Source organism: Paenibacillus sp. Soil766, from assembly GCF_001428105.1.
In the GTDB taxonomy this organism is placed as follows: domain Bacteria; phylum Bacillota; class Bacilli; order Paenibacillales; family NBRC-103111; genus Paenibacillus_E.
This window is the reverse complement of record NZ_LMSJ01000058.1, coordinates 179575-237245: the sequence shown is the minus strand read 5'-3', so window position 1 is coordinate 237245 and position 57671 is coordinate 179575. Positions and strand designations below refer to the sequence as shown.

The 57671-nt window shown below is 46.2% G+C and carries 46 protein-coding genes (2 of these 46 only partly in view); 40 read left to right on the top strand and 6 right to left on the bottom strand.

Annotation, left to right across the window (positions count from 1 at the left end):
- From ASG89_RS32075 to ASG89_RS32000, 16 genes are all read left to right on the top strand, one after another.
- A protein-coding gene (locus ASG89_RS32075) for a DUF2062 domain-containing protein (RefSeq protein ID WP_057315403.1) crosses the window boundary here: on the top strand, positions 1 to 5 show its final stretch. The gene continues 535 nt to the left of window position 1, outside the view; the window shows 5 of its 540 coding nt (coding positions 536–540); the start codon falls outside the window, past its left edge; its stop codon occupies positions 3 to 5.
- A gap of 154 nt (positions 6 to 159) precedes the next feature.
- On the top strand, positions 160 to 1203 hold the full coding sequence (gene aroF, locus ASG89_RS32070; protein WP_057315402.1) for a 3-deoxy-7-phosphoheptulonate synthase: 1044 nt from the start codon (positions 160 to 162) through the stop codon (positions 1201 to 1203).
- 238 nt (positions 1204 to 1441) lie between these two features.
- A complete protein-coding gene (gene glnA, locus ASG89_RS32065; protein ID WP_057315401.1) occupies positions 1442 to 2866 on the top strand; it encodes a type I glutamate--ammonia ligase in 1425 nt (474 codons plus the stop codon).
- Between the two features lie 178 nt (positions 2867 to 3044).
- On the top strand, positions 3045 to 3599 hold the full coding sequence (locus ASG89_RS32060; RefSeq protein ID WP_057315400.1) for an NADPH-dependent FMN reductase: 555 nt from the start codon (positions 3045 to 3047) through the stop codon (positions 3597 to 3599).
- A gap of 128 nt (positions 3600 to 3727) precedes the next feature.
- Positions 3728 to 5056: a DUF1800 domain-containing protein gene (locus ASG89_RS32055; RefSeq protein ID WP_057315399.1), complete on the top strand. Its 1329-nt coding sequence runs from the start codon at positions 3728 to 3730 to the stop codon at positions 5054 to 5056.
- Positions 5057 to 5067: 11 nt separating this feature from the next.
- Positions 5068 to 6300: a DUF1501 domain-containing protein gene (locus ASG89_RS32050; RefSeq protein WP_057315398.1), complete on the top strand. Its 1233-nt coding sequence runs from the start codon at positions 5068 to 5070 to the stop codon at positions 6298 to 6300.
- A 17-nt stretch (positions 6301 to 6317) separates the two neighbouring features.
- Entirely contained in the window at positions 6318 to 6836 is a 519-nt protein-coding gene (gene mug, locus ASG89_RS32045) for a G/U mismatch-specific DNA glycosylase (protein WP_057315397.1), read from the top strand.
- A gap of 70 nt (positions 6837 to 6906) precedes the next feature.
- Positions 6907 to 7995 (top strand): 3-phosphoserine/phosphohydroxythreonine transaminase, encoded by a 1089-nt coding sequence (gene serC / locus ASG89_RS32040; RefSeq protein ID WP_057315396.1) that lies wholly within the window; start codon positions 6907 to 6909, stop codon positions 7993 to 7995.
- Between the two features lie 591 nt (positions 7996 to 8586).
- On the top strand, positions 8587 to 8946 hold the full coding sequence (nrdI, locus tag ASG89_RS32035) for a class Ib ribonucleoside-diphosphate reductase assembly flavoprotein NrdI (RefSeq protein WP_057315395.1): 360 nt from the start codon (positions 8587 to 8589) through the stop codon (positions 8944 to 8946).
- Positions 8933 to 11017 carry a class 1b ribonucleoside-diphosphate reductase subunit alpha gene (gene nrdE / locus ASG89_RS32030; RefSeq protein ID WP_057315394.1) on the top strand — a complete coding sequence of 695 codons (2085 nt, stop codon included), beginning with the start codon at positions 8933 to 8935 and terminating at the stop codon, positions 11015 to 11017. The genes nrdI and nrdE overlap by 14 nt, the downstream gene beginning before the upstream one ends.
- A 21-nt stretch (positions 11018 to 11038) precedes the next feature.
- Positions 11039 to 12025: a class 1b ribonucleoside-diphosphate reductase subunit beta gene (gene nrdF, locus ASG89_RS32025; RefSeq protein WP_057315393.1), complete on the top strand. Its 987-nt coding sequence runs from the start codon at positions 11039 to 11041 to the stop codon at positions 12023 to 12025.
- A gap of 179 nt (positions 12026 to 12204) precedes the next feature.
- A complete protein-coding gene (locus ASG89_RS32020; RefSeq protein WP_057315392.1) occupies positions 12205 to 12834 on the top strand; it encodes a YhbD family protein in 630 nt (209 codons plus the stop codon).
- Between the two features lie 13 nt (positions 12835 to 12847).
- The gene (locus ASG89_RS32015; RefSeq protein ID WP_057315391.1) at positions 12848 to 13528 is read left to right on the top strand and encodes a polymer-forming cytoskeletal protein; all 681 of its coding nucleotides are present in this window, start codon (positions 12848 to 12850) and stop codon (positions 13526 to 13528) included.
- A 24-nt stretch (positions 13529 to 13552) separates the two neighbouring features.
- Positions 13553 to 14293, top strand: coding sequence for a hypothetical protein (locus tag ASG89_RS32010; protein WP_057315390.1), 741 nt, complete (start codon positions 13553 to 13555; stop codon positions 14291 to 14293).
- A gap of 57 nt (positions 14294 to 14350) precedes the next feature.
- The gene (locus ASG89_RS32005; protein ID WP_057315389.1) at positions 14351 to 15901 is read left to right on the top strand and encodes an MDR family MFS transporter; all 1551 of its coding nucleotides are present in this window, start codon (positions 14351 to 14353) and stop codon (positions 15899 to 15901) included.
- A gap of 403 nt (positions 15902 to 16304) precedes the next feature.
- A complete protein-coding gene (locus ASG89_RS32000) occupies positions 16305 to 17585 on the top strand; it encodes an MFS transporter (protein WP_082593740.1) in 1281 nt (426 codons plus the stop codon).
- A 117-nt stretch (positions 17586 to 17702) separates the two neighbouring features.
- Here ASG89_RS32000 and ASG89_RS31995 read toward each other — a convergent pair whose 3' ends face one another.
- Positions 17703 to 18416, bottom strand: coding sequence for a response regulator transcription factor (locus tag ASG89_RS31995; protein WP_057315388.1), 714 nt, complete (start codon positions 18414 to 18416; stop codon positions 17703 to 17705).
- Positions 18417 to 18559: 143 nt separating this feature from the next.
- Here ASG89_RS31995 and trmL point away from each other — a divergent pair, with 143 nt between their 5' ends.
- Together trmL and ASG89_RS31985 are read left to right on the top strand one after the other, a co-directional pair.
- Entirely contained in the window at positions 18560 to 19024 is a 465-nt protein-coding gene (gene trmL, locus ASG89_RS31990; protein ID WP_057315387.1) for a tRNA (uridine(34)/cytosine(34)/5-carboxymethylaminomethyluridine(34)-2'-O)-methyltransferase TrmL, read from the top strand.
- Positions 19025 to 19218: 194 nt separating this feature from the next.
- Positions 19219 to 19473, top strand: coding sequence for an AbrB/MazE/SpoVT family DNA-binding domain-containing protein (locus ASG89_RS31985; RefSeq protein WP_056624765.1), 255 nt, complete (start codon positions 19219 to 19221; stop codon positions 19471 to 19473).
- Between the two features lie 305 nt (positions 19474 to 19778).
- Here the strand turns inward: ASG89_RS31985 and ASG89_RS31980 are convergent, their stop codons facing one another.
- Genes ASG89_RS31980 through ASG89_RS31965 form a run of 4 tightly spaced genes read right to left on the bottom strand, consistent with a single transcriptional unit; the run spans position 19779 to position 24765 of the window.
- Positions 19779 to 20852: a phosphodiester glycosidase family protein gene (locus tag ASG89_RS31980; RefSeq protein WP_057315386.1), complete on the bottom strand. Its 1074-nt coding sequence runs from the start codon at positions 20850 to 20852 to the stop codon at positions 19779 to 19781.
- Positions 20852 to 21283, bottom strand: coding sequence for a hypothetical protein (locus ASG89_RS31975; RefSeq protein WP_057315385.1), 432 nt, complete (start codon positions 21281 to 21283; stop codon positions 20852 to 20854). Before ASG89_RS31975 ends, ASG89_RS31980 begins: the two co-directional genes overlap by 1 nt.
- A 52-nt stretch (positions 21284 to 21335) precedes the next feature.
- Positions 21336 to 22964 (bottom strand): response regulator, encoded by a 1629-nt coding sequence (locus ASG89_RS31970; RefSeq protein WP_057315384.1) that lies wholly within the window; start codon positions 22962 to 22964, stop codon positions 21336 to 21338.
- Positions 22942 to 24765 (bottom strand): sensor histidine kinase, encoded by a 1824-nt coding sequence (locus tag ASG89_RS31965; RefSeq protein ID WP_057315383.1) that lies wholly within the window; start codon positions 24763 to 24765, stop codon positions 22942 to 22944. Before ASG89_RS31965 ends, ASG89_RS31970 begins: the two co-directional genes overlap by 23 nt.
- Positions 24766 to 24964: 199 nt before the next feature.
- Between ASG89_RS31965 and ASG89_RS31960 the strand changes: the two genes are divergently transcribed.
- From ASG89_RS31960 to ASG89_RS31940, 5 genes are all read left to right on the top strand, one after another.
- Entirely contained in the window at positions 24965 to 25834 is an 870-nt protein-coding gene (locus ASG89_RS31960; RefSeq protein WP_057315516.1) for a carbohydrate ABC transporter permease, read from the top strand.
- On the top strand, positions 25834 to 26670 hold the full coding sequence (locus ASG89_RS31955; protein ID WP_057315382.1) for a carbohydrate ABC transporter permease: 837 nt from the start codon (positions 25834 to 25836) through the stop codon (positions 26668 to 26670). Before ASG89_RS31960 ends, ASG89_RS31955 begins: the two co-directional genes overlap by 1 nt.
- Positions 26671 to 26837: 167 nt before the next feature.
- A complete protein-coding gene (locus ASG89_RS31950; RefSeq protein ID WP_057315381.1) occupies positions 26838 to 28160 on the top strand; it encodes an ABC transporter substrate-binding protein in 1323 nt (440 codons plus the stop codon).
- Positions 28161 to 28264: 104 nt separating this feature from the next.
- Positions 28265 to 29497: an MFS transporter gene (locus tag ASG89_RS31945; protein ID WP_057315380.1), complete on the top strand. Its 1233-nt coding sequence runs from the start codon at positions 28265 to 28267 to the stop codon at positions 29495 to 29497.
- Positions 29498 to 29734: 237 nt separating this feature from the next.
- The gene (locus tag ASG89_RS31940; protein ID WP_057315515.1) at positions 29735 to 30685 is read left to right on the top strand and encodes an NAD(P)/FAD-dependent oxidoreductase; all 951 of its coding nucleotides are present in this window, start codon (positions 29735 to 29737) and stop codon (positions 30683 to 30685) included.
- 350 nt (positions 30686 to 31035) lie between these two features.
- On the opposite strand, the gene ASG89_RS31935 is transcribed toward ASG89_RS31940, so the two are convergent.
- Entirely contained in the window at positions 31036 to 31743 is a 708-nt protein-coding gene (locus ASG89_RS31935; protein WP_057315379.1) for a DUF2161 domain-containing phosphodiesterase, read from the bottom strand.
- Positions 31744 to 31863: 120 nt separating this feature from the next.
- Here ASG89_RS31935 and ASG89_RS38050 point away from each other — a divergent pair, with 120 nt between their 5' ends.
- The 17 genes from ASG89_RS38050 to ASG89_RS31850 form a co-directional block, all read left to right on the top strand.
- Entirely contained in the window at positions 31864 to 32082 is a 219-nt protein-coding gene (locus ASG89_RS38050) for a hypothetical protein (RefSeq protein ID WP_057315378.1), read from the top strand.
- 48 nt (positions 32083 to 32130) lie between these two features.
- A complete protein-coding gene (locus ASG89_RS38340) occupies positions 32131 to 32478 on the top strand; it encodes an iron-containing alcohol dehydrogenase (RefSeq protein WP_057315377.1) in 348 nt (115 codons plus the stop codon).
- Positions 32466 to 32954, top strand: coding sequence for an iron-containing alcohol dehydrogenase (locus tag ASG89_RS38335; RefSeq protein WP_268795689.1), 489 nt, complete (start codon positions 32466 to 32468; stop codon positions 32952 to 32954). The genes ASG89_RS38340 and ASG89_RS38335 overlap by 13 nt, the downstream gene beginning before the upstream one ends.
- Positions 32955 to 33203: 249 nt before the next feature.
- Positions 33204 to 34589, top strand: a complete 1386-nt coding sequence (locus ASG89_RS31915; protein WP_057315375.1) for an alpha-glucosidase/alpha-galactosidase — start codon at positions 33204 to 33206, stop codon at positions 34587 to 34589.
- 13 nt (positions 34590 to 34602) lie between these two features.
- Positions 34603 to 35985: an MATE family efflux transporter gene (locus tag ASG89_RS31910; RefSeq protein ID WP_057315374.1), complete on the top strand. Its 1383-nt coding sequence runs from the start codon at positions 34603 to 34605 to the stop codon at positions 35983 to 35985.
- A gap of 23 nt (positions 35986 to 36008) precedes the next feature.
- Positions 36009 to 38219, top strand: a complete 2211-nt coding sequence (locus ASG89_RS31905; protein WP_057315373.1) for an alpha-galactosidase — start codon at positions 36009 to 36011, stop codon at positions 38217 to 38219.
- Positions 38220 to 38223: 4 nt separating this feature from the next.
- Complete coding sequence (locus ASG89_RS31900) at positions 38224 to 38598, top strand: cupin domain-containing protein (RefSeq protein ID WP_057315372.1); 375 nt, start codon at positions 38224 to 38226, stop codon at positions 38596 to 38598.
- Positions 38595 to 40373, top strand: coding sequence for a glycoside hydrolase family 36 protein (locus tag ASG89_RS31895; protein WP_057315371.1), 1779 nt, complete (start codon positions 38595 to 38597; stop codon positions 40371 to 40373). The genes ASG89_RS31900 and ASG89_RS31895 overlap by 4 nt, the downstream gene beginning before the upstream one ends.
- A gap of 38 nt (positions 40374 to 40411) precedes the next feature.
- Entirely contained in the window at positions 40412 to 41404 is a 993-nt protein-coding gene (locus ASG89_RS31890) for an aldo/keto reductase (protein WP_057315370.1), read from the top strand.
- Between the two features lie 230 nt (positions 41405 to 41634).
- Positions 41635 to 42834 carry a hypothetical protein gene (locus ASG89_RS31885; RefSeq protein ID WP_057315369.1) on the top strand — a complete coding sequence of 400 codons (1200 nt, stop codon included), beginning with the start codon at positions 41635 to 41637 and terminating at the stop codon, positions 42832 to 42834.
- A 163-nt stretch (positions 42835 to 42997) separates the two neighbouring features.
- Positions 42998 to 43921 (top strand): ABC transporter permease, encoded by a 924-nt coding sequence (locus ASG89_RS31880; protein WP_414813317.1) that lies wholly within the window; start codon positions 42998 to 43000, stop codon positions 43919 to 43921.
- A 28-nt stretch (positions 43922 to 43949) separates the two neighbouring features.
- The gene (locus ASG89_RS31875; protein ID WP_057315367.1) at positions 43950 to 44819 is read left to right on the top strand and encodes a carbohydrate ABC transporter permease; all 870 of its coding nucleotides are present in this window, start codon (positions 43950 to 43952) and stop codon (positions 44817 to 44819) included.
- 284 nt (positions 44820 to 45103) lie between these two features.
- Positions 45104 to 51955 (top strand): S-layer homology domain-containing protein, encoded by a 6852-nt coding sequence (locus ASG89_RS31870; RefSeq protein WP_057315366.1) that lies wholly within the window; start codon positions 45104 to 45106, stop codon positions 51953 to 51955.
- Between the two features lie 618 nt (positions 51956 to 52573).
- Positions 52574 to 54151, top strand: a complete 1578-nt coding sequence (locus ASG89_RS31865) for an extracellular solute-binding protein (protein WP_057315365.1) — start codon at positions 52574 to 52576, stop codon at positions 54149 to 54151.
- Between the two features lie 172 nt (positions 54152 to 54323).
- On the top strand, positions 54324 to 55286 hold the full coding sequence (locus ASG89_RS31860; protein ID WP_057315364.1) for a Gfo/Idh/MocA family protein: 963 nt from the start codon (positions 54324 to 54326) through the stop codon (positions 55284 to 55286).
- A gap of 17 nt (positions 55287 to 55303) precedes the next feature.
- On the top strand, positions 55304 to 57424 hold the full coding sequence (locus ASG89_RS31855; RefSeq protein ID WP_057315363.1) for a TIM-barrel domain-containing protein: 2121 nt from the start codon (positions 55304 to 55306) through the stop codon (positions 57422 to 57424).
- A gap of 78 nt (positions 57425 to 57502) precedes the next feature.
- Positions 57503 to 57671: the 5' end (the start) of a response regulator gene (locus tag ASG89_RS31850; RefSeq protein ID WP_057315362.1), read on the top strand. 851 nt of this gene lie beyond the right edge of the window; only the first 169 of its 1020 coding nucleotides appear in the window; it begins with the start codon at positions 57503 to 57505; its stop codon lies beyond the right edge, outside the window.

The window sequence follows — 57671 nt, the reverse complement described above, 5'->3', positions numbered from 1 at the left end:
AATAGGTAATAAATTAGCGCTTGACGAATTATCGTCAAGCGTTGTATATTTACTTTAGCGGTTAAAAGCATAAAAGCGTAGAAGCGAACAAGCGTTGAAGCGTGTTAGTGAAATGATAATAAATTATCCCATAATAAATCAATTAGGAGCGTGGATCACATGATCGCAATTACATCTAACAAAACTTCGGATGAGCGTATTCAGGAAATCGTGCAATTTATCGAAAAGCAAGGGGTTCAAGCACATGTTTCCAAGGGCGAGGATCGTACAGTAATTGGCATCATCGGTCAAGCGGATCCGAAATTAGCTGAACAGCTTCGTCAAATGTCAGGTGTCGAGCAAGTTGTAAAGATCTCCAAGTCTTACAAGCTAGCTAGCCGTGATTTCCATCCGGCAGATACCGTTATTAATATCAAAGGTGTTGAAATCGGTGGGGAGCAGCTCGTTGTGATGGGTGGCCCTTGCGCGGTTGAAACGCCAGAGCAAATCGATGAGATTGCTCGGTTGGTGAAAGCAGCTGGCGGACAGGTGCTCCGCGGTGGTGCATTTAAACCAAGAACAGGTCCTTACAGCTTCCAAGGTGTTGGCGTGGAAGGTCTGATTATGATGGCAGAAGCAGGTAAGAAACATGGCCTTCTTACGATTACAGAAGTCATGACACCGGAGTACGTTGATGTGTGTGCGGAATACGCGGACATTCTACAAGTAGGTACGCGTAATATGCAAAACTTTGATCTCCTTCGTAAATTAGGAACGATTCAAACGCCGGTCTTGCTCAAGCGTGGTTTTAGCTCTACGTATGATGAATTCTTGAATGCAGCGGAATACATTCTCGCTGGCGGTAATCCGAACGTTATGCTTTGTGAACGCGGAATCCGAACATTCGAAACTTACACACGAAATACGTTAGATTTATCAGCGATTCCAGTGCTTAAACAGTTGAGTCACTTGCCGGTTATCTCAGATCCAAGTCATGGTACAGGACGCAGAGAACTTGTAGTGCCAATGACGAAGGCATCCGTAGCAGCAGGAGCGGATGGATTAATCATTGAAATGCATACAGATCCGGACAATTCAATGACAGGTGATGGCGTGCAATCGTTGTTCCCAGATCAATTTGCCCATTTGTTATCAGATCTGGAGAAGCTTGCTCCATTACTTGGTAAAAAGTTCGATACGAAGAAAGAAGCCATTTTGGCCTAATATACGGTTTTCATAGGAAGGGGTCTCTTCAGAAATGGAGAAACCCCTTCCTGTTTTTGGATACATGTGAAAATTGTGTGTAAGTGTAAGAATAGCTTACACCTCTTTAAAAAATACCTGACATAAGTATTGACTGTGTTAGAGGAATCGCTATATAATATGTGAAAGAAAACAAGCAAAAGTTGAACATTAATCATGCAAAGTACGTTGAATGTACGGAAATGGGAGGGTTTTTTAAATGTCAGTTCAAAACGTGTTGAACCTTATTAAGGAAAAAAATATTGAGTGGGTAGATTTTCGTTTCGTTGGTCTCTCCGGTAAAGCACAGCATATTTCTTTACCATCAACAGAAGTAGATGAAGAAACATTCGTAAATGGCGTTGCTTTTGACGGTTCATCCATCCCAGGATTCCGTGGTATTGAACAATCTGACATGGTAATGATGCCAGATACGGAAACTGCTTATGTAGATCCTTTCACAGCACACCCAACACTAGTAATTATGAGCAACATCCATACACCTGAAGGCGACCGTTATGACCGTGATCCACGTAGCATCGCTCAAAAGGCTGAAGAGTATTTGCAAACAACTGGCGTAGGTACAACTGCATACTTCGCTCCTGAATCCGAATTCTTCATCTTTGATGATGTTCGTTTCGAGAACGGTATGAACAAATCCTACTTCGAAGTTGATTCCGAAGAAGCTGGTTGGAACACGGGTCGTAAAGAAGAAGGCGGCAACCTTGCTTATAAAGTACCAGTTAAAGGCGGTTACGTTCCAGTAGCTCCAATCGATTCCCAACAAGATATCCGTTCAGAAATGTGTAATAAGCTTGCTGACGCAGGTCTTCGCATTGAGCGTCATCACCATGAAGTGGCAACAGCTGGTCAAGCTGAAATCAACTTCCGTTTTGACACATTGACTAAAACAGCAGACAACCTGCTTAAATACAAGTATATCGTTGCTAACACAGCGAGAGAATATGGTAAAGTTGCAACTTTCATGCCAAAACCACTATTTGGTGACAATGGTAGCGGAATGCACGTTCATATGTCCATTTTCAACGAAGGTAACCCTTTGTTCTACGAAAAAGGTTCATATGCTAACTTGTCCGAAATGGCAATTAACTACATCGGTGGTATCCTGTATCACGCTCCAGCGTTGATCGCGATCACGAACCCAAGTACAAACTCCTTCAAACGTCTAGTTCCTGGTTACGAAGCTCCGGTAAACCTTGTATTCTCCAAAGGTAACCGTTCCGCAGCAGTTCGTATTCCAATCGCGGCTGTGACACCTAAGGGTTGTCGTATTGAGTTCCGTACACCAGACAGCACAGCTAACCCATACCTTGCTTTCGCAGCAATGTTGATGGCTGGTCTTGACGGTATCAAAAAGAAAATCGATCCGCGTGCACTTGGATACGGTCCTTTCGATACTAACATTTATGAAATGTCTGATAGCGAGAAAGCTGAAATCCGCAGCGTTCCTGGTACATTAGACGAAGCTTTGGATGCACTTGCAGCAGATTCCGACTTCTTGCTTGAAGGCGGCGTGTTCACACAAGATTTCATCGATAACTACATCGACTTGAAACGTGGCGAAGCGAAACAAGTTGCAATCCGTATTCACCCACACGAGTACAACCTTTACTTCGATTGCTAATCTTTAGCACTCATATGATATGATCATAGGAACTGCCCCTTCATAGGACGCTATGGAGGGAGCAGTTTCTATTTATTTAATACTAATTATTTTTTTATAACAATTATAAATAAGTGTGTTAAAAATGGATTATCAGGTATAATTATCGTGAAATAATCAATTAGGAAGGATGAAAATAATGAAAATCACGATTGTAGCAGGTAGCAATCATGGAGCTGCCACAAGTACTCGACTTGCTTCATATATTCAGCATTTGGCAATGCAGGAACAACACAGCGTAACGCTGTTCGATCTGTATAAGACGCCGCTGTCATTCTATACGCCTGAAGATGAAGGGGACAATAACGAAACGCTAGTGGCATTTAAACAAGCGATGTTGTCCGCAGATGCAATTGTCTTGGCAACACCTGAGTACCATAGTGGCATGTCCGGTGTGTTGAAAAATGCGCTTGATCATGTTGGACAGGATCATTTCCATAACAAAGCTGTATTATCCGTCAGCTCCTCAGGGGGAGCGGTTGCTGTCAGCTCGCTGACACAGATGCAGACGACAGTTCGTAACCTACATGGAATCAACAGTCCAGAATGGATTTCGATCGGTGGCGATCAACGCAAGAGCTTCCGTGGAGACGTCATCTTCGAAGACATTCATCCGGATGTCGATAAGCGAGTTCGACGTGTTGTTGGATCTTTTCTACAACTTGCTGAGCAGCTCGTGGGATCAGCGAAATAGTAACGATTGAGATCCACATGAATATGGATTCAGGCAACCAAGTCACTAGACTTGGTTTTTTGTATTTGTACATACTTTTGACACAATTATATGGTACAGTATGGTAAAAAATGAACGGTGGGGAGATCATGGGAGTCCAGTGGACCAACAAGGAAGTTGTTCATCTTTTACTGCGTGCGGGATTTGGTGTGGCGAAGGAAGAAGTTTCAGCTTGCTTGGCGTTAGGACGGGAAGAAACGGTTCGGCGTTTAGTGTCGGGTGAATCATTGATCAACAATGCACCGAAGCTAGCCTCCTTTGAGGAGTTTCATACGGACGGGAAGAAAGCTCTAGATCCACTTTTACTAGTAGATCAACAGATCTACTGGCTTTATCGGATGGTGAACTCACCTTCGCCGCTGATTGAGAAGATGACCTTATTTTGGCATGGACATTTCGCAACGGCCAATTATAAGGTGAAAGATGCGTCGCTCATGGTGAAGCAGAATGAACTGTTCCGCCAATATGCCTTGGGCAATTTCAAAGAGCTGCTCACCGAAATCGGCAAAGACCCTGCCATGATGATTTGGCTGGATGTGAATCAGAATAAGAAGGGCAAGCCGAATGAGAATTATGCCCGTGAGGTGATGGAGCTATTCACACTTGGCATAGGTCATTACACAGAAATGGATGTGAAGGAGTCTGCGCGCGCTTTTACAGGCTGGACGTATAATAAAAATGACCATAAGGTCAACTACAATGCGAAACAGCACGATAACGACGCCAAAACATTACTAGGTGAAAGCGGCAAGCTAGATGCAGACGATGTGATAGATATTATATTTCATCAAAAAGCATTACCTACGTTTCTAGCGACGAAGTTGTTGACCTACTTTGCAACCGACACACCATCGGATCGTTGGATTCAAACGTTGTCAGAATTAATTACACAGAAGAATACCGTGGGGGAAGTGCTTCAGGCACTATTCCTTTCCGATGAATTCTATGCAGATACCAATTGGATGGCACTTATCAAAACACCAGCAGATTATGTAGCAGGTATCCTGAAATGCTGCAAGATCTCTGTCGCTAAGGGGCATGCACAAGCGATGCGGAAGATGGGGCAGGAACTATTCGTCCCACCTGATGTTGCGGGCTGGAGAGGGGGCACCTCTTGGCTCACAACGAATTGTTTGTTAGCGAGATATCAGTTCGCTGAGGGAATCGCCAAGCAAATGAATGGACATCAGCTGAACTCGTCAGCGTTCCTACCGAATCAAGTGGAGTCACCTATAGAATGGATGAAACTTTATGCAGAGCTTATGGGCATCTCGAACTTATCCGAGCAAACGCAAGCGAGTTTGCGTGCCTACGCCGATGACACCATTGTACATACAACTCAAACCAAGCAGAAAATATCAGGCCTACGCGGTCTCTTGCAGCTCGTTCTGATCAGTCCTGAAGCTCAAATGAAATAGGGGGGAACCATGTGAAATTAACGAGAAGAGATTTTCTGATCAAAGGTACGGCGTTATTCGCAACCCTTGGGCTTGGCGGAGCACTTTTCACAGAAACGGGTAAATCCCTATGGGCAGGAAGTGCCGAAACTAGCGTGGATGACCCCGTGCTAGTTGTTGTACAGTTAAGCGGCGGCAATGACGGGATCAATACGTTGATTCCATATGGACAAGGCCTGTACTATGATTCAAGACCGACGCTCGCGTATGAGCAGAAGGAAGTGCTGGAGCTAAATAACCAAGTGGGTCTGCATCCTAGTCTCACAGGATTGGCGGCATTGTACAAGTTAGGCACAATGGCTATTATACAAGGTGTTGGATATCCGGAGCCTAATCATTCTCACTTTCGCTCTATGGAAATTTGGCAAACCGCAGAACCGGCCAAAATGAGTCGCAGCGGCTGGTTGGCACGGTATGCGGAAGCTTCCTTACAAAAGAATCTGAATCCGCTTAAAGTGATTCAAATTGGCGGTTCAGGGAGCAAAGCCTTCGCCTCTGATCAATCCAGCTTTCCAGTGATTCAATCCATAGAGTCCTATCATCTAATTGATCCCAAGACAGCGTTGATGGACAAGAATAGAATAACCAAAGCGTTCTTGGATATGTATGGGGCATCGAATTCGACCAACCAACTGCGGGTCATTGCTGCGCGAGGTTTGGAAGCCTATAAGAGCGTTGAGGCGATCCAATCGCTTGCTGCTACTTATACGAAGAAAATTGAGTATCCTACTACGAATTTTGCGAGGGACCTACAGCTTGTAACGAAGCTTCTGGCTGGAAAGTCAGGGACACGGCTCTTTAATGTAGAAGTAGGTGGATTCGATGATCATGCGGATGAGAAGCTGCAGCATGCTCAAATGCTGACTCAAGTCGATGAAGGGCTAACTGCCTTCTATCAGGATTTGCAGGCACAGGGGCTGCAGGATCGCGTCGCAATCATGGTGTTCTCCGAGTTCGGACGTCGTGTGAAAGAGAACGGCAGCGGCGGAACAGACCACGGAACAGCGGCACCGATGTTCGTCATTGGAGGCAAGGTGAAGGGCGGTTTATATGGCGCCTATCCGAGCTTGAGTAACTTAGATAATGGGGATTTGAAATATGAGGTTGATTTCCGTACTGTATATAGTACATTAATTGACTCGTGGTTACATGGGGATACGGCAACAGTGCTAGGTAAAACGTACGAGAATTTGAAGTTTATTTAATAGTAGGAGGTGCGCGGTTGGAACTAGCGGCAATTTCTGATCATATTGCGGAGGGTTTGCAAATTCTCTTCGTTGGTTATAATCCGAGTATTCGATCAGGGGAAACCGGGCATCATTATGCGAATCCGAGTAATCGATTCTATCGCATCTTATTGCAGGCGGGAATAACTCCAAGGCTCTACAAGCCGCAAGAGGATGGGGATCTGCTTGAAATCGGTTATGGCTTCACGAACATCGTGGCTCGTCCTTCATTGACAGCAGCGGAAATAACAGCAGACGAGTATCGTGAGGGCAGGCGTATTCTGAAAGCGAAAATTGAGACCTACCGGCCCAAGGTTGTTTGCTTCGTGGGGAAGGGTGTCTATGAGCAGTATAGCGGTAGGCGGGGCATCTCCTGGGGAAGTCAACCGCAGCCCATGGTAGAAGGTGTTGTTGATTATGTGTGCCCATCATCTAGCGGACTTGTGCGTATGAAGCTGGAAGATATGGTAGCGATTTATCGAGGAATTCTGACAAGTCTCGTAGAGCCTGTTTGAGGTTTTACTTGATGCTTGCACAGAATATTGCTATCATAGCCATAATACAAAAGCAAAGGTGTGGTCACTCATGGGAAACAGGGCCTATAACTTTAACGCAGGGCCTGCGGCTTTACCTCTCGAAGTACTTCAGAGAGCACAAGAAGAGTTTGTTGATTTTAAAGGCATTGGCATGTCCATTATGGAAATTTCTCACCGTAGTTCGGAATATGAGCAAGTGCACAATGAAACACAAGCGTTATTGAAGCGTATTTTTGGTATTCCGGATGGGTACCAAATTCTCTTCTTGACAGGTGGAGCGAGCTCTCAGTTCTCCATGATCCCTATGAATTTCTTGAAGCCGGGCAAGGTTGGCAGCTACGTGCTGACAGGCGCTTGGGCTGAGAAGGCTGTGCAAGAAGCAGCACTATTCGGAGAGGTTTCTCTTGCGGCTAGTTCGAAAGAACAGAAATTTATGAAAATTCCTGCCTTGAGTGATATTAACTTAGATCCAAACTCAGCTTACCTGCATATCACGTCCAATGAGACGATCGAAGGTGCACAATTCCAAAGCTTCCCGGAAACAGGCAACATCCCTCTGATCGGTGATATGTCCAGTGATATCCTAAGCCGTCCAGTCGACGTTTCGAAATTCAGCATGATCTACGCGGGAGCACAGAAGAACCTTGGACCATCTGGTGTGACAGTTGCGATTATTAAAGACGATTTACTTGTTGATCTGCCAAAAACAATCCCAACCATGATGCGTTATGAAACGCATAGCAAAAACAATTCCTTGTACAATACGCCTCCAGCTTATTCCATTTATATGGTGAATCTCGTATTGAAATGGATTGAAGAGCAAGGCGGATTGACGGTTATTCAGAAGAATAATGTAGAAAAAGCAGGTCTTATTTATAGCGCAATTGATAGCAGCAACGGCTTCTATCGTGGCCCCGTAGATCTAGGAAGCCGTTCTGCGATGAATATTACGTTCCGCTTGCAAGATGAAGAGTTGGAGAAGAAGTTCATTAAAGAAACCGAGCAACAAGGGTTCGTTGGATTGAAAGGTCATCGCAGTGTTGGCGGTCTACGTGCATCTACGTATAACGCAGTACCTTATGCATCATGCAAAGCACTCGCTGATTTCATGACGGATTTCCAACAACGCAACAGCTAGTAATTTGAATGAAGCTATTCATGGCACCCTTGTGTGCGCGTGAATAGCTTTTTTTTGTTCAGAGGCATGTAGTTCCGATTGAAAGGTTTGAAGCCTCTAGAGGGTCTCTCAGCAGGTTTAAAAGCGGTAATTGGAAGGTGTGATTGAACTAGATATAGTAGGGGATTAATGTCCTAGTCATTTCGACATATCCGAAAAAATCAAGTAAAAATTGAAAATATTTTTTCTAAACCTATCGAGCCACGCCCCGTCTAGGATTTGGTGTTTTGGAAATGTAAATAGGCCGTTTTGCTCGTTGACAAACACAATATATTGATATAAATTTGAATCTATCAACTAGATGTCGTGATAAAAAGCGCATTGCGAGATTGCTAGCGGAAAGCTCAAATCGGGCTGGAAATCAAGTGAAACCGCAGGTTTCAAGCTTTTTTGACCGTTTACGGAGTCGTAAAGCAATGCAGATTCTGTCGATTAATGGGTTGTGTAACTCGCGAATGACAGACGATAGAATTGGAATCTTCACTACATATAGGTTACTTGCAAGTGATGGCACAAGATAGAGAGAATTGAGAATGATAGGAGACGGAAGCTATGTTGATTGCTTACGATTCGAAGACTGGAAATGTTCGCCGATTTATTGCGAAGCTCCAGATGCCCGCGGTTCAAATAGAGGAAGCGATGACAATGGACGAGCCATTCGTAGTCGTGACGTATACAACTGGCTTTGGACAAATTCCTCCCAAGGTAGCTTCTTTCCTAGAAAGTAATTCCTCTCGTCTTCAAGGCGTTGCAGCAAGCGGTAATCGCAACTGGGGAGACGGCTTCGCCAAAAGCGCAGATACGATCTCAGCACTTTACGATGTTCCCGTATTAACCAAATTCGAATTATCTGGCACCAAAAATGATGTAGAACGATTTGTTCAGGGGGTACAAGCAATTGCGGCACATTGAACTTAATAATGAATTAATGCAACGCGGTACGGATGGTTTTTTTCAATTAGAGAAGGATAAAGAAGCTGTTAAGGTATTCATACAGGAAGTCCACAGCCGTAGCCTCACATTCCCCGATACCTCATCGAAGGTTCGTTATATGATCGATAACAACTTCTACGAGAATGTTTATGACAACTACACCGAAGATGAAGTGAACAGCGTGTATCAAGTGGCGCACGACAATCAATTCGAGTTCGCATCGTACATGGCAGCTTCGAAATTTTATACAGATTACGCTTTGCGCAGTGATGATAAGACGCTGTATCTCGAGCATTTCCCTGATCGCGTAGCGATCGTAGCCCTATACTTGGGTCGTGGAAACGCAGAGACAGCACGCGTACTCGCCTTATCCATGATGGAGCAGCGCTTGCAGCCAGCGACACCTACGTTCTTGAACGCAGGCAAGAGTCGTCGCGGTGAATTAGTATCGTGTTTCTTGTTAGAAATGGATGATTCCTTGAATTCCATCAACTATGTGTTAGCAACGTGCATGCAGCTGTCCAAAATTGGCGGCGGTGTAGCCGTGAACCTATCGAAGCTTCGCGGGCGCGGTGAAACGATTAAAGGCGTTGAAGGCGCGGCGAAAGGTATTATTCCTGTTCTTAAGCTAATGGAAGATGCGTTCTCTTATGCGGACCAAATGGGTCAACGCAAAGGCTCAGGCGCGGCGTATTATAACATTTTTGGCTGGGACGTCATGGAGTTCCTAGATAGTAAGAAAATTAATGCGGATGAGAAATCCCGTTTGAAAACACTCTCAATCGGACTTATTGTACCGAATAAATTTTATAAGTTGGCGGAGGAGAACAAGCCTCTACACATTTTCGCTCCTTACACCGTCCTGCAAGCCTATGGCAAGCATATGGATGATCTAGATATGGATGAAATGTATGATGAACTCTTAGCGAACCCGAAGGTAAAGAAGAAAGCAATCATGAATGCACGTGATATGCTGACCAAAATTGCGACAACTCAACTGGAATCCGGTTATCCATATATGATGAATCGTACGAATGCGAATAAAGATCATGCTTTGAAAGGGATTGGGACGATCAAGATGTCCAATCTTTGTACAGAGATTTTCCAACTGCAGGAAACATCCGAAATCAATGATTACGGTCAAGAAGACACCATTCTTCGCGATATCAGTTGTAATCTAGCTTCCATGAATATTGCCAATGTGATGGATCGTAAAAAGCTGCGCGAAACCGTACACGAGGGCATGATCGCCCTTACTTCTGTGAGTGATATGACGACGATCCACAATGCGCCAGGTGTTGCCAAAGCGAACCGTGAGCTGCATTCTGTCGGTCTTGGCGTGATGAACTTGCACGGCTATTTGTCCAAGAACAAAATTGCTTATGAGAGTGCTGAAGCGAAGGATTTCGTTCGCACCTTCTTTGCAGCGATGAATTTCTATTCCATCGAAAAAAGTATGGAGATTGCCAAAGAATCCGGGCAAACGTTCGAAGGCTTCGAGCTATCGGAGTATGCGAATGGGAACTATTTTACCCGTTACACAGAAATCGATTACCGTCCGCTCTCAGATAAAGTGAAAGCATTATTTGAAGGCATGCCGATCCCGTCGCCTAGTGATTGGAAAGCTTTGCAGGCTGACGTTCAGAAGCACGGTCTGTACCATGCTTACCGTTTGGCTGTAGCGCCGACGCAAAGCATCTCGTATATCCAAAATTCAACATCCAGCGTTATGCCAATTGTTGAACCGATTGAGACACGTACGTACGCGAACTCGACAACGTATTATCCGATGCCATTCATGGCTCGTGACAATTTCTTCTATTATAAATCCGCTTATCAAATGGATCAGTTCAAAATTCTTGATCTTATTTCGGAGATTCAGACGCATGTGGATCAAGGGATCTCGACCATTTTACACGTAAACAGTGATGTTTCCACAAGACAACTTGCTAGATTATACCTGTATGCGGCACATAAAGGACTTAAATCGCTCTACTACACACGAACCAATCAGCTGTCCGTTGAGGAATGTGTAAGCTGCTCGGTATAATTCGGAAGGGGATACCCATTCATGACAAGTGCACCAACTATCAATAAGCCGATCGTCAAAAAAGCGGTGAACTGGAACCGGCCGGATGATGATTTTACAATAACGTTCTGGAATCAAAATATTATGCAATTTTGGACAGATGAAGAGATTCCGCTGTCTGATGATAAAATGTCCTGGATTACCCTGAGTAACGTGGAACGTGATCTCTATATGAAGGTGCTTGGCGGCTTGACTTTGCTAGATACGATGCAAGGCGGCGTTGGAATGCCTAAGATCCTTGAGCATGTTGATGGGTTGCAGCGTAAGGCTGTACTTAGCTTCATGGGGATGATGGAGCAGATCCATGCAAAGTCTTACAGTTCGATTTTCACTACCCTGTCTACGACAGAAGAGATTAACGAGCTGTTCCAATGGGTGGAGCGCAATCCACACTTGCAGTTTAAGGCGAACAAGATTTCACATTACTATGAAAATATTAATACGACCAAAGAGCTGTATTTAGCAATGGCTTCTTCTGTTTTGCTGGAAAGCTATTTGTTCTATAGCGGATTCTATTATCCTTTGTACTTGGCTGGCCAAGGTAAAATGACGAGCAGTGGCGAAATCATTGACTTGATCTTACGCGATGAGAGCATCCACGGGTTGTACATAGGCGTGTTGGCACAAGAGGTTTACGCGGAGCTAAGCCCTGCCGAGCAAGATGAGGCATACGCGACATTGTGTGCGCTGTTGAAAGAGCTTCACGCGAATGAAGAAGGCTACACGGATAGTCTGTACGGACCGCTGGGTCTCGCTGACGAAGTGAAAGCATTCCTTCGCTACAACGCGAATAAGGCGTTTATGAACTTAGGCGTTGAACCGATGTTCCCGGAAGAGGAAATCAACCCGATTGTATTGAACGGACTGAGCACGAAGACGAAGCAGCATGACTTTTTCTCCAAAAAAGGCAACGGTTATGTGCGCACGATTCACGTTGAGGCTCTGATGGACGATGATTTTGTATTTTAGGTAGTACGTATATAGAGGAAGAATGAACCACTCAGCGATTGCTGGGTGGTTTTTTTTGAGTAGAAGAGAGGTAGAAGTGTGTGGTCAGTGGAGAAAGGTTGGTGTCTAGTTCAGTCTCAAGGCTGATATACTGCGTAACAATGTTATGTTAGACTGAAATGGCAAAGGAGGGATGTACGTTGGATGCAGAATTGATATCGAAGAAAGAGCTTCTCGAGCTAACGGGCATATCTTATGGGCAATTATACCGTTGGAAACGCAAAAATTTAGTACCCGAGGAATGGTTTATACGTAAATCTGCGTTTACGGGGCAGGAAACATTCTTTCCAAAAGGGCAGATGCTGGCGCGTATAGATAAAATTATAAATATGAAGGATGATTTATCACTGGATGAATTAGCGGATGTGTTCTCTATCGTGCCAAGTGATATGAAAATAGATAAATTAGAGCTAATTAAACGAAACATTGTTTCTCAGCAAACAATAGACTACGCATCTCCATTTTTGGGAGGGACCGCGGTATACAGCTTTGAAGAAACGTTGTTTCTGTTCCTACTAGAGGATTGCTTGCGATCCGGTGAAATGAGCATCGATGAAGGGAAATACTTGCTTTTGACGATGAAAGAGCAATATGCCAAGTTCGAAGGCAAGCCTTGTGATCTGATTTTTATACGTAAGATGGGCTTGACGTTATTTCTACTCGTTACGACAGGCAGTGAATTGTTTTTCGAGCAAGGTGTGAAGGTCGTACTCCGCGTGCAGGTGGCGAAGAAGATTGAAGAACTGAAGCTGAAAATAACGACAACGTGAGGAGGCGGCAACGATGCAAATAGCAGAATCGAAGCGTAATCTGATAATTTCGGGCATAGGTTCTTCGAATGGAGGGGGCTTTCGTACGGTTAAAATCGACGGCATTGGTCGTCTGGAAGGGGACGTAATATGCTCCGTTTTTACGCTAAATGGGCGAGCAGAAGTGAATGGCAATATTACATCTGAAACGGCTGAAATGAATGGTACATTAACGATTCAGGGGGATCTTAAAGCCAATCGAACCCGAATTCATGGCAAAGTCAAGATTGAGGGCAATTACGCGGGCGAGAGCCTTGAAATACATGGTGCTTCAACGATAGTCGGCAACTGTGAAGTGGAGAAGTTTAACGCCAATGGGAATCTGCAAGTTGGTACGCTGAATGCAGATACGATCCTTGTTACTCTGCATGGCTATTGCAAAATCGCAGAGATCGGCGGAGAGCGGATCCAAATACGTAAGCAACGGGGTATTAGTTTGGCACGTTGGTTGAAGATCCTGCCTCTGGCCATCGGTAATCATTTGACGGTTCAAACAATCGAAGGCGACCATATTTACTTGGAGCATACAACTGCAGATGTAGTCAGAGGAGCAGATATTACAATCGGACCTGGCTGTGAGATTGGACTCATCGAATATACGGCAAAGCTTGAGCAAGATAAGCGATCCAAGGTGAAACGCAGTGAAAAAGTGTAGCGAAGAGAGGAGGTTTAAGGTACAATGGAAATATATGCAAACAAACGTTCGCAATTCGGCAATTTGAAGATTACGGGTAGCTCCACCGCGGTAGGAGGTCTCTACGATCGAGTGAAAATTGTTGGAGAAGGCATCATTGAAGGCGATACGAAATGCCAGCTACTGAAATGTGTCGGAACATTAGAGATGGAAGGTGATTTGCAGGCAAGCGAAGCGGGCGTTGTAGGCACTTTTGCATTGACGGGAAATATTCGAAGCGATACAATGAAAAATTCGGGGACGGTGAGTATCAGTGGTGATGCAGAAATCGGCTCACTTACTGGATCAGGGACGATTGAAGTGAAAGGCCACATGCAAGGTACCAAGATCGCGCTTAAAGGCCATATAGCTGCAGGAGGGGACTGCGAAGTCGATGTGTTTAATCTGAAGGGGATGTTTGATGTTGGCGGACTGCTCAATGCAGGAGAAATGGACATCAGGCTTTTCCAAGATTCAACGGCGAAGGAGATTGGCGGAGAGAAAATTAGAATTCGCAAAGCGAGTTTGCTTCATCCTTTTAGCTTGTTCTTCAGACCCTCGCCGCATGCCAAGGTAACGGTATCGGTTATTGAAGGGGATGATATCTATGTGGAGCACACGAGAGCGAAGGTTGTTCGCGGCAACGAAGTTGTCATCGGTCCTGGTTGTGAAGTTGATCTGGTAGAATACAAGGTACACCTAGAGAAGAAGAAGGGTGCCATTGTGAAACAATCACGCAAGTTGTAATAAGCCAGTAAGTTTAAAGTGTAAAGGCGAAATCAAATCGTAAAGGAATGTGTAAGAATGACGAGTTCAAATAATAAAGTAGGCTTCGTCTTAGCAGGTCTACTCTTAGCCATGTTAATGGCGTCCATGGATAATACAATTGTTGCGACAGCGATGGGAACCATTGTTGGAGATCTTGGCGGGCTGGATAAGTTTGTATGGGTTACATCCGCCTATATGGTTGCTGAAATGGCAGGTATGCCGATTTTTGGAAAGTTGTCCGATATGTTCGGGCGTAAACGATTTTTCATTTTTGGATTAATTGTATTCTTAATTGCCTCCATCTTGTGTGGTACGGCAGAAAGCATTGTACAGCTTAGTATCTACCGCGCGCTACAAGGAATCGGTGGCGGTGCGTTGATTCCAATTGCGTTCACGATCATGTTTGATACGGTACCAGTTGAACAACGCGGGAAGTTAGGCGGTTTATTCGGTGCGGTATTCGGTTTGTCCAGTATTTTCGGACCGTTGCTTGGCGCATATATTACGGATTACATTAACTGGCATTGGGTCTTCTATGTCAATATTCCTCTTGGTATTTTGGCCTTGATTTTTATTGCGATCTACTACAAAGAATCACCGATTCATACGAAGCAGAAGATCGACTGGTGGGGTGCCGTTACGCTTGTTGGTGCCGTTGTCAGCATGATGTTTGCCCTCGAGCTTGGTGGAAATAAATATGCATGGGATTCCAGCTTAATTATTGGACTATTTGCAGCTTTCACCGTGCTAACGATTTGCTTTATCATTATTGAAAGAAAAGTAATCGAACCGATTATTTCGTTCCCGATGTTTAAGAATCGTTTGTTTACAACGAGTAATGCCCTTGGTTTATTAAGCGGAATGGGCTTTATCACGGCATCTGTGTATATCCCGATTTATATTCAAGGGGTACTTGGCGGAACAGCAACGAACTCTGGACTCGTCTTATTGCCGATGATGGTAGGTTCTGTATTCTCAGCGGTAGGCGGCGGTTTCTTAATGAATAAGATGCCATACCGTAACATTATGATGATCTTTGTTGTGATTCTAGCCGCAGGTATGTTCATGCTGACACAGCTTGACCCCGATACAAGCCGCTTGTATGTGACAATGTGCATGATCGTCGTTGGTGTTGGGATCGGTGCGAGTTTCTCCGTTCTTTCCAATGCGGCGATCCATCACTTCGATCCGTCCCAGCGTGGTTCGGTGAATGCAACCGTGTCCTTCATACGTTCCTTAGGTATGACTTTAGGGATTACGTTATTCGGAATCATTCAACGGAATGATTTCACGGCGAAGCTCGAGGAGGTTTTCGCTGGAAGCGGGCAAGGGAACATGGCTGACAATCCAGCGTTTAGTGACCCTAGGGTGCTCTTGGCACCAGAAATGCGTGCCCAAATCCCTACACCTATCCTAGATAAAATTACAGCTGGTTTATCATCCTCGATTGCCTATACATTCATGTGGGCGCTGATTCCTACGGCTTTGGCTGTCGTAGCAGCGGTCCTCATGAGTAAAGAGCGTTTGACCGAATCACTGGAACACAAGCAAGCTGAGCAAGCCGCAGCAGACTTGAAAGGTCAATAGTAAGAAGCCTCATCCAAATAGGCTGAAGTACACCCCTTATCATCGTCATTGGAAAACCCCTTTTGGGTAAACTGATGACATTAAGGGGTGTATTTTTTTACCACATAAGAATTTATAAGTTTCCTATTCACGGAAGAACAAATTCTTATTGGCGATAAAAACTACATGTAAAACGCGGTCGCGCATCCTCGAAGGACATCGATAGAAGTTTTTCTCACTTAAAGAGAGGTTGTAGGCGGAATTCTGTATGGTAATATGGAGAAAGAAGAATTATTCCTACAAAGGAGTGGATGATATGCCACACACAAGACCTCCCTGTTAAGCCTTAGTAATTAGCCGTTCACGAGCACCTCCTTTCTTAGGTTGATACACGTCAATCTACGAAAAGAAAGGGGTTCTGAACATGGGTTTGATGTTAAATATACGGAAGTTATATGTGATACAATTTGTTTCCCATCTCATTCCTGCTTATGTCATTGAGAGGCTGTATTGGGAAGAACGGGGCATGACCATTCAGATGGTTGTGTACACAGAGATTATTTTCGCGATTACGATTGTTATTTTAGAAGTACCCACAGGCATTATCGCTGACAAATGGGGCAGAAAGCACATGCTCATAGTTGCGGCGCTCATGGGGTGCTGCGAGTTTCTAATATTAGTGTTTGCGACGGAATTCTGGCATTTTGCACTTGTAGTATTTCTAGCAGCAGTGGGACACTCAGCGAGTAGTGGGGCGGAGCAAGCCCTGCTGTATGACTCTCTCTTATCAGAGGGGAAAGAGGAATCTTTTGAGAAGATTCTGGGACGGCTCAATGCGCTAGACATTGTCTCTATCATGATTGCTGCGCTATGTGGAAGTGTTCTGGGAAGCCGCTTTGACTTTGAACTGAATTACTGGATTTCGCTTGGGAGCGCGGTGATTGCCCTGTGTCTGACGCTCACATTAGTTGAACCTCGTGTGGCAAAAGGAAACGAAGATGATGAGCAGCCGATTCCTATTCGTACCTTTGTGACGGCTTCGCTGCGCTTTTTTCGCGATCATCCAAGTGTGAGACTTGTGTTATTATCTGGCATGGTGACGGGTGCTGCGATTAGCTTTATTGACGAGTTCTGGCAGACCTACTTGGACAGGTTAGGCATTCCGGTCTTCTATTTCGGGATGTTCTCTGCAGCAATTTTCTTGCTCCGTCTGCCTGGTAATCTTCTGGCTTACTGGGTCAAAAGGTGGTTTAGCTACAGGTGCTTGCTTACCAGTGCAATTCTAGTGTTAGCGGTTAGTTTTCTGTATATTGCTCTAGTCAGAGACTATAGTGGATTGGCCGTGATAGGTTTTATATGCTTGTTCGCAGGGGTAATGGAACCGCTGACCGCTGGGTATTTGCATCATGGGATTGACTCGTCCATGCGAGCGACGCTGGGTTCTTTTCAGTCGCTGGGGGAGAATGCCGCGCTTAGTATGATCGGGATGGGATTCGGTTATTTTTCTGCAAAAATGGACATTTTTCGGTGGGTTTGGGTTTATTGCTGTGGTGATCTTTGTGTTCTTGATCTATTTCTCATTGGCAGCAAAAGGGAGACTCAAGCAATGAAACCGATGTTCATCTATGCCTACCCAAGCATGTGGCCTCGTCTGAGTTGGTTGCATGTGTGTGGTACGCAGAGAGTGGAGTCGACCGCCTTGTAACGATAAGGGTTGACGCAGAAGTTTGCTATTGTTGACAATAAAAACACCTTTCTTTGTTTGGCATCATGGAAGTATCCAACAACCATGCAAACAAAGAAAGGTGTGAAACCCTGATACTTAAGCGTATGACTCCTTACTAACAGGCTCAGTCAATTTATATCCGACGTTGCGGATAGTCATGATGTATTCCGGGTGACGTGCATTCTGCTCGATCTTATCACGGAGATGAGAGATATGGACATCAACGATGCGTGTATCCCCAAGAAAGTGATAGTCCCACACGCCGTGCAGCAGTTGTTGGCGACTAAGCACTTTCCCTCGATGCTTGCAGAGGAAAAGCAGCAGTTCGAATTCTTTCGGAGTTAGCTCGATAGGTGCGCCATTCATCGTCACTTCGCGTTGTTCTGCTTTGACAGAGATTTGGCCGATCGCAATCGGCGCTTCTTCCGTCGTAGAAGGCAGGGTCTGGATGCGGCGATGAATTGCTTGAATGCGAGAGACCAGCTCGAGCGGTGAGAAGGGCTTTGTCATGTAATCATCTGCACCATTGTCCAGACCGGCTATTTTATCAGTAAGATCTTGCATGGCTGTCAACATAATAATGGGAACGAGGTTATTCTGGCTTCTCAGCTTGCGGCATACCTGTAAGCCGTCCATCTTGGGCAGCATGAGATCAAGGACAATGAGGTCGGGGCGGAACGATTGAATCGCACCGAATACTGCTTCTCCGTCGAATACACAATGTACTTCGAAGCCGGCAAGCTTCAGGTTGAATTCAATAAGCATGGAGATGGAAGGTTCGTCATCAACAATTAATATTTTCTTTTTCATTGTTAGCAAGGCTCCTTTTAATGAAGGATAACTCTAGTATGACGTACCACTATCATCGCGATATTAAGATAAAGTTAACCCAGTGTTAAATTGCAATCGGGCACAGGTTATAATAGGATAGATAATGAGGTGAATGTATAAAGATGGCTTTTCATATTGTATTAGTAGAACCCGAAATTCCTGCAAACACAGGCAATATTTCACGCACATGTGCTGCAACAGGTGCTCATCTTCATCTAGTAAGACCCCTTGGCTTTGACACCGATGATAAGACGCTGAAGCGCGCTGGCTTAGATTATTGGCACTCAGTGAAGATTCACTATTACGATTCTTTCGATGAAGTGATGACGGCGTACGAAGGCCATAGATTCTTCTTTGCATCGACGAAAGCTAGCAAACGTTATTCGGATTTTGCTTTCCAAGATGGTGATTTCTTCGTGTTTGGTAAAGAGACCAAAGGCCTGCCAGAGGAGCTGCTGCGTCAGCATCCGGACACCTTAATCCGGTTGCCAATGTCAGATAACGTAAGATCATTAAATCTTTCTAACTCTGCAGCTATTATTTTATATGAAGGATTACGCCAAACGGGGTTTGTAGGTCTCGAGTAGGAAGACCGGCGTCCTATGTTTTTTGGTGCTCAGCCGACATTTTTGACAAGAAAAGAAAGTTTTTGGGGCTTTCGCAGAAGGAATTTTATAATTCACGGCGAATAGTATCGGTAAGCTCGATATGGAAAAGTTGGTCGATGTGAAATTGCCGGGAGTGTAGAAAACGTCTGGGAAAAGAGAGGTGAAGTCCTATGATGAAGCCAGCTGGAGTCGTACGTAAAGTCGATCAATTGGGACGAATCGTATTACCTAAATCGTTGAGAAAGCGATATCAAATGAACGAGGGAGATCCTGTAGAAATTCTAGTACAGGGTGACCATATCATTCTTGAGAGATATCGTCCGAAATGTGTGTTCTGCGGTAGCATGGAAAGTGTCAGTGAATTCAAAGAACGTTATATTTGCGGCGTTTGTGTAACTGAAATGAACCTGCTTAAGGCGAGAGCCTAGTAGTTAAAAAAAAGAAAAAGCATCGCTTCCTCCAATGGAGAAGGCGATGCTTTTTTTCTTGGCTTACAGGCCTTTTGTTTTGTCTTCGTTATAGGAAGCCGTCAACATAGCGACGATGAATAATAGGAAAACGGAATTAACGAGCCAAAATGTTGTGGATAAACCGAACATTGCTGCACCTCCTAAAAGTTTTCGCCAGAAAACTGACTTCGTAAGCATCCCCTATAGGGTTAAAGAACATAGTTAAGGCTTATTATACCCAACCATCTCCAAAAAAGAAACGAATATTGTGTGAATAATTTGGGTCATTTGAAAAACAAAAAGTTCGTAGCAAGCGGGCGGAGTCTACCATCCGATGGACGATTGATCACGCTTCCTCCCCAGACAAGCGTAGTCGAGCCGCCGCCATCCAAGTTATAAGCATCCACAACACCTAATTGCTGCATCTTATCCTGCAACTCAGCAAGCGTAGCGCCCGAATTGCCGCTCTCATCGTAGCCATCTGTAACAAGGAATAAGAGTTGGTCATGCTTATAGTTTGCCATCACGGTTCGTGCTGCTCTTGCTGGTGAGCTCTGCCATTGGTACGGAATGGACGTTTTGCTGCCATTCTTCATCAGTACAGGGACGAAGGTCGAACCCATCAACGGGTTCAGCTTATCGAGCTCTGACTGGGAGCTGAACTTGCCGCCGATCAGTTTACGTTCTTTGTTCAAGCCGATGAAGGCCGTGTCATTGTTGGTGGGGAAGAAGCCGTTGACATACTTCCCGTTCATCATGGTTGTGTCGAGCGGATAGCGTTTACCACGGTTATCGTCTGCGAAGCCGCCGGCATTAATGCCAACAACGGCGCCATAGCGCGAAGCTGCAGCCAACGTCGTTTCACTGGAGCCGAGCTTATCATTCCCCAATACGAGCTTGATCGCTTTATCGCTTTTGAGGTTCACTTTAAGAGCATAACCTGAATAATGTTTTTCATTCAAAGCGAACAGCTGAATGTCGATATTGCCAGATGTGGCCTGGCGGATTGGACTGCCAAGCTTGGCTGTAATCCGTGCATCATAGATAAGTCCGGGTTTGGCGATTTGGGAAGTCGCGCTTTGGAGCATGGCTGTTACTTCTGCCGTGCTTTTCTCGTACAGCTGGAAGTACTGCTGAATAATGGTTTTTGTTTGGACCGCATCATTATTCGCTTGCGTCAACAAGCCGTTTAGCATAGTTGTCTCTTGCGCAAGATTGATCGGTGTCGAAGCAACTGGAGACTTCACTGGAATGGAAATATGCAGGGAGACGAAGAGCAGCCAAATCAGCATCCCTAGGAAAGGGGCGCAGGCCAGCAACATAAGACGATTGATTTGCTGTATCGAATTCGCTGTCATTATTTCAACACATCCAGATTTTTGGTCAGCTCATCCAATTTCTTCTTCACGTCAGCGAGCTGGGTATAAAGTTGATTACTATTATCGGTCTTGCTGTTAGCGCTATCCTTGGTGAATGCCAGTAATTCATTCAATGAATCTACCTTGGCCTGCAAAGTCTTCATATCGGAAGATACACTATCTTTCAATTGAGAGACTTGATTCTGATAATCTTGTTGAATGACTTGTAATTGCTGCTGGGTTTGCTGTGCGATATCGGTTGATATTTGTTGCCTCAGATGCTCAGTGTACATCATCGTAGCTGTTACTCCGACTGCGATCAGCATGACCCAACCCACGAATAGGAAGACATACGTTTTCTTCTTGACCCTGGTTGCTTTCGACGTGCGGGGAAAAGAATTCGCCGTTGCGCTCTCAATGGGCATACTCATGAAAATCACCTCTTGCTACTAGTATAGCATATTCCATTATTTTCTCGGAACTTTAGATAGAATTCGCTGTTTTTCGATATTCACCGGGGGTCATGCCCGACATTTTTTTGAAAACCTTGCTGAAATACTTCTCATCTTGGTAACCAACCATCTCAGCAACTTGAGAAATGCGAAGATTCGGATTGCAGAGCAGCACTTTGGCCTTGCTCATCCGGATTTGACCTAAGTAATCAGAGAGATTGACGGTAAACTCCTGTTTGAACTTACGGGAGATGTACTCGCGGCTGAGATAGAAACGGCTGGCAATATCCGCAAGCGAAATATCTTCATGATAATGCTTTTCTAGAAAGCTGGCGATTTCAAAAATCACATTGTTATCTTTATGTTGGCTCTCCAGATGGAGCTTGGATACTTGTATAAGGCTGCGAGTCAGCTCTTGCTGCCAGAGTGAGAGGGACAATAGGCCTTTCTCGTCCAGCGTAATAATTGCGGCTGCGCTATCCTCAAGAAGCAACGGTTGGATGTCTTCCTCACGGCTATCTGGAACCAATTGCTGGATCCAGCGTCGCATCATAACCCGATATTCTCCCCACCAATGCTCAAGCTGCGCAGGGGTAATGACCTCACAACTCTTAATGGCATCCATCCAGATCTGAACGATATCCTGAATCTGCTCGACATTCCCGCTGCGAAGAGCTAGAAGAATTTGTTCTTCAAATTGGTAAAAAGTCAGCGTTTGCTGGGATCCCTTGCTCGGGATCCAATTCGTATGAATCCACGTTTCTTTGGTTGTCAGATTACGCTGCCGCAGTGCGTCTCGCGCCTCTTGATAGGATAGCTTCAATTGACTAGGGAAGTTGTGGCTGCTTCCTATCCCGAAATCTACGCGGGCATGCAAGGCGGTGCGAATACCATCATTAATCGTCACTAACAGTTCTTCTGCGCTGGATGGAGAAGACCATAAGAGAAGGATAATTTCATTCGAATTATGCAAATGCCGGAAGGCGTAGCCGCGCTTATGCGAAACAAGAAATTCGTTGCAAATATTAATCAGCGAGAATAGAAGAAGATCGATATTTTGACTGAATTTATTTTTAATGCTAGCTTCCATCGTATCTAGTGAAAGAATAGCAACACGGCAGGCAGTAACGGTTCTGGGTAAATGAAGTTCGCGCTCCAACTGGTCAGCCACGGGCTCATAGGTGCCAGGCTCAGCAATTAATGTTGAGAGCAGCTTGTCCCAGTAAATAGGTTTGAATTGATTTACCTCGATATTCAGCTCGCGATTCGCATGCCTCTGCTCTTCATCCTTGAGCCAGGTTTGAATGGCTTTGTCCAACGCTTCGTTCAACTGATCCGGATCAATCGGTTTCAAAATATAATCCGTTCCGCCATACTTCACCGTGTGCCGGAGTAAAGAGAAGTCGTCATGGCCGCTTATGACGATGGTCTTGGCATCAGGTGCATGGCGATGCAGCCACTCTAACAGCTTGACGCCATTCATGATGGGCATCATCATATCGGTCATAATAATCTCGGGATGTTCACTGCTCACCAGTGCAATCGCGGCTTCCCCGTCAGACGCTTCTAGTATGGTATCGATCCCGTATTGTTTCCAATTCACAAGTAATCGGATGGCATCGCGTACGTGCTTCTCATCATCTACGAGTAGTACTTTCATATGGGGTAACTCCCTTCTTCATCGGTATATGGATAACAATTCGCACACCTTGGGGATGGACATGGTCAATTTCCAAGGTTGCATCATCACTGAAATAAAGCTGGATACGCGTCAGGACGTTACGTAAGCCAATATAGGAATCATCTGCAACAGAGGGTGCTTTCAGTCGACTACGGACTTCAAGGATGCGTTGTTCCGTCATTCCAATCCCATTATCCGCTACGGTGAGCTTCAAGTAGTCTCCCTCAGGAGTTGTCAACTTCTCAGATTCGATGTGCAACAGACCAACGTCTTGCGAATGGCTAGGTTTGAAACCATGCTTGAAATAATTTTCGACAAGCGGTTGAAGAATCATTTTAGGAATAGAAAAGGCCCCAGTTCCTTCTTCAATCGCATAGACAATATCAAATTGGTGTTCGAAACGCTGCTTCTGAAGCTCCAAATAAGCTTTAATATGATCGATTTCTTTGCGAAGAGGAACGACAGATTCGTTCGTGTTCATGCTGTAATGCATCATTTTCGCTAACGAATTAATGAGGGTGTAGATCTTAGGTGCTTCATGCTGCAGGGCTAATGTTCCGATCGATTGCAAGGCATTATTCAGGAAATGCGGATTAATTTGCGCTTGAAGTGCCATCAGTTGATTCGATTTATTGGCTAGCTCTAACCGATATTCGCGCATAACCATTTGATTCAAATCTTGCATAAGCCCATGGAAGCGGTTCGCGAGTATCCCCATTTCGTCAACCCGTGCCAACTCAATATCGCTCTGATGATCACCTAGACCAGCTTGTCCCGTTTGAATGCGTGTAATGTAACGAATTAATTGCTTAATAGGAGCCGTGAAACGAATACTAATATATACCGTTCCTGCCATGACGATTAGCATAGAGAACGAAAGAATAAGGGCATTAATGAAAGTCAATTGACGAGCATTCTTGGTGAGCTGTTCATACGGAAGACGTTTCACAATCGTCCAGTTCAGATAGTCTGTACGCATTTTCTCATACATATTAATTCCTGCAAAAGCACCTTTCGACCATTCATAGCTGCCTTTGTCAAGTGTACTGTGAACGGCTTCATCACCCCAATTACCGTCTAATGGAAGTCCCCATTTGCTTGGATCTGGACCGAACACGATACGTCCCGTTTCGTCTAATATGTAGAGTTCCTCTTGATCATGGGTGAATAAACCCTGAGAAATATCGGAAACGAGGTCCAAATTTAAATCAATAATAAGTTCACCAATAGATTGATTACTAGGCGAGTACATGATATTACGGTGCATAGAAATAACTGGCGTTGGGTTAGAATATGCAGAGAGTGACATGCCGTACAAATTGTTCACATGCTTTATTTCGAAATACACAAGCTTGCCCGCAGGGAACGGCTGCAATCCCTCATATTTACCAGCCATGCTCACTTGAATGTCATTGTGGGTAAGAAAAGAACTGTTGCTAACGGAGGCATACAGGTAAATTTGTTTGATTTCTTTAACCGAATGGGACATGACCTGCAGACCGCTTTTGATCACTTTATCGCTCTGATAGTTAATCTCGGGCTGCGTTTGAATGATCTCATAAAATTGGCCTAGCTCAGCAATATTCCTGCCTGTGTAAATGGTAGAGGAGGCTTGAACCACCCCATCCAAATAGTTCACGAGATTCGTTTTACCTTGTGAAAGTAGGGCGGAATTGTTGGTCAGCGTATCTTCTGTTACCTTCTGTTTGGTGAAGTAATAGGAGACGACAAGGGAGGTTAAGAAAGGTACAAGTGTGGCAATCAGCAAAAATAAGATCAATTTATTGCGAATACTGTGTCGTATCAGACTTCATCAGCTCGGTTTCTATAATGGGATTTTCCCCTACATTGTAGCAGGAGAGGTCAACAAATTCCACCTAATGCGTCACCATCGTCTGTGTTTTGGGGTACTGCGGCACTCTATACTTGGGGTATAGTAGCAGAATGGTAAGGGGGACTTCCCAGTGAAAACAAAAAGAATGCTTTCCGGATGGCTTCAGCAATGGGTATTTATCGGACCTGCGTTAGTCTTTTTTGGCATCGTGGTCTTGATTCCATTTCTGATGAGCATCTATTACTCGTTTACCGAATGGAACGGCGTAACAACCAAAGTAACCTTCAATGGACTTGAGAATTTCAAACAAATCTTATTCCATGATAAGGATTATCGCAATGCCTTTAACTTTACATCACGCTTGACCGTGACGAACGTGATTCTGACGAACCTCGTTGGCTTCCTACTCGCTTTACTGCTCACGCAAGCACTGAAAACAAGAAATGTATTGCGCACGATCTTTTTTATGCCAAACGTAATTGGGGGGTTATTGCTCGGTTTTATCTGGCAGTTTATCTTTGTCAAAGGGTTTGCAACTCTTGGAAATCTCACAGGTATCGGTTTCTTCGAACTGCCTTGGTTAGGTGATTCACCGACAGCTTTCTGGGCAATCGTGATCGTTAGTGTGTGGCAGGGCGCTGGATATCTCATGATTATTTACATAGCCGCCTTGTCGAATGTTCCGAAGGATATGCTAGAAGCAGCTTATATAGATGGCGCATCCCGCTTGCAAGTGCTGCGAAGCATCATCGTGCCACTTATTATGCCTGCCGTCACTGTGTGCTTGTTCTTGACGATCTCGTGGTCATTCAAAATCTTCGACTTGAACTTCTCTTTAACCAAAGGCGGACCGTTCAATTCCACAGAGTCGGTTTCCATCAATATCTACCAAGAAGCTTTCCGTAACAATCGGTATGGGTTAGGAACGGCCAAGGCTCTCGTATTCTTCATCGTGGTTGCCATCATTTCAACCATCCAAGTGATGTACACCAAGCGCAAGGAGGTTGAGGTCTAATGGCTACTGTGAAAAAGTATACAGGACGATTATTCGCCCTTGAAGTTCTGGGCATTCTAGTTGCGTTACTGTTCTTGATTCCGTTCTACTTTGTCATTGCGAATTCATTAAAGACATTTCCTGAATTAGCAGCGAATACGGCGAAACTGCCAAGCTCACTCTATCTAGATAATTACACCAAAGTGTGGAGCATTATGAAGTTCCCGAAGGCGTTCTTCAACTCCTTATTCATTACCGTTTTGGCTAATGTAGGGCTTGTGGTCATTTCCTCAATGGCGGCATATCGCATGGTGAGAAAAGCAAGTAAATTCAATAATCTTGTTTTCTTAGCATTCGTGGCTGCCATGGTTATTCCATTCCAGTCGATCATGATTCCGCTTGTTCGTGTAGCAAGCCAAGTGGGCTTTATGGATAGTAAGCTAGGATTGGTTGCCTGTTATTATGGATTTGGCGTTTCCTTAAATGTGTTCTTGTATCATGGCTTCATCAAATCGATTCCACTGGAAATTGAGGAGTCAGCCAAAGTAGATGGCAGCTCAGCATACGGCGTGTTTTGGAAAATTGTATTTCCACTGCTCAAGCCAATGTCGATTACCATCATCATTTTGAACAGCTTATGGATTTGGAATGATTATCTACTTCCATCTCTTGTCCTAGGCAATCCAGAGCTGCGGACCATTCCGCTAGCCACCTTCTCGTTCTTTGGACAATATACGAAGCAGTGGGATTTAGCTCTTGCAGGGTTAACACTCAGCGTATTGCCGATCGTCATTTTCTTCTTATTCTTGCAGAAGCACATTGTAGAAGGGATTACGGCGGGTTCAGTAAAAGGGTGACATAATTGCAAATATGTGCAAGATATTCCACCTTTATGTTCAATATACTCGGTGTTAAGCCAGGATGTAAGTGTTTACAATAAGTCATGTAAGGAAGTAAGCAAGCAAGGCAAGATCAAGTAAGCGAGTTCAAATGAGGATACAAGATAAAGGGAGGCATTACCTACATGAAAAAATTAACAATGGTTTCAGTGGCAGCAGTATTATCCTTATCCGTACTAGCAGCTGGTTGCGGGAAAAAAGAAGAGACAGCAAGTCCTGCTCCAACTACAGGTGCATCAACAGCGACAACAACGCCTGCTGCTAGCGGCAAGCCAGTTACCATTAAAATCTTCCAATTCAAAGTTGAGATCGCAGATCAGCTTGGTAAAATGGTGCAAGAATATCAGAAGCTGAATCCGAATGTCAAAATTCAAGTCGACACTGTCGGCGGTGGAGCTGACTACGGTGCAGCGCTACTTGCGAAGTTTAACGCAGGTGACAAACCGGATATCTTCAACAACGGTGGTTTCACAGACCTAGATAAATGGATCGATAACTTGGAAGATCTATCCGATCAACCATGGGTAAAAGATCTTGTTGATGTTGCGAAAGAGCCAATGACGAAGGGTGGAAAGCTATACGGTCAACCACTTAATCTTGAAGGATATGGCTTCCAATACAATAAAGATCTGTTTGCCAAAGCGGGCATCACAGAGCTTCCAAAAACGTTCTCTCAATTAGAAGCAGCGGCTAAAAAATTGAAAGATGCGGGAATCACTCCTTTTGAAACAGGATATGCCGAGTGGTGGGTACTTGGAAACCATTTCGTGAACCTTCCATTTGCTTATCAGAAGGATCCGAATGCTTTCATCGATGGCTTGAACAAAGGTACAGCGAAGATTACAGGTAACGAAGTGTTCAACCAATGGGCGAAATTGTTCGACCTGCAATTGCAATATGGCAACAAAAACCCTCTGCAAACCGACTACAATACTCAAGTAACGGATTTCGCAACGGGTAAAGCAGCTATGACGCAACAAGGTAACTGGACACAAGTTCAAATTACAAAAACAAACCCTGATATCAAAATTGGCTTCTTGCCAATGCCGATCAGTGATGATGCTACAGCGAACGATAAATTGTTCGTAGGCGTACCGAATAACTGGGTTATCAACAAAAACTCGGCAGTTAAAGACGAAGCTAAGAAATTCTTGAACTGGATGGTTAGCTCCGATATCGGTAAGAAATATATCACAGACGAATTCAAGTTTATCCCTGCTTTCAAATCCATTCCTGCTGACGAGAAAGTACTTGGACCATTAGCAGCAGACATTATCGCTTACAGCAAAGCTGGCAAAACATTGAGCTGGAACTGGTTCAAATTCCCAGGTGGAGAAGCATCCAGTAAGAAATTCGGCGATATCATGCAAGGTTATGTTGCTAAGAAGTATACAAAGGATCAAATGTTGGAAGAATTCCAGAAAACATGGGATAGCCTTAAGAAGTAACCCGAATCTAGACGTACATCAAGCCTCAGCGCCAATGCTGAGGCTTTTTGCTGTTTAACAGATGTGGCAATGGCTGTTACAATGAAGAGGACTGGGGGTTTACCATGAATTTTACTATTAGAGCTTGGCTGCGGGGTACAGGGAATATCACCATGCCACGTGAGAAAAGATTGTCACGCGAAGCTGTCATTTCTTTACTTATTCATTCCATTTTTCAATTTGGTGCTTCCATGTCAGGGGTGTTTCTCAATTTATATTTGTGGCGGTTAACGCATAGTGTTGTCGTGAATGGAACCTACAGCATGATCGTGTACATCCTAACACCAATAGGGTTCGCCATTGGCGGGTATATGATTAAGAAGAAGGATCGTATGGTAGCGTACCGTCTAGGTATCGTACTGATTGGTCTCTTCTATTTAAGTGTGAGCATTGCTGGGGAGCGGTTGGTCGATTATTATGTGCTTTTTGCCATATTTAATGGATTAGCTGGCGCTTTCTACTGGGTGGGCTATTTAACACTGATGTATGATGTGTCGACGGAGCAGAATCGGATTCGGTATCTCGCTTTCAATATGATGTTCTTCACGGCGGCTACGCTTGCAGGACCAGCACTTGCTGGTTTCATCATTCGGTTGAAAGAAGGCTTAAGCGGATATACCATCGTCTTCTCCATTGCTTTCTTCATGTTCCTGTTGGCCGCGATCATTTCTATGAAAATTAAGGCGTCAGGCGGGCATCATCGTGTGTATTATTTGAAATACACAGGACTTATTATGAAGAAAAAGCAAGAGTGGTCGAAAGCGCTGCTTGGCTTCTTTGGTATGGGCTTGCTCCAAGGTACGATGTTGTTTCTACCAAACATTCTCTTATTCAAAGTACTGCCGCGGGAAGATTTGGTCGGCTATCTTGGTGTCCTTTATTCGAGTTTAAGTATCGTCATGGGGATCTTTATTTCAAAGTACGCGAACGCGGGCAGGGCAAGGATGTATTTGACCATTTCGACAGCGGGTTACCTCGTTGGGGTCACTTGTATTATAGGAAGTTTAAATGTGTGGTCTGTGGTCGGCTTTATGATTCTGTACTCCATCTTTGCTCCGCTGCAAGGGAATACCATGACGGGTTACTATTATAGCCTCATTGCGAGACTTCCTCTTAAGGGGGAATTAAAGGTCGAAAGCGTAGTCGTTCGGGAATTTTTCTTAAATGTGGGGCGGGTTATTTCCATTCTTGCGCTCATTACCTTTGGCAGCGATTTGGATAGCGGACTTATTCCATGGATCCTGCTGTTTGCCGCTTTGACGCAATTTGGCTTGATCTGGTCGATCAAGAATCGATAGGCATGCTCGTTCAGCACACGCCAGTCTAGTCTGGGAATTCAAAAACACCCAGTGTAGGCAGTTGCTATTGTCCTTTTCCCATTCGAATAGCCGGTACAAGGTTATATTTCTTGTGAAACGCTACCGTATAAGAAGGACGGCGTAGACGTTTTTCTTTAACAACCTCTAAAAGGATGATTGTGCCAGAATTCGGTTATCCTAGAAGGTAGTGAATTGGAGAAGAGGGGCATTGTGCAAATGGAGAAAGTAGATATTCTGATCGTCGGAGGAGGCATTGCAGGGCTTCAAGCGGCGATACAATTAGGTAGATATGAACATAAGGTACTTGTGGTTGACGCAGGTTACGGCCGTTCTACCCTATGCAAGAGCTATCATAATATTCTAGGTTGGCCAGATGGAATATCGGGGGAAGAGCTGCGACGATTAGGCAGGCTGCAAGCTGAGCGATTAGGGGTTGCTTTTGTTCAAGATGAAATTGTGCAGGCTGTCGCCAAAGAAAGAATCGGTGATGGCTTCGAGCTATGGGGCAAAAGTGGCCGAGGCTATGAAGCGAGGACGCTTCTGCTGGCAACAGGTTTAATGGATCGGATGCCTGAACTCCCGAACCTCAAAGAATGTTTGGGCTTAACCGTATACGTGTGTCCCGATTGCGACGGCTATGAGATCAAGGATCGACATACGCTAGTGATGGGCTCAGGTGATGCAGGGGCAGCTATGGCTATTAAGCTTCGTCATCGAACCGAACACATGACGTATGTGAATCACCAACATCGAGCTGTGAAGAGTGAGCTTCTTATGGAAATGAAGAACAAAGGCATTACCTATATAACAGAAGATCTTGCAGAAATTGTAGTCGATTCACCGGGTCAATTCAAGGGAGTGGTGCTTCGAGATGGCAGTCGCCTAGAAGCGGAACGAGGCTTTATTGCTTTCGGGGGGAATGAAGTGAAATCGGATCTGGCTCGTCAGTTGGGTGCAGAACGCATGGAGAATCGGCATGTGATGACCGATCCTCGCAGTAAAATGACGAGTGTTCCGTTCGTCTGGGCGGCTGGTGATGTTGGCGTTCATGCGGAGCAAGTGACGATCGCGATGGGCGAAGGTTCACAGGCGGCCATTTGGATCAACAAGGCGCTGCTAAGAATGAATGAAGAGGCGAATGTGCATCTGGTTGTGATAAGGTCTTAGGAAGGCATCCCGCTGAAAAAGTAAGTGCTTCGCTTGAATTGAGGTCCATTGCAGGAGATAGTGGAAAATATCGACTATCACGCGTGGAAACGGGGTCTAAAGCAAGGTCTAAAGCAAGGAGATAGTCGAGAAAATCGACTATCACGCGTGGAAACGAGGCCCAAAGCAAGGAGATAGTCGAAAAAATCGACTATCACGCATGGAATCGGGGTCTAAAGCAAGGAGATAGTCGAAAAAATCGACTATCACACGTGGAAACGAGTTCTATAGCAAGGAGATAGTCGGGAAAATCGACTATCACGCGTGGAATCGGGGTCTAAAACAAGAGATAGTCGAAAAAATCGACTATCTCAGGTTAACCCCTTTAAAGTTGTCACTACGTGTGCATACTCGACTAAGGCTTTCTCGCCGCCGGGTGTAAGATGATAGATGCCTCGGCTTTGTCGGACGAACCAACGGTAGTAGTTTTGCTGCAGAAGTGAGCTCACGTTCATATTGCTGGTCATCTCGCGCAGTTTGCGTGGACTTAGTGGACCGTGCTGCTGCATCAAATAGGCGCAGTGCAACGATTTCTCACGGTAGGCGGTCATTAACTTCTGCTGAGAACTGCCGCCGACATTATAATCGCCGCTGCGCTCATGGAACTCGGTCATTAGCTTTCCGGAAGCCCTTTTATTGGGGCGTAATGTATAAGGAGTAGGCTCACAGACGAGATCAACTGTGGGCTGTTTGCGTTTGTAGAATTGGACTGTCAAAACGCCAAGCCCCAGCATGCGACAAAGTCGACGAATATCCTCCCATTGTAAACGGTGGGGGGCTTTTCCTTTGTTAGGCAGCTCGAAGGCTACATAGACGTCTTGCGTTAGCCGCAGCCGTTCAATGCCTTGTACAAGGAGCGGGATATTAAGGCTCTTTTTTAATTCAACGATAACCGGAGGCTCATCGCCTCGAATTGCTACTAAATCACAGTGCTTAACTTCTCCACGAACGGTATAGCCACGCTGCTCGAAGAAGTGTTTAATCGGTGCATACAGCTCGGTTTCGGTCTGGATCGGCATGAGGGTTTCTTTCTCCTCTTTTCGTGCAAAAAGTCTGTTAGAATGGCTTTTATTATAGCATAGGTTGCGCTAGAATAGGTGGGAGAATAACTTGTACGCACAGGTTAGGAGATGAGAGTTTTGAGTGAATTGTTGAATGAATGGTTGGGTAAAAGGTTTGCGTGCGCCTGCGGGCAAAAGCATGAGATTCCGATTCGCCGTATTGTCATAGAACGAGATGCTTTATCTGAAGTAGTTGATTATGTAAGGGAAGCGGGCTATGAAGAAATAACGCTTGTTGCGGATGCGAACACGTACGCTGTGGCTGGTGACAGGCTGCACTCCCTGCCTCCCTGTTAGAAGATGGTCAGGTGAAGGGTAGACACTTGTGTCATTCGAGAGAATGAGATGGGGGAAGTAGCAGCTGACGAGCAAGCTATCGTTCAATTGATGGTAGACACATCACTGACGTCGAAGGAGTTGATCGCCGTGGGCTCAGGAACGATTCATGACATCGTGCGTTTCGTTAGTCATCGTACGAAACGGCCATTTCTTTCTGTACCGACGGCACCATCGGTTGACGGATTTGCCTCTGTAGGCGCTCCGCTCATCGTCCGTGGCTTCAAGAAGACGATACCTTGCTCAGCGCCTGAGGCGATCTTCGCTGACTTGGGCCTACTTGCAGCAGCGCCGCAAGCCATGATAGCTGCCGGCGTCGGCGACATGCTCGGCAAGCATAAGGCATGCGTCGATTGATGGAAGGCCTGCTCCTATCCGGCCTCTCCATGCTCTTGGTCGGCCACTCGCGGCCGGCCTCAGGGGCTGAGCACCATCTCTCCCATTATTGGGAGATGGTGCTTCTGCAGCAGCGCCGCCGGGCGCTGCTGCACGGCGCGAAGGTCGGCGTCGCGACCGTGCTCATGGCGCAGCGCTATCAGGCGCTGCTCCCGCTCACGGCCGATGAGGCCGCTGCGCGCCTAGCGCAAGGGCAGGCCCCGAGTGCGCAGACGGATGCGGAACGCATCCGGGCGGCCTACGGGGCCATGGCCGAAGCCAGCATCGCCCGCGCGGTTCCGCCGCCTGAGCAGCTTGCTGCGTGGCTCGCGGCGGTGCAAGGGCCGGCGACGCCGGACCAGCTCGGCGTGGAGCCAGCGCTGGTGGAGGCGTCGCTGCAGGATGCGCTGTTCGTGCGCAACCGGTTTACGATCTTGCGCTTACAGCGGCTGCTGTAAGCATAAGCGCAATGAAGGGGAACCTAGATACGCTTATTTTATATGAAATCGGTACTGTATTTGTTCAATTTTCTTATGTACTTCATATAAACGCCAGTCCTCAAGTGAGGGCTGGCGTTTTTCAGTATGCTTGGGAGAAAAGTGTAAAAAATCACAACCCCACTTAATTTTTGCCATCCTCTAAAATGGATTTGTTTTCTATACTTGTAGCGAATGCAAGACGGTTCTACATGATGGAGGAGGCGCAACATGAAATTTGCTCATGAAAAGGTCAGCGATATTCAAATTGCTTATATTGGCGGCGGTTCGATGTATTGGGCTAAAAATCTGATTGCCGATTTGGCGCTGGATGGTCAATTGTCGGGAACGATTCGCTTGTATGATCTTGACTATGGGAAAGCCAAAAATAATGAAAAATTAGGTAACTCAGTTTCTGATTATCCAGAGACGATATCGAAATGGACGTACAAGGCGTATCCGACGCTGCAAGAGGCGCTGCATGGCTGCGATTTTGTTTTTATCTCGATTCTTCCTGGCACCTTCGAGGAAATGGCGTCCGATGTCCATGCGCCTGAACAATACGGCATTTACCAAGCGGTCGGTGATACGACAGGCCCTGGAGGACTGCTTAGAGCACTACGCACCATTCCGATGTATGTAGAAATTGCACAAGCGATCGAACGATATTGCCCTGATGCCTGGGTGTTTAATTATACGAACCCAATGACACTTTGCACATGGACACTTTACGAAGTATTTCCCAAAATTAAAGCGATTGGCTGCTGCCATGAAATTTTTGGTGTGCAAGGGCTATTGATTCGCATGCTTCGCGATATGGAAGGAATTGAGGGTGTACATCGCGATCAAGTGAAGGTGAATGTGCTGGGGATTAACCATTTTACTTGGATCGATCAAGCGACGTATCACAATAGGGATTTACTTCCGATGTATCGCAAATTTGTTGATACATATTATGAATCCGGGTTTGAACACAACAAAGATGCTTGGGTGGCGAACACCTATACGGCGGCTAACCGCGTGAAGTTTGATTTGTTTCGGCGCTACGGTGTTATAGCAGCGGCAGGTGATCGCCATCTAGCAGAATTTATGCCTCCTTGGTATTTGAAAGATCCAGAGACGGTGCGATCCTGGAAGTTCGGCTTAACGACGGTCCAAAGTCGTGTTGAGAAGCATGCTGCAACGGAGCTGTTTTACGGGAAGCTGCTGAGTGGCGAGGAGAAGTTGCCGCTCAAAGCGTCTGGCGAAGAAGAAGTTAGACAATTAAAAGGTCTGATCGGACTAGAGCAATTTGTAACTAATATTAACGTTCCTAACGTTGGTCAAATGAAGGGAATTCCGCTGGGGGCAGTTGTTGAAACGAATGCAGTATTCTCTGCAAGTAGTTTGCGCCCGGTGTACGCTGGTGAGCTTCCGTTGGCAGTTAATAATCTGGTTCTGCAGCATACGATGAATCAAGAGCTTATTCTGAAGGCAGCTCTTCAGAAGGACAAAGACTTGGCCTTCCAAGCGTTTATCAATGATCCGCTTGTGACGATCGATATCCACGATGCTGAAGTACTATTCGATCAGATGCTGCACAATACGAAAGCGTATTTGCCTGGATGGAACATCTAATGGCGGTTTGGCCATGAGTGCAGATGGGGCGATACACAGCGAATCCGCCTCCATAAATCCACAGGATAATAGAGCTGTTCGCCGGATGATTTTCAAATTGGCAGGTCCATCTTTGACAGAAATGCTGCTTATGAATGCAACCCAAATGGTGATGATGATCTTAGTCGGACACCTCGGGGCTGTTGCCGTGGCAGCTGTTGGCTTAACAAGCCAACCCTATGCGTTATTGACCGTCCTATTTGCAGCGTTGAATTCGGGAACAACCGTGATCGTCGCTCGTTCCACCGGGGCGGGGAAATGGGGGGACGCGAATTTGGCTGCAGGACAATCGCTCATGCTCGGCACAGTTCTGTCTGTCTTTATTGTTGCGGTTGGGGTCACCTTTGCGGAGAGCCTGCTTCAACTGATGGGCGCTAGTGATGAGGTTGTTCAAGTTGGACTTACTTATGCGAAGATCATGTTTTTCTCTATCGGTTTTTCCTCGATCTCATCGGCGTTGTCAGCTATTCTGAGAGGCTCGGGAGACACGCGAACACCGATGGTAATCAATGTGCTGTCAGGCTGTGTGAATGTGACCCTCGGGTTTCTGCTGATTTATGGTCATCTCGATTTACCTCAAATGGGCATTACGGGTGCGGCCGTCGCTACTTTAGTGGTTCAGTTCGGAGCGATGATAGGCTTTATCGTTGTCATGTTCAGCGGAAGATTTACGGTTCGCATCGGGTGGTCAGAGATCAGTCGCTTGGATAAAGACATGATTAGGCGAATGTTGAGGATTGGTATACCTAGCAGTCTTGAGCAGCTCATTATGCGGTTAGGGATTATGACGTTTGTGAAGATTTGTGCGGGATTGGGGACTGTAGCCATCGCGGCATCGCAAATTGTAACGAGTATTATTGGCATCTCGTTCATGCCAGGGGCTGCCTTTGCCATAGCGGCTTCAACATTAGTTGGGCAAACCCTGGGTGTAAGCAAACCTGATCTCGCCGAACGATATGTGTGGCAAGTCCGAAAATACGGCATGATCTTGGCCGGTTGCATGGGGGCGCTTTTCATTGTGTTCGCTCCGCATATCCTTAGGCTGTATACCAATGACGAGACGATTATTCGTGAAGGAGCATGGGCCCTGCGAATCGTAGGATGTATCCAAGTGTCGCAAATATCACAATTTGTTCTTGGCGGGGCGTTGCGAGGAGCAGGTGATACCCGTTATCCGTTATATTCCACATTCATTGGCGTGTGGGGTATTAGGGTGGTACTGAGCTACTTGTTCGTGTACGTCTTTCATTGGGGCATGATCGGTTTATGGAGTGCAGTTGCAAGTGATCAATTTCTCAGATCGAATCTGATTTATTTGAGGTTTAAGCGCGGAGCATGGAAGCATCTCAAGGTTTAATACGTACAAAGGGGAACGTCAAAATGGGAATAGTGTACGATTCGAATTCGCATACCTTCCATCTACAAGGGAAGTCATCGAGTTATATCATGCAGTTGATCAACTCCAACTATGTGGCCCACGTTCATTGGGGGCGCCAAGTGCGGGGAAGCAATCTGGGAGGATTGCTCGCTAGAAGACGTCGCTGCTCGTTCTCTCCATCCACGGATCCGAATGATCTAACTTTGTCATTGGACACATTACCTCAGGAATACCCGGGGTATGGAGGGAGCGATTTTCGAGTTCCTGCCTATCAGGTTCAAATGGAAGATGGCACGACGGTCAGTGAACTCGTTTATGAGTCTCATCGGATTTATGCGGGAAAAGCTCCATTGGAGGGACTTCCATCGACCTATACGGAAGATGAGAATGAAGCAGAGAGTATCGATATTGTATTGAGTGATCCGTTAATCGGTTTAAAGGTCATTCTCACGTATACCGTGTTTCATGCGTTGGATGCGATCACAAGGTCTGTTCGATTCGTGAATGAGAGCAATCAGTCCATCAAACTGCTGCGAGCCTTGAGCTTCGGTATCGATATGTCGCACAGCGATTTCGATATGCTGCATTTATCTGGTACTTGGGCGCGTGAGCGTCATATCGAACGGCGTCCCCTTACGACAGGCGGGTCTGTTATTGAGAGCCGTCGAGGAGCTAGCAGCCATTCGCTTAATCCATTCATGGCGCTGCTTTCGAAGCAAGCGGATGAAGATCACGGGGAAGTCTATGGATTCAGTCTTGTTTATAGCGGGAACTTTGCTGCTCAAGCCGAAGTGGACCCTTATGGAACGACTCGTGTCGTGATGGGCATCAATTCATTTAATTTTTCATGGCTCCTGGAGGCAGGGCAAGCCTTCCAAACGCCAGAAGCGGTCCTCGTATATTCTTCGGAAGGTATCGGCGGGATGTCGCGGACTTATCACAAGCTGTACCGTACACGTTTATGCCGTGGACAATATCGTGATCGTCACAGGCCGATTCTGATCAATAACTGGGAAGCCACATATTTCAATTTCAACGCGGATAAAATTGAGGAGCTTGCGCGAGTAGGCAAGGAGCTCGGCTTAGAACTGCTCGTGCTGGATGATGGTTGGTTCGGCAAGCGTAACAATGATAAAAGCTCACTCGGAGATTGGTTCGTTGATCGAAACAAGCTCCCACAAGGCATGACAGACTTGGTAAACCGTGTGAATCAGCAAGGACTAGAGTTCGGTCTATGGTTTGAGCCAGAAATGGTATCCCCGGACAGTGACCTGTATCGGGCACATCCCGATTGGTGTCTGCATGTGCCAGGCCGACGAAGGACAGAAGCACGCCAGCAGTTGATACTGGACTATTCGCGTCAAGATGTCAGAGACTATATCGTGAAAGTCATAACAGCTATACTTGCTAGCAGTCCAATCACGTATGTGAAATGGGATATGAATCGCAATATGACGGAAATCGGCTCGGCTCAGCTCTCGCAAGAGCGGCAGCGGGAAACGTCTCATCGTTATATGCTTGGACTTTACGAAGTGTTGGAGCGGATAACTTCGGCATTTCCGAACGTCTTGTTCGAGAGCTGTTCTGGCGGTGGAGGGCGGTTCGATCCAGGAATGCTCTACTACATGCCGCAGACTTGGACGAGCGATAATACCGATGCCGTTGAACGGCTGAAAATTCAATATGGCACGAGTATCGTATACCCAATCAGCTCGATGGGCGCTCATGTTTCCGCTGTTCCTAACCATCAAGTGCATCGGACGACACCGCTTGATATGCGTGGACATGTGGCGATGTCGGGGAATTTTGGTTACGAGCTTGATTTGACCACATTCACAGAAACGGATAAGGAAGCTGTGAAGGGGCAAGTTGCGCTGTATAAACAATTGCGGCCTCTGATCCAGTTCGGCGAATTTTACCGACTAATCAGTCCTTTTGAACACACGAGAGCGGCTTGGATGTTCGTTTCTGAGGATAAGAAGGAAGCCTTGATCGCTTTTTTTCAAGTGCTGTCAGAGCCGAATGCACCACTTAGGAAATTGCGATTGAAGGGCCTTGCATCCGAGAGCAATTATTTACTTTGTGATGCGGGTGATCAGGATACGCTTGTGGAAATATTTGGGGGAGACGAACTTATGCATATAGGACTTAATTTACCGATCTGGAAGGGCGATTTCCGAAGCCGCCTTTACCACTTGAAAATGGAGGAATGACAAGATGAAAAAGCTGCGTTTGAGTGATTTGCAGGATAAAAGGAACGGCCATATTTTACAGGATGTATTACCTGGTGCTTATTTATCGTCAGGCGGTCTATCTTTTGCCAAACGGGGTGAACGCAGCCATACGAATGATGGCCCTGAAGGAAGAGACTATCATGTTCACAGTGATTGTGAAGCGTTTCTTATTTTACAGGGAACTGGAACAATGGAGTTAAATGGGGAGCATATTCCAGTAACTACTGGAGATATCGTGATTGTTGAGCCTGGTGAGGATCATCATCTTATTTCGAGTGAAGACGACCCCATTGTCACGGTGTGGTGTCATGCAGGTGAGAATCGTTATAAGAATCAACAGCAGGGGGATGTCGTGTGAACAAAATCATAAACACAGATACCCATGCTTTTCATGTATCAAGCGAGGATCATGGATTCAACGTCATGCTGTTTACTGAAAAGCTGAAGGAGGGGATCGATCTTGTAACACTTCGGTTGGAGGCCGTGGTGGCGTTAACACCCCCTGTTTTCACGCTTCGTTGGTCACATCCTGCTTGTGACATTCAAGGCAGTTGGCATCCGGCCCAAGACCGGAATAAGAGTTTTAAAGCCGACTGGATGCGCACATTGCGCTCCAATGCTGCTGCTTCGGCACCTGTCTACGCCTTGTTTAATAGCCTGGGTCGCAACAGGATGACATTTGCCTATTCGGATGCACTTAACACGGTGCACTATTCTGGCGGCATCAGCGAGGAAACGGCTGATTTTCATTGCTGCGTCCAATTATTTACAGAGACGACAGCGCCATTTCAATCGTATGAAGCGAAGCTTCTTGTAGATACGCGAGATGTTCCTTACTATGAAAGCCTTGATGATGTTCAAGCATGGTGGAGTGAGATGCCAGAATATCAGCCTGCATTCGTCCCTGAGGCTGCCAAAGAACCGATGTACTCGACTTGGTATAGCATGCATCAGAATGTCACAGATGTGCAGATTGAAGAGCAGTGCCGTATTGCCAAGAAGTTGGGGATGGAAGCCGTTATTGTGGACGATGGCTGGCAGACGGCAGATAACCGCAGAGGGTACGCCTATTGTGGAGATTGGGAAACTTATGAGGGCAAATTCCCTGATATGAAGCGGCATGTAGATGCGGTTCACGCATTAGGCATGAAATTTATCCTTTGGTACTCGGTGCCTTTTATCGGAAAATATAGTCAGGCATGGAATCGGTTCAATAATAAAATCCTTCGATTTAATGAAGGACACGGAGCAGCAGTATTGGATCCGAGATATCCGGATGTCCGGGAATATATCATCAATACCTATGAGAAAGCGGTCAAAGAATGGGGCTTGGACGGCTTCAAGCTCGATTTCATCGATACGTTCTATTCTCCTGAACTGCAGATACCTTCCACAGTGGAAGGTAAGGACTATGAGTCGATACCTGCTGCTGTTGACCGTCTACTGACAGATTCTATCGGTCGATTGAGAGAATTGAATCCTGCCATTATGATCGAGTTCCGACAAATGTATATCGGTCCTGCGATGCGTAAATACGGCAACATGTTCCGTGCTTCCGATTGTCCGAACGACAGCATCCAGAATCGTGTACGTACGCTAGATCTTAGACTGATTTGTGGGAATACAGCAGCCCATGCCGATATGATCATGTGGCATCCAGAAGAGCCCGTAGAAAGCGCTGCCTTGCAGTTAGTTAACTGTTTGTTCTCGGTGCCGCAGGTATCTGTCCTTTTGGATAAACTGTCTTCTGATCATTTACAAATGCTTACCTATTGGCTTGCCTTCTGGAAAGAGAACCGCGCGTTGTTGCTAGACGGCGATATTGCGCCGCTGAATCCGGAATTATTATATCCGCTAGTCCGAGCGGTGCATGAGGATCGCGGGATTATCGTCACCTATCAGGAGCAAATGGTGAGTATTGACGCAGCAACGCCGGTGTCTCAATGGCTTGTCGTGAACGGTAGGAGACAGGATGGGCTTTATCTAGAGGTCACTAGTGATATGGGGATAGCGAAGGTGATGGTACGTAATTGCTGTGGTGAAATCACGGAAGAGCTATCCGTCGAATTGACGGCAGGTATTCATAAGCTTGCGATTCCAGCGTCAGGCCTCGCAACGATCTCACTGGAATAAAGAGTAGACGCATAGCCGTTATATTTAGGGGGGCAACGATGAATTATACAGCAAATGAAGGAAGATATGCAGACATGCCGTACAATCGAAGCGGGAAGAGCGGTTTAAAGCTGCCGCCGATTTCGTTTGGATTGTGGCACAATTTTGGCGGTGTCGACCACTTCGAGAATAGCAGAGCGCTAGCGCGTCATGCCTTTAATCTAGGGATTACGCATTACGATCTTGCGAATAATTATGGTCCACCGACGGGCTCAGCAGAAGAAGTATTCGGTCACATATTGAAGAAGGATTTGCAGCCGTATCGTGATGAGCTGATTATTGCTACAAAAGCAGGCTACCGCATGTGGGACGGTCCATACGGGGAGCGTGGCTCCCGCAAAAGCATGCTCGCCAGCCTTGATCAAAGCTTAAAGCGACTAGGCATGGACTATGTGGATATTTATTATTCGCACCGTTTCGATGCGGACACACCTTTGGAAGAAACGATGAGCGCGTTGGATCAGGCTGTCCGTCAGGGCAAAGCGCTGTATGTCGGTGTGTCCAACTATAATGCGGAGCAAACGGAGCAGGCCGCAGCTATTTTGAAAGGTATGGGCACGCCGTTCATCATCCATCAAGTACACTACTCAATGTTCGAAAGACGGCTGGAGCAGGGACTGCAAGATATTTTGGCCAGAGAAGGTGTAGGGTCCATAGCCTACAGTCCGCTCGCTCGGGGACTTCTGACGGATCGATATTTGGATAACATTCCAGCGGATTCCCGTGCTGCAGGCGGTAGTGTGTTCCTAAGACCTGAGGACATTACGGAAGACAAGATTGCAAAATCACGTCTTCTGCAAGTGTTAGCTCAGGAGCGAGGGCAGAGTCTGGCTCAGATGGCTTTAGCTTGGGTTCTTCGTAAGGGACTTGTGACATCTGCATTAATCGGAGCAAGCAAAGTGAGCCAGCTGGATGATAATGTAGCTGCTTTGAAGCAGCCTAATTTCACGCAGGAAGAATTGGATCTTATCGATCATATTTTAAGTAAATGAGTTAAGAGCATCGGGTGGACGTGGAGTCCATTCGGTGCTTTTTTACACGCTAAAATTTAAGCCCCTACGAAATCCACCAACACTATAGGAGTGGCAAGAATCGTATTCATTTGTCTTTTGGTCGCTCAGCACATCATAAAAAATCACAACCCAGTTGAAGTTATCCCATGTAAGGGAACAGGCAATCCATGTACCATCAGGACATACGGCATGTAGAAGGAGGAAGAAGAATGAATAAGCAGATGAAGCATGGGAAGGAAGATTTGGCGGCGCAGATTATGCAGCTGCCCGTTGTGGATACGCACACCCACCTAGTGGGCGATCGACTCTGTGCAGGCGACTTCTGGGAGATTGCCCACTATTTCTGGTTGTTTCGTGAACTGCAGGCTGCCGGTTACCCAGCAAATGCCATGGAGCTTCCCGAGGACGAAAGGATCACAGCTTTCTTAGAAGCGTACCATGGCTCAAGAAATACGATGATGAATGTGGCGATGACGCACATTTTCAGAGATTTGTACGGTATTGTCATCCGCGACGCTGCTTCGGTAAGGGAGGCGGATGCCGCCGTTAAACAGCGTGCGCAATCTGCAACGTGGGCGCAAGCAGTGGCAGACCGAATGAACGTTAGTCGATTCGTCGTGAATATACCCGAACATGCATCGTTCCAAGGGATGCGAGAGAATGCCATTCTGATCCCGCGAATTGATGGGAAAATAGGCGGGTGGGTCAAGGAAGTCGCGCTGTCGCAAGACCCCGCTGGAGCGTTCGCACAAGTGCGCGAGAAGCTAACGCAGCTCTTGGATACTTATAAGGAAGCAGGTTACGTGGGCATCATGACCACATTGCCGAGCTACGAAGCCAGCGCGAACCGCAAGGTGATAGTCGGGCAAGGGAGTACTAAGGATGAGATTTTAATGATGCTGCTGCACGAATTAGGAGCTGCTGCTGAACAACGGGGTCTTCTCATACAGTTGTTTCTCGGCGTGGAACGTTCCTGGTGTGGAACAGCAACGCCAGTCAATGACCCGGCTCGCATCCTTAAGCTTTCTGCTTTGTTTGAAGCCTATGCCTGCACCTTCGAGCTCGTGGTGGCCTCGGAGCTTAACAATTTAGATATTGTGCAAGCGGCATGGAATTTTCCGAATGTGCATGTAGGTGGACATTGGTGGTTTAACTTCCGAGCGAGTACTTATCGCGATAGTATGCAGTACCGATTAGAGGCGCTTCCGGCAATCAAGAGCTCCCTCATTGTCTCCGATGCTAGATGCATGGAATGGAGCTACGGCAAGATTGTGCTAGTCAAACGAATTGTGAGCGATTTCCTGTGGGGTCAGATCGAGGCAGGCTGGATTGATTACGAAACGGCTGTCTATGTGGCTGAGAATTGGCTGTACCGCAGTGCAGCGAAGCGCTATGGGGTTGCAGATTGATCTTGTTGTTGCATGCATTCCAATCGTAAAAAAACACAGTGAGCTATAAGTTTCACCATGTCTACCTTGGAACAACCCTAGTAAGATGAAGAAGTCAAATCAATGCAGCAAGCGAGAAGGGGAGGAAAACATGGCCAGCAAAATACAGCCATCCGATCATGCAATGTATAATTTCTCATCACAGAGTCAGAAATGGGCTTTTATACGCAAACATTGGCCAATTTATGTGATCTCATTACCGGGCATTATTTATTTCTTACTTTTTAAATACATCCCATTATTCGGTTCCGTTATCGCGTTTCAAAACTACAACATTTTCAAGGGGATTAAGGGAAGCGACTGGGTAGGGCTAGAGCATTTCCAACGCATGTTCGCCTACACCGATTTCCTTCAAATTTTAAAAAATACGATATTAATCGGCATTTATGATATGTGTTTTGCTTTTCCAATTCCAATCGTCTTGGCTCTTCTTATTAATGAAGTAAGAATCATGGCTTATAAACGGATTGTGCAAACGGTGGTTTATATGCCGCATTTCCTGTCGTGGGTTATCGTCGGAGGGATTGTTGTTGGGGTATTGTCGCCATCTACGGGGATCGTCAATCATTTACTCTCCTTGTTTGGTGTGGAGCCTATTTATTTCTTAGGGGAAAATAGCTATATTCGTACCATTCTTATTAGTTCGGGGATTTGGAAGGATAGCGGTTGGGGGACGATTATTTATTTGGCAGCGATTGCAGGTATTAATCCAGATCTGTACGAAGCCGCGCAAATCGATGGAGCCAGTCGCATTCGTCAAGTGTTCGCCATCACGATTCCTAGCATCTTACCAACCATCGTTATTTTATTCCTGCTTCAAATTGGTAATTTCCTCGATTTCGGTTTTGAACGCGTCTTCGTATTTCTTAACCCGCTTAACAATGAGAACGGGGAGATTATTGATACGTTTGTTTACAGAGCAGGGCTTGTTGATCGCCAATACAGCTACACGACAGCTATTGGGTTGTTCAAGTCGGTTGTGGGTCTTATGTTGATCATGATCAGTAATATGTTTAGTAAAAAAATGACGGGCGAAGGCTTGTACTGATAAGGAAGGGGACCGGAGGTGAATTGCTATGATTATGACAAGAGGCCATAAAATTTTTAATATATTCAACCTTGTATTGTTAGGTGCACTTGGCTTGAGCATGGTGCTGCCCCTTATACACATTTTTGCCCAGTCCTTAAGCAACAACACAGCCATTAATGCAGGCGAGGTATCGTTTTGGCCTGTAGGCTTCACACTGGGCAGCTATAAACTTATTTTACAGGATCCGACGATTTGGCTAGGTTTCAGGAATAGTGTCATTATTACGGTATTTGGCACATTCATTAATTTGTTTATGACAACAACACTTGCTTATCCATTATCCAGACCCGAATATTTGTATCGTAAATCGATTCTCCTGTTGGTGCTGTTCACTTTAATTTTCAGCGCACCGTTAATTCCCAACTATTTGTTGATCAAACAACTAGGGCTGCTGAATACCCTTTGGGCTTTAATGCTTCCTATGGCGATTAGCGCTTTTAATCTGTTCGTCATGCGCTCGTTTTTCCTGAACTTGCCATCGGAGCTGCTCGATTCGGCGCGAATAGACGGGTGCGGAGAGTTCCGCATACTTTGGAATATTGTCTTGCCGCTGTCTAAACCAGCGATGGCTACAATGGGCATTATGTATGCCGTAGGTCACTGGAACCGGTATGCCGAGGCCGTCTTCTATATTGATCATCGACAATGGATTCCGCTGCAAGTGCGGCTGAGGGAAATTGTATTTACCGATCAGATGGGGCAATCGGACGTCTCCTCGGAGCTCCTGCAGCTCCTATCACCAGAAGGGATTAAGATGGCGGTCATTGTTGTGGCGACGATTCCAATCCTGTGTGTTTATCCGTTCCTGCAAAAGCACTTTATCCAAGGGATGATGGTGGGTTCGGTGAAATCGTAATGTCTAGCCAGTCATTCTTTTAGCTTACAATAGTAACATCGGCCGCCTCATATGCGTGAATGGGGTGGTTTTTTTTGGCCCCACGGATGACAGCTCATATCGTAAATAAAGCAACCTCAATCGTAAAATTTTCCATCTATGGAAATATAAATGTGATTTACAATAAGTCAAGTAGGGGAAGGAAGGAGATGAGGTTAACATTCGTTTCGTTATGGAAGCGATTGCATTAAGAGCGAAAACCCCTTGTTTCAAGAAGGTGTAACTGACGCTAAGGAGGCTTTTGAATGTTCAGTAAGATGTTGAAGCAACACGTACTTAAAAAGGCAGTAAGTATAGTGCTCTCATTGACACTTGTTCTTACATGGATGAACATGAATCCAATCGTAGAGGTTCATGCAGCGGAGGAAAACAACTTGGGAGTTTTGGACATACATGTGAATAAACCTGTTAATGCAGTAGTCGATCTTGATGATGCAACAATAGACATATCCTTGCCCTACGGCACTATCTATCAAATGTTGAATGTGACCACAAACGGTGCAAACGCGGTTCTGTACAGAAGTGACGAAACAACGGTGATTCCTTTTGCTGCCAGCGGTATTAACAAAGGCGATGCGAAAATGGACCAATTTTCATCCAGTGGAACCACGACGTATGATTTGGTTGTAACAGATATCCAGAATAGCTTCAATTCTAAAAAATACAAGATTACAGTTACGGTAAATACGGCCGTGCCCTCTCTAAGTGGCCCAATGGGACCTAACGATACCTATTCGCCGCTTAATATTCAGGGGGGTGAATCTGCTTGGGATGTAATAGGCGCTTCCAAAATTGGCAATGGCAGCGGTACGGGTTCCATCGAGGGCCCTACGAGTCCCTCTTCCTACAGCGGGAAATCATGGACGGAATCGGTATACGACCGTTCAGGGGATTATCCAGCGGCTTCGACTGTGAATGAAGCATGGTTGGGAGACAATATGTATTTACAGACGATCGGGCGCAATGATGGGAATGCGCTTGCGAAATATGGTATTGCAGGCATACCTGGCACGTCCAAGCTCAACTCGGATATTTTGCGTTTTCACGAATTTAAACCTTTTGTAACGCCAGAGGGTGTAAGTCGGGACGATGGTGATCGTGGAGCTGTAGACAGTGATCGGCAGAGATTGGAGATTAAGAGTAATACCAGCGCAGCCAACATCAGTGCCAATAGCGTAGGCGGTGATATTATGACCCATCACTGGAGGCTCTTGCTTCCGTCGGAAACGTTAAGGTTTCAACAAGATGTTGGGGATAAAAAGGCAGGCGATTTTATTGATCCCCACCGGTTCTGGCACATTTTCCAATTGAAAGAAATAGCAGGCAATGCAGCAGGCCAACCAGTGACTACGCTGACCTTGGTTTCCAGTGATGGCAAAGGGCAGCTTGAATTTAGAAACAATCCGGATGGCAGCTATGCGGATCGCATTAAGCCATTGTTTACGATTCCTTTCGATAAAGTTGCAGATCGCTGGCTTGATTTTGAAGTAACGATCTTAACGGCTGATAAAGGTTATTTATACGGTAAGCTTGTTGATTTGGAATCAGGCGAAGTGTTGTTCGAAGGCGGAATGACAGCCGAGACCTCTAGACGACCTGAAGTGAGCAATCCGACTACCGGCAGACTTGAACGAACAGATTTACCCGTTGAAGCGGGACAACAAAACCGATCCAAATGGGGACTGTACAGGGGGTTGTATAACAGCCCAGCTGATGCAGCTTATGCCGATGAATGGCAAGCAGCAACCATGTATCTGTCTGATGTTCACTTAATCAAGCGGGATAAAGACAGCTACATTTTTCCAGATGGCTGGAATCCCAATGTACAAACCAAGGATGTTGTTGCATGGGCAAGGCCAGCGGCGATTTCAGCTTCCCAAGGGACTTCATTTGGCAGTTTAACCCTACCATCACAGCTTGATGTCACCCTAAGTACGGGCAAAATAGAGAAGGTGAACGTTTCCTGGAGTTCAGCTGGTTATAACCCTGATAACACGGGGATTAATAAGATTGTTGGTGAATTTAACGGTCCAGGTATTACGAACCCAACCAATATTCAGCCTTATATAGAAGTTAATCTTTCCAGTTATAAAAACTGGGCGGTAACTCCCGGGGCAACTATTAAGGTTGTGTCTAGCAGCAGCAACAGCAAAACCAACTTTATTGATGATAATGCCACGACAGCTTGGCAGGCGAACAGCTCTCTAACCAAAACAGATGGTTATCAGTACTGGGCGGCCGTGCAACTAGAAAAGAAAATAGATGTGAGCAACATTCAAATCGAATGGACGAGTAATAGTAAGTTTTTGAAAAATTACCAGGTATACTACACGAATGATGCGGCCGCGTTCAATGAACTCAAAGAGGGCAATGCCTTGTCGGCAACGTCGGATGCAACGCGTAAACCGCTTGAGACGGCAAATGGTGCCCTATGGCAACCTATCCCTGGCGTTGGGAAGATGACTGCACTAGACAATAACGAAAAGGCCAATCATACGTTGGCTGTACCAGTTGCAGCTCAATACCTATTGCTTGTATCCGATGTCACACTCGATAATAGTGCTGGCGGCATCAAAGCGAATGTATTCAATGTTTTCGGTGAACCATCCGTTACGGAAATTCCAGTTATTCCAACAAGTTCAGTCAACCTGTTAGATCCATCACGGTTTACACCGCTAGCAGGTGTCAATCTTAAGGTGAACTCGGAGGCAGTTGATCATCCGGGCGTAGATGCTTTGAGATCGGGTGGCAGCGGGTATTGGCGTAATGCAAGCTCTACTGTGTATAAGGCTGACTATTCGCCGTCCTCACTTGCACTAAGCCTTGATTTAGGCGCTCCTAAAACGATTGATAAACTATACCTTGAAATCCCTAACACCATCGCGAATATTCAAAGTAATGCTACCCGATTTGAGGTCTATTACACGAATAATCCTGCATCATGGGCAAGTGCACCTACGGCTGCTGATGGGACCAATCTATATAACTGGAAGGCAAACGGCTGGTCGCTAGCTGGCGGTACGGAAACGGAAGGTTTATGGTCGTATGCGACGTATAACGGTCAGCAATGGGGCTATGATACGAAGACGTTTTTGTATCCGTTCACAGCGCGTTATGTCATGATAAACACCGTGCTGGTTTGCCCTAGCGAGAAGCGAGCGAATGATACCAATGCCATGATGGGATTATCTGGGTTGACGATTTACGGCAAAGATGCCGTAGTGAATGCAACTGCGTTAGTACCGGCAAAGGATACCTATAGTACATGGGATCAGGTTGCACCTGTATCGACAACGATGAACCTGGGCGGGAAAGTGCTTACGAGCATCACGAAAGGTGACAATACGCTTCTACTAAATGCGGATTACTCGCTATCTGGCAATAAGGTTACCTTTACACAGGCATACCTTGCGAAATTACCACTTGGCACGAATGAATTGCTGTTCCATTTTAACAGTGGTACCCCTTCGCTATTTGTGTTGGATGTCATAGCCCGTGGTTATGGTGCCAATGACAAGACGATCAAGATGAATGCCATCGAAGGCGTATCTCCCTACAATGTGTTAGGCGGGGCCATGGGAACCGACGAACCTGTAGAAGGGGTTACGAAAAGAATAAGAGATGCTTATCACGCATTCTACGGTAATCAACCTCGGGCGACAGCGGCTGATGATCATATCACGAGTGTGTGGGATAGCACATTGCAAAAGAATGTGTTCAAAATCTTTGAATATGGCCGAGGCTTGAACAATGAGTTCTTGGAGAAGACGCGTGATGGTGAGTATGGTCACAAAGGTGTATTTGACCCGAGTGTAGGCTATGTAGTTGATGGCGCAGCGACAACGGATAGGCAACGCGTTGAAATTCGTCCAAGTGAAGATTCAACTAACGATTTTGTAGCGTACGAAGGCGATTTGGTTTCTTATGAATGGTTATGGAATATTCCAGATGGGATCCAGTGGAATCAGCCAAACTTCAGGCATCTCTTCCAATTGAAAGCTACGAATCGCCAAGCCCCGGATACATTGCCAGGCGGCAATAACGGTGGTGAGAATGGTGCTTATATCATTGCGATGTCCATTTCTGGAACGACGAACCGAGATCTAGTTGTCAATCATAACCGTTATGATGGCGATAAGACGCTGATGCGAATCCCAATGAAAGAAATCGATGGACACTGGATTAAAGTTGAGCTCAAAGCTCACATTTCGGATAGTGGCTGGATCACTGTTAAGATTACGGATCAAGTAACAGGCAAGATATATACCTTTGACAGTCCTGATGTCTATCAAGTATTCGGTAATCAAGGTACGGGCGACGGAGTCAAAGACGTGTGGCGAAGACCTGAGCGAGCAGGCGGTTTTGAGACTGAGTATCCGGCTGCGTTTGATCAATATTTGCGTCCGAAGTGGGGGATATACCGCAGCTCCGCTAACGGTACCAACTCTGCTTATGACGCTGAGCTTCAACTATCCGACATTACCATAAGTAAGGTGGCATCAGGGTTGTCATCTGTCAATCTGGCGCTTAATAAGAAAGCGTATAATGTTGGACCGACAGTTGGTGCCAATCCGATTCAGCTGGAATCTGCTACGGCAAATGGCTACGGAAATGCCAATAAATTGACCAATGGAGTATTGCAGGATCCGACCAAATGGACGGTAACCAACGTTACCGATTTGAATCAAATTGGCAATTATTCATGGATGGGTACCGACGGGGAGCGCAAAGGCAGCTTTGTCATCGACCTAGGTCAGGCGATGGATTTTAGCCAAATTAGACTATTTGCCAAATCCACGAGGTTAAAAGGTGCAACGGTGTCTGTATCTTCTGATTTTGGAGATCATTCATCGGCTGTTGACTTTAACAACATGACCTTTCAGCAAGTGGATAAACAGACTGCCTTAGGTTATACGTATGAGACTGGCAACAGGGATGGCGGCACGGATTCAGCAGATAGTTCGCATCCCATTAACCTGGGTAAAACTTACCATGCCAGATATATCAAAGTAATGGTAGAAAATGCTTCTGGGGGCAATGTAGGCACAGATCTTACTGGACCTCCACGGTTGACACAAGTACAAGTGTTCAATGCGCCGCTTCCTCCGCAGCATTTGACAATTGAAGCTGGCGGTTCAAGTTCAGGTAACCTGCTGAAGTGGGATGCCAATGTGTTAAGTGAAGGTTACACAGTGTACAATGAGACAACAGTATTGGCTGAGATACCAGCTGGCGTAACCAGCTACCTGTTACCGAGCAGCATGTCCGATTTCTCCAAAGTGAGTGTACGAACCAAAGGAACCGACCCGTATTCACGGAAGTTTATGATTTCGGCACCGACCTTGCTTAACCTATCAACTGAGATCGTCGGTATTGCACCGATTAGCCTCACAACGAGCGTGGGAACCCCACCTGTATTACCGACGGTAGTCACAGCGGTGTACAGTGACAACATGACAGGACAGCGAGGGGTAATCTGGGACCCGATTAACGCTTCTCAGTATGCTGCTCCAGGGAGCTTTAGCGTGCAAGGAACCGTTACTGGCGTAACCTATAAAGCTTTGGCTACTATTACAGTGACAGCTGTGGAGATTCCTCTGCCTGCAATTGTTAGTTATTCGCCAATCAACATAACGACTACAGCTGGAACAGCGCCTGCTATGCCAACGGTAGTTACAGCGGTTTACAGCGACAATACAACTAGGCAGTTGGGAGTCGTCTGGAGCAACATGGAAGCGTCGCAGTACGCCTCAGTAGGTACTTTTAAAGTATTGGGGACAGTAGCGGGAACTTCCTTGAAGGCAGAAGCTGCGATCACCGTGACAGCGCGTGCGACAGATCCTGGACCAAGTACAGGAACTGGATCGGGTACAGGCACAGGCACGGGTACAAGTACAGGTTCTAGTTCAGAAACCACGGGAATTATCGATCTGGACAAAGATGCTAAAGTAACGAAAGATACAACGGCGGATGGAAGGACGGTTACCAAAGTCACCGTAGATGCGGATAAACTGGAGAAAGCTTCAGCAATACCAGTTGTCGTGATCGAAGTGAAGGACAGTGCGTCCACCGTAAATGTGGAACTGCCAGGCCAAGCGCTCTTGAACGCAATTAACAAGCAAGCCGGCGCTGTGATTCATATTAAAGCGAATGGTGCGATATATGAGCTGCCCGTTCAATTATTTAAACAAATAGCTAAGGATTCAACAGTAAATGTTGTGATTTCAAAAGTTTCGGGTGAAGTCGGGGACGATGTGAATGCAGCAGTGAATAAGTTGAATGCGAAGCAAATCGTTGCGAATCCGATCGAATTTACGATCACGGTCAATGGGCAAGAAATGAATGAGTTTGGCGGTGTTTATGTGAACCGAACCCTTAGCTTGGGGACATGGACTGGAGATCCCGGCAAGGTAACTGCCGTGTGGATCGATGCGAACAATCAGATTCATTTCGTTCCAGCCGTGATTACGACGAAGAACGGAACATCTGAAGCTACGATTCGCTCGCCGCACAACAGCACGTACACAGTCATCCAATCTAATCAATCCTTTGCAGATTTAGCTGGGCATTGGGCGAAAGCGGATGTCGAGCTGCTCGCGAATAAATGGATTGTTAATGGACTAACAGAACACCAGTTTGGTCCAGAAGCACAAGTTACACGCGCTGAGTTCGCGGCGATGATAGTTCGATCGCTTGGACTCACCCAGAAGAAAGCAAAGGCATTCCGTGATGTACAGCCGAGCGACTGGTTCGCTGGAGCTGTCAGCACGGCGCATCAAGCTGGGTTGATTAACGGCTATGAGGATGGTACTTTTAGACCTAACGCTAACATCACTCGCGAACAAATGGTGGCGATGATGATGCGTGCGATGAAAGTTGGCGGTAAGGAAATCCAAGCCAGCGCTGCTGGGATCGATCGCTTTACCGACCGTGCAACGATCGGTGAATGGTCGAAGGCAGCCGTCGCTCAGGCGCTGTCCGCTGGTCTCATTCAAGGCGTGTCAGACAATGTCTTCGCGCCGACGGAGCCTGCAACACGCGCCCAAGCGGCAACAATGCTGAAGCGCATGCTGCAATCGTTGCAATTTATAAACTAATGTATGCCCAGACCAGACCGCCAAAGCTGTTTGGCGGTCTTTCAACAAATGATTGAAAGTAAAAAATTCAACAAACAGAATTCACTTCTAAGGGGGGCGATTTTGCGGACTTTGGGCCGATCGCACGCTAGCGCACAAAAAATGTGCGCAAGGTAAGTATCCTGGTCGGCGATCGCACGCTAGCGCACAAAAAATGTGCGCAAGGTAAGTATCCTGGTCGGCGATCGCACGCTAGCGCACAACTAATGTGCGCAAGGTAAGTATCCCGGCGCCGATCGCACGCTAGCGCACAAAAAATGTGCGCAAGGTAAGTATCCCGGCGCCGATCACACGCTAGCGCACAAAAAATGTGCGCAAGGTAAGTATCCTGGCGCCGATCACACGCTAGCGCACAACTAATGTGCGCAAGGTAAGTATCCCGGCGCCGATCACACGCTAGCGCACAAAAAATGTGCGCAAGGTAAGTATCCCGGTCGGCGATCGCACGCTAGCGCACAAATATCGTATAAAATCACATAGCGTCTTAAATTTATACATTCAGAAATCAGAAACGAATCGTTATGATTAACACAGCAAGCTGGAATCGCTTACAAGATCATAAGAAAGAAGGGGTTTTCAATGAAAAAAACAATCGGTCTTAGCCTAGCCGTCATGATGGCGGCTGCCGCATTAACTGCGTGTTCTTCAGATGGTAAAGTAGCTGGCACGGCTTCACCACAGCCATCAGGTAACGTAAAGGCAGCGCCGGTCAAGTTCTCATTGCTTTTTCCAACGACGGTCAGCACAGGGTACCACACCCGAATTCCTGATTTAAACAAGGACAAGTGGGTCTTGAAGTTGGAGGAATTAACTAATACGGATTTGGATGTCCGGGTTGTAGAGGATGCCAAATTCGGAGTGATGTTCGCAAGTAACGATATTCCCGATGTTGTCGGCAGTATCGGTGGCCCAGGCAGTAAGTCGATGTCCGGTTCGGTTGAGAACGGTGTGTTCATGCCGCTGGATGATCTGTTGAAGCAATATGGACCCAATTTGATGAAAAATGTACCCAAAGCAGCTTGGGAGAGTGTTTCGTACAATGGCAAGATCTATGGTATTCCCGAATATTTGAGCAATCCTTCGCGCCGTGCGACTTACATTCGTACCGATTTGCTAGCTAAAACAGGGCTTCAAGCGCCCAAAACGGTAGAGGAGTTTCTGAATGTTCTGCGTGCCTTTAAGAAGCTAGGCGTTGAGAGTCCTTATCAAATGAGGGAAAACTTCAAGTATGCTGACGTCCTTCTAGGCGCTTACGATGTATTGCCGTATAAGGATCAATTTGAACTCGTGGACGGTCAAGTGGTTCCGAAGTTCTTCGATTCAGAGAATGTACAGAAAGCCCTTACTGCTTATAAAACGATGTATGAGGAAGGCTTGATTCCGAAAGAATTCGCTACCATTTCAGCTACGGATTACAACAAAAGCCTAGACGCAGGTAAAGCCGGGATCTGGTCGCAGAATGCTTCTGGTTTACCTGGCTCCAAAACTAAGCTAAGAGCGCTCAACCCGGACTTTAAAGCGGATATCATTCCATCTCCGAAGGGGGAAGAAGGCAAAGGCGGTTACTTCCTCTATTCGCCGGTCGTGCGAACGTTCTATATTAATAAAAATGTGAAGCAAGACACGGCTGCCGGCATTATCAAAATGTTCGATTGGATGATGACTTCCAAAGATGCGGAGACATTCTTTACCTTTGGGATTGAAGGCGATACCTATACAAAGGACAGCAGCGGTGCGATTAACTATAAATTCCCGATAACCAAGGAAGATATTGATGAAGAAGGGTTCCGCAGCGGGACGCTTTGGGCGGTTCATGACTCTACCTACAACAAACCAAGATTGCAGTTAAATGAGGATGGAAAAACGACTTTGAAAGCATTTGATGAGGTTCTCTCGAAGGAAGGTCTGCCTGGCATCGGGTTCTATCCGGATTTGAGCAGCTTCGCTAAATTCCCGGATCTTGCAGCTCCGCAACCAGACGTAGGTCCGAAAATCATCGTCGATCACATGATCAAAATGATTTATGGTAAAGAGCCGATTTCCGATTGGCCGAAAGTCATCGAAGAGTATAAAGCCAAAGGCGGCACCGAAATCATTAAAGAAGCAACGGAGCGTTGGAACAAGAAACAAGGCGCGATTATGATTGACACGAAATAAAGAGTTGTCTAAAGCGGCATCCTTACGCAGCGTAATTGGCGGAGGGATGTCTTTTCTATCTAGAAATCGTAAAAAAACACATGCGGTCGTAAGTTTGTACGTTTTTCACAGGTAGATAATCTCCTATAATGAAGGCAACTAAAATTCCATGGAATCTGAAGGGGGTATTTTTATGAAAGCGATATTGGTTGGTCTAGGTTCAGCTGGATTCAGTTGGTATAAACGTCTAAGAGATCAAGGATTATTAGCAGCCGTTGTTGAGGTTGATATCACGATGAAAGAAAAGATGAAGGACGATCCGTTCCCTTTCTATACGTCATTAGAAGAAGCTTTGCAGCATGAACAGGCTGATTTTCTAGTCAATGTTACGTCACCCATGAAGCATACAGCCGTAAACCATGCAGCATTTGACCATAAGTTGGCGGTGTTGTGCGAGAAGCCGATTTCCTTTGATTATGAGGAATCCGTGGAGATCGTAGCTCGAGCTGATAGGGAAAAGCTCCCTTTTATGATCGCAGAGAATTACCGCAGGATGCCTTATATTCGCAAAACGAAGCAGCTATTGGACGAAGGTGTCATCGGCAGTATCTCGTCTATGGATATTCAGTTCTACAGGTACCACCATGTAGAGCGGAGATATACCGTTAGTATTCTAGATGATATCGGGGTGCATCACGTAGATATGATCCGCTATTTCACCGGCAGAGAAGGGAAGTCGGTTCAATCGAAGCTGTACAATCCAATTGGCGCTTGGCAAGAGGAAGGAGCGCTTATCAATGCGTATGCTTTCTATGAAATGGAAGGCGGCATCACAGTATCCTACAACGCATCCATCTCTGCAAGAGGGACGGAGACGCCATGGAGCGGCAATTGGCGAATCGAAGGAACCAATGGCGCTATCGAAGTCGTCAATAAAGAAATCCGTCTCATTCGGGACGGCAAAGTCACAGTCGTTGATGATCTAAGCGGTGTCGATGAAACCGATACATTGGCTGAATTTCTAGCAGCATTCCGTGAGGGACGCGAAGCGGAAACAAGCGGCAGGGATTACTTGAAAACCCAAGCACTGGTTCATTACACGAAGCTGGCGAATGCGTTCGGCAGAACGGTGTCCATTGAGGTTCCAACACTATAAAGGAATGGGGAATTAGCATGCAGACAACGAATTGGCAGCAGTCGGCTCCAGGTGTATGGCGCCTTACGATAGGAGGTCCGCAGGGGTTGACGCCGCTCTCATTGATGGGCGTAGTACCGAAAACAGAGGCACTAGAACAGCTGCCGCAGGTGACTCCTCCTTTTTCAAGAGAAAGCATCGAAATTGAGGATCTAGGTGACTATCACATTCTATCAATACCGCTTAATCGTACAGAAAAGCTTTATGGGACAGGTCTGCAATTATTAAGAATGAATCAACGCGGAAGAAACCGTTATTTGCGGGTAAACAGTGATCCTAAGCAGGATACAGGGGAGACGCATGCACCCGTGCCTTTCTACATAAGCGATCAGGGGTATGGTGTGTTGGTGGATACTTCGCGAATCGTTACCATGTATTGCGGTTCGACCGTGAAACAAGAGGAAACGTTAAGCGAGGATATACGTGATCGTAACACCGATAAGGGATGGAAAGCGACCTTAGTCTCATCGCGCGTAGAGATCAAGATTCCTAGTGAAGGTGCAGATGTGTATCTGTTTGGCGGACCAACCCTCTCGGATGTGGTGGCTAGATATAATTTATTTTGCGGTGGAGGCACCTTGCCTCCGAAGTGGGGACTTGGCTTCTGGCATCGGGTTCCAACGCTGTATACCGACCAGCAAGTGCTCCAAGAAGCGGAGCAATTCCGTCAGCACGATATGCCTTGTGATGTGATTGGTCTCGAACCTGGTTGGCATAGCCAGAGTTACCCGGTCAGCTATGAATGGGAGAAGAGTCGCTTCCCTGAACCTGAACAATTCGTGAAGGAGCTAAACGTTAAAGGCTTTCGCGTGAACCTATGGGAGCATCCCTTTGTCTCACCGAAGAGTGCGATGTACGAGGAATTGAAGCCGCGATCGGGGAGTCACTCGGTATGGGGAGGGCTTGCTCCTGATTATTCACTGCCTGAAGCTGTGGGACTTTATAAGAAACAGCATGAAGAACAGCATGTGAATATCGGGGTATCCGGTTACAAGCTGGATGAATGTGATGGCAGTGATTTGACCAACAACTCTTGGATGTTTCCAGCACATGCTCAGTTTCCATCAGGTCTAGATGGTGAGCAAATGAGACAAATGTATGGGCTCATGTTTCAAAAGATGACGACGGAGCTATTCCGCAGCAAAAATCGGCGTACTTACGGGCTTGTTAGGGCTTCAAATACCGGTGCTTCTTCCATGCCTTATGTCTTGTATTCGGATCTGTATGATCATAAGCAATTTATTCGTGGTGTATGTAATGCCTCGTTCAGCGGTCTGCTGTGGACGCCGGAAGTGCGAAGAGCTAGGAATGCCGAGGACTGGGTTAGACGGATGCAAACGGTATGTTTCTCGCCACTCGCGATGCTCAATGCTTGGGGAGATGGCACGAAGCCGTGGTCCTTCCCAGAGGTTGAGGACACGGTTCGCCACTATATCAAGCTGCGGATGAGACTGCTGCCTTATTTGTACACGGCATTCGCGGCTTACCGAGAGAAAGGGATCCCTCCTTTCCGCGCCATGCCATTCGTGATGTCACCATCTGAGATCGCGGCAGCTGAGGCGATGGCAAACGAAGTTGCTGCGCAAACCTTGAACACGACAGATGGCGCGTATGGCAAGAAGAAAGTGAGAGAATGGGATGACCAGTACATGGTTGGTGATGCCTTGTTAGTAGCCCCGCTTGTCGAAGGGGAGTCTGAGCGAGAAGTCCTACTTCCATCAGGAATCTGGTATGGATTAGAGACTGGTGAACGATACGAAGGTGGATGTATCATTCGGATTCAATGCGGTTTGGAACGTATTCCGGTGTTTGTTCGCAATGGCTCTGTCATTCCGATGATGCCAGCGCTGTCGCATGTTCCGCCTCTTGGTACACAAGTCCCGCTTGAGATTATTCATTTTGGTGATGCAGCAGGTGAAGGGAATGTCTATGACGATGATGGGGAAACGTTTGACTATGAAACAGGTTTATGCGGTTTGTGGAAAGCGACAGTCACCCAACATGCAGATGGCTCCTACGCTGGTCAGCTTACTGGACCGACAGATAAGCCTCAAGCCTACAGTGCTGTCACGTGGCGCTTCGCACAAACGCATTTGTAGTTCATTCCGTTGAAGAACCGAACACTGTGAGTTATCATAATTGGATATTGATTCTGGGAGAGGCAAGGAGGTCTGGACATGCATGTATTGATTGTAGATGATGAGCCTGTCATACGCAGAGGCATCGTGAAGATGGCGGAAATGTACCAACCTGCATTCTCACGAATTCAGACTGCCGAGAATGGCGTGGATGCATTGGAACGAATTCGTGCCTGTGAGCCTGATCTTGTGTTGGTAGACGTTCGTA

Excerpts from the sequence above, each read along its gene's own strand:
- aroF (WP_057315402.1), top strand. The coding sequence starts at position 160 with ATGATCGCAATTACATCTAACAAAACTTCGGATGAGCGTATTCAGGAA.
- glnA (WP_057315401.1), top strand. The coding sequence starts at position 1,442 with ATGTCAGTTCAAAACGTGTTGAACCTTATTAAGGAAAAAAATATTGAG.
- ASG89_RS32060 (WP_057315400.1), top strand. The coding sequence starts at position 3,045 with ATGAAAATCACGATTGTAGCAGGTAGCAATCATGGAGCTGCCACAAGT.
- ASG89_RS32055 (WP_057315399.1), top strand. The coding sequence starts at position 3,728 with ATGGGAGTCCAGTGGACCAACAAGGAAGTTGTTCATCTTTTACTGCGT.
- serC (WP_057315396.1), top strand. The coding sequence starts at position 6,907 with ATGGGAAACAGGGCCTATAACTTTAACGCAGGGCCTGCGGCTTTACCT.
- nrdI (WP_057315395.1), top strand. The coding sequence starts at position 8,587 with ATGTTGATTGCTTACGATTCGAAGACTGGAAATGTTCGCCGATTTATT.
- nrdF (WP_057315393.1), top strand. The coding sequence starts at position 11,039 with ATGACAAGTGCACCAACTATCAATAAGCCGATCGTCAAAAAAGCGGTG.
- ASG89_RS32015 (WP_057315391.1), top strand. The coding sequence starts at position 12,848 with ATGCAAATAGCAGAATCGAAGCGTAATCTGATAATTTCGGGCATAGGT.
- ASG89_RS32010 (WP_057315390.1), top strand. The coding sequence starts at position 13,553 with ATGGAAATATATGCAAACAAACGTTCGCAATTCGGCAATTTGAAGATT.
- ASG89_RS32005 (WP_057315389.1), top strand. The coding sequence starts at position 14,351 with ATGACGAGTTCAAATAATAAAGTAGGCTTCGTCTTAGCAGGTCTACTC.
- ASG89_RS32000 (WP_082593740.1), top strand. The coding sequence starts at position 16,305 with ATGGGTTTGATGTTAAATATACGGAAGTTATATGTGATACAATTTGTT.
- ASG89_RS31995 (WP_057315388.1), bottom strand. The coding sequence starts at position 18,416 with ATGAAAAAGAAAATATTAATTGTTGATGACGAACCTTCCATCTCCATG.
- trmL (WP_057315387.1), top strand. The coding sequence starts at position 18,560 with ATGGCTTTTCATATTGTATTAGTAGAACCCGAAATTCCTGCAAACACA.
- ASG89_RS31985 (WP_056624765.1), top strand. The coding sequence starts at position 19,219 with ATGAAGCCAGCTGGAGTCGTACGTAAAGTCGATCAATTGGGACGAATC.
- ASG89_RS31980 (WP_057315386.1), bottom strand. The coding sequence starts at position 20,852 with ATGACAGCGAATTCGATACAGCAAATCAATCGTCTTATGTTGCTGGCC.
- ASG89_RS31975 (WP_057315385.1), bottom strand. The coding sequence starts at position 21,283 with ATGAGTATGCCCATTGAGAGCGCAACGGCGAATTCTTTTCCCCGCACG.
- ASG89_RS31970 (WP_057315384.1), bottom strand. The coding sequence starts at position 22,964 with ATGAAAGTACTACTCGTAGATGATGAGAAGCACGTACGCGATGCCATC.
- ASG89_RS31960 (WP_057315516.1), top strand. The coding sequence starts at position 24,965 with ATGCTTTCCGGATGGCTTCAGCAATGGGTATTTATCGGACCTGCGTTA.
- ASG89_RS31955 (WP_057315382.1), top strand. The coding sequence starts at position 25,834 with ATGGCTACTGTGAAAAAGTATACAGGACGATTATTCGCCCTTGAAGTT.
- ASG89_RS31950 (WP_057315381.1), top strand. The coding sequence starts at position 26,838 with ATGAAAAAATTAACAATGGTTTCAGTGGCAGCAGTATTATCCTTATCC.
- ASG89_RS31945 (WP_057315380.1), top strand. The coding sequence starts at position 28,265 with ATGAATTTTACTATTAGAGCTTGGCTGCGGGGTACAGGGAATATCACC.
- ASG89_RS31940 (WP_057315515.1), top strand. The coding sequence starts at position 29,735 with ATGGAGAAAGTAGATATTCTGATCGTCGGAGGAGGCATTGCAGGGCTT.
- ASG89_RS31935 (WP_057315379.1), bottom strand. The coding sequence starts at position 31,743 with ATGCCGATCCAGACCGAAACCGAGCTGTATGCACCGATTAAACACTTC.
- ASG89_RS38340 (WP_057315377.1), top strand. The coding sequence starts at position 32,131 with ATGGGGGAAGTAGCAGCTGACGAGCAAGCTATCGTTCAATTGATGGTA.
- ASG89_RS38335 (WP_268795689.1), top strand. The coding sequence starts at position 32,466 with ATGCGTCGATTGATGGAAGGCCTGCTCCTATCCGGCCTCTCCATGCTC.
- ASG89_RS31915 (WP_057315375.1), top strand. The coding sequence starts at position 33,204 with ATGAAATTTGCTCATGAAAAGGTCAGCGATATTCAAATTGCTTATATT.
- ASG89_RS31910 (WP_057315374.1), top strand. The coding sequence starts at position 34,603 with ATGAGTGCAGATGGGGCGATACACAGCGAATCCGCCTCCATAAATCCA.
- ASG89_RS31905 (WP_057315373.1), top strand. The coding sequence starts at position 36,009 with ATGGGAATAGTGTACGATTCGAATTCGCATACCTTCCATCTACAAGGG.
- ASG89_RS31900 (WP_057315372.1), top strand. The coding sequence starts at position 38,224 with ATGAAAAAGCTGCGTTTGAGTGATTTGCAGGATAAAAGGAACGGCCAT.
- ASG89_RS31890 (WP_057315370.1), top strand. The coding sequence starts at position 40,412 with ATGAATTATACAGCAAATGAAGGAAGATATGCAGACATGCCGTACAAT.
- ASG89_RS31885 (WP_057315369.1), top strand. The coding sequence starts at position 41,635 with ATGAATAAGCAGATGAAGCATGGGAAGGAAGATTTGGCGGCGCAGATT.
- ASG89_RS31880 (WP_414813317.1), top strand. The coding sequence starts at position 42,998 with ATGTATAATTTCTCATCACAGAGTCAGAAATGGGCTTTTATACGCAAA.
- ASG89_RS31875 (WP_057315367.1), top strand. The coding sequence starts at position 43,950 with ATGATTATGACAAGAGGCCATAAAATTTTTAATATATTCAACCTTGTA.
- ASG89_RS31870 (WP_057315366.1), top strand. The coding sequence starts at position 45,104 with ATGTTCAGTAAGATGTTGAAGCAACACGTACTTAAAAAGGCAGTAAGT.
- ASG89_RS31865 (WP_057315365.1), top strand. The coding sequence starts at position 52,574 with ATGAAAAAAACAATCGGTCTTAGCCTAGCCGTCATGATGGCGGCTGCC.
- ASG89_RS31860 (WP_057315364.1), top strand. The coding sequence starts at position 54,324 with ATGAAAGCGATATTGGTTGGTCTAGGTTCAGCTGGATTCAGTTGGTAT.
- ASG89_RS31855 (WP_057315363.1), top strand. The coding sequence starts at position 55,304 with ATGCAGACAACGAATTGGCAGCAGTCGGCTCCAGGTGTATGGCGCCTT.